The organism is Microbacterium sp. NPDC058062 (assembly GCF_042885375.1).
Lineage (GTDB): Bacteria > Actinomycetota > Actinomycetes > Actinomycetales > Microbacteriaceae > Microbacterium > Microbacterium trichothecenolyticum_C.
Genome location: NZ_JBHVSC010000004.1, coordinates 153,918 through 209,015 on the forward strand (window position 1 = coordinate 153,918; position 55,098 = coordinate 209,015).

The window sequence follows — 55,098 nt, forward strand, 5'->3', positions numbered from 1 at the left end:
GGGCGCGGTGGGCGCCCGCGCCCCCCGCCCCGGCCGCGCCTCTTGGGGGTGGGGCCGCGCCCCCCCCCCCCGCGCCCGCCGCCGGGGGCACCGGGGCGCGGCCGGGGGGGGCGCGGCCCGCACCCGCGACAGGACCGGAGACGTATGCTGCGCCCGCGGGCGCTGCGCCGCTCCCCGACGCCGGCGATGCCGCGGCGGCGGACTGGCGCGCCGATTGGCGCGCGAGCCAGGAGGAGTGGCGGGTGCAGAACGACGCGTGGCGTCGCAGCCAGCAGGACGCCGCCCGCGCCGCCCGCGAACAGGCGCGGCGGGAACGACACGCGCACGGCGCCGTGTACGCCGCCGAGGCGGAAGAGCGCCGCCGCGTGCGCCGCGCGACCCGCCCGCGCACGAGCTTCGTGTTCGTCGTCACGGCCCTGGGAGCCGCGATCGTCGCCGGAGCGCTGACCGTGCTGATCGCCCTGGGCGACCCGGCGCTGGCCGGCTTCGCGGCCGCCATCGGCATCCTGTCCGCCGCGATCGTCGTGAGCCTCGCGATGGTGGTCGCCGGCATCGCGCGTCGCCGCAGCGGCTTCCTCACGGCGGTCGCCATCGTGCTGGTGACCATCGGAGTCGTGACGGCCATCGCCTCGGGTCCGCGCAGCTTCGTGCTCGGCAACGTGGCTCTCGGCACGAGCACCGTTCCCACCACGATCGTGCAGCCCTTCGGCAGCACCGACATCACCGTGCTGCCGCTCTCGGAGGACGAGAACGTCGACGCCGGCACGATCACGATCCGCAAGAGCACCGGTGTCACCTACATCACGGTGAACCCGGGCACCGCGGTGGAGATCGAGGCGCGGCTGGGCGCCGGCCGGGTGGAGGTGCAGCGCCTCGACCCGCGATCGAACGCCGTCGAGGAGGTGCCCGTCACTCTGCGCCCCGGCGAAGAGGGCACGTCGGAGTGGTCGTGGTTCACCCGCAACACCGCGGCCGCCGGCGACCCCGCCACCCGCCAGAGGATCGTGCTGGAGCAGGGACTCGGCTCCGTCTACGTGACCGTCTACGAGCCGGAGGAACAGCGATGACCGACACGAACCCCACTCTCGACCTCACGCCGCCTCTGCTGATGGCCCCGCCCGCCGGGACCCCCGACCAGCAGCCCGTCACCGGCCCTGCGGTTGATACGGCGCCGCGCACGCGCTGGGCGGCGATCATCTGGGGTCTGGTGTTCGCGGTGATCTCCGCGACGGCACTGTGGATCACCGTCGACGCCGGCCGGCGCGACGCCGTGGCGGACTGGGTCGTCTCCCTCTCCGCGCCCGCGATCGTCGCGTACCTCCTGCTCGCGGCCGGCGCGGTCGCCCTCGTGGGCGGCTTGGTCGGCATCGCCCGCCGCCTGCAGCGCGGGCCGAAGACCGCAGCATCCTCTCCCCCCGCCCCCTGAACGCGTGCGCGCCGTGTGCCCGAAGGCACACGGCGCGCACGCAGTGGATCAGGCGTCGGTCGTGGGGCGACCGACGCCTGACGATCACTCCGCGACGAGGCTGCTGCAGCCCTCGTCGCCCGAGCCGACGCAGACCACGAGGGTCTCGGCGTCGACGAGGTCCTCGGGAACCTGGAAGCTCCACACGAAGGTGTAGGACTTCTCCGGCGTCATCGGCACCTCGACGGAGCGCTGCGAGACCGCGTCGGCCGAGAACGACTCGTCCGTCGTCGAGCGCAGGACGGGAGCCACATCCACGTCGGACTGACCCTCCTCCGACACCCACTGGGCGACGTTGACGGTGACCCACTGGTTGCCCTCGGCGGGCTCGTCGAGCGTGGCGGCGGCGCTCTCGTCGGGGACGATGCTGCTCCACACTTCGAGTTCGGTGCCGTCGGCGCCGACACGCTCACCGGCGGCGGCGGGCTCGGTGACCGACGACTTCACGACGGAGTCGGCGGCCGACGAGGACGTCGGCTCGGGGCTGCCGGTGGACGCGCAGCCGGCGAGCAGCAGGCCGGAGACGGCGGCGATGGACAGGAGTGCTGTGCTTCGTGAGCGCATGGCGATTACCTCTTCGAATCGTTTCGGGGGATTCCTCTACGGTACTCCTCGGAAACGTGTGGTCCTACCACTGCCGCCGCGCACTCCCCGTTGTCAGGAGGGAAGGGATGCCGTGCCCCGCCGCCGTCGCCACGGCACCGCGAGCAGCAGGCCGACGACGAGCAGCGCGCCACCGAAGACGGCGGCCGCCCACGGGGTCACGGAAGGGATCTCGAGATACGTCGTGATGCCGAGGATGCGGGCGAGGCCCCAGGGCAGCAGCCCCATCTCGTCGTTCCAGAGCGTGAGCGCGGTCTCGAGGCCGATCGCCCCGACGACCACCGCCGGCACGAGCAGCCCGGCGCCAACCGCGGCGAGCACGTACCCGGTCGCGCGCCGCGCGCGCACCTGCGCCGACAGCGCCCAGCCGGCGGCGACGAACACCCAGACGAACAGCGCGAACGCGATGCTGATGTACACCGTGCGCAGCAGAGGGTCGGTCCAGAACGCGAACCAATAGCCGCCCGGACCCGTGAACGAGAGGGCGAACAGCGTCACGATGCAGCGCAGCATCACGACCCCGCCGACGGCCGCGATAACCGGCCAGGGCGAGCGCTCCCAGACGAAGAGGCGCAGCACGAGCGCGAACACGACCCAGGCGCCGATGATGACGGCGAGGTGCGTCCACGAGAGGAACGACGTCTGCACGGCGCGCGTCGCGACGAGCAGCCCCGCCGGCACGATCAGCAGCAGCCACCGGTCGAGCTCGAGCATGCCGAGGGTGGATTCGCGCGCCCGCCACGGCCTGGTCGATGCGATCCACGTCGCGCGTGCCGCTGCGGCGCCGGGCTTGGCGACCAGCCTGGTGCGCGCCGCGAGCATGCCGATCACGACCCACGCCAGCGCGAGCACGAGCAGCACCCGGGCGACCCATGCCATGGGCTCGTCGCGCACCGCGCGCTCGACGCCGAGCTGCGCGGCGGTGAGGTTGAACGCGGGGTAGTCGAGGTCGCCCTCGTATGTCGCGAGGTGCTCGGCCGCGCGCTCCTCGTACGCGACGCGGTCGGCCTCCCACTGCGCATGCGCCTCGGGCGAGAGGGTGTCGTGCCACTGACCCTGATGCAGGATCATCGCGCGATACGACTCGAGCAGCCGGAGGGTGTCGAGCTCGTAGTCCAGCGTGTCGAGGAACGCGGCCCGCATCTCGGGCGAGCGCCAGGTCGCAGCATCCGTCTCCGAAACGAGATCGCGCATCTGCTCGACCGCGACGACCGCCTCGGCGCCATCGCCGATCGCTGCTTCGACACCATCGGGACCGCTGTCGCGGACGATCGAATAGAGCACGTCGAGCACGGCGGAGTCGCCCGTCAGGATGTCCCACTCGAAGATCCACATCATGGGCGGCGGCTCGAGCCCGATCGCGAAGACGCGCTGCTCGGCGAACTGCGGCACGTACATGCCCTGGGCGATGGCGTCGCGGGAGTGCGTCATCGCGTCGACGATCGCCTCGACGGTGGCGGGGTCTTCTGAGAAGTACTCCCGGGCCCAGGCCGCGGTGATGCCGGCGACGTCGGCATCGGGATTCTGGGCGAGGGATGCTGCCAGCTGGGTGTTCAGCTCGTACAGCTGCCAGAATCCCGACTTCAGGTACAGGCTCATGGGTCCGGCGCGCCACGGGCCGCCGTCCTGGGTCCAGACCCAGACGCCCTCGACCTGGTCGTTCGCGGCGAGCAGCTGCTGAAGCGCCCACTGGTACTGCGGGCCGAGGTCGTTGGGGAACGCGCCGAAGTTCTCGAACTCGCGCCGGCTCTGGAACTCGACGATGCGCCGCTGCGAGCCCTGCTCGAGCGTGTCGTTGAGGGGCAGCCACGTGTAGAAGTCGCCGAGCGTGTACTTCGTCGACACGATGAGTGCCGGCGAGTCGATGCCGCCGAGCACCGCCTCGTACGACGCGGAGTTCGTGTGCATGTCGCCGACCGCGCCGACGCCGACCGACCACGTCCGGAAGATCACTTCACGATCGGATGCCTCGGCCTGCGCCGTGAACGCCTCGAGCATCGTGCGCACGGCGTCGACCGAGGTCACCTCGAGCGCGGAGTAGTAGTCCCAGCCGCCCACATCGTAGACGGGACCCGCCTCGCCGATGCGGATGAGCACGCCGTCGAGCGCGGGCACGGCGTCGTACAGCTCGTTGAGGCCGGCGGTGTAGACGTTCCAGAGCTCGGGGTTCTCGGTGTCGAGCGAGCCGAACTCGTCGGCGAGGTACTGCTCGAGCGGACCGGTGAGCGCGAGCATGTCGGTGCGGAGGAACACCTTCATGCCGAGCTCATCGGCGCGCTCCCAGAAGGGCGCGTACGCGTCGCGCAGGGCGAGCGCCTTGTCGCGATGGTCGTCGCCGTCGGCGTAGACCGGTCCCTCGGGTGCCCCGTCGAACGTGACGTACTCGACGAACCCGGGGAACGCGACGGCGTTGAACCCGTTCGCGAGCGAATGCCGCAGGAACCCGTCGAAGTCGTCGAACGCGGCAGCGAGCGCGGTCTGGTCGACGTACGGCGGCTCGGGCTGCATGACCGCGGCGAACGCCTTCGACGCGTGCGAGTAGTCGTCGCCGGACTCCCACTCGGCAGGATCGGGGATCACGCCGACCGCGCCGAGGTCGGTCATGCGCAGCGGCAGACGCGACGCCTCGTGCTCGCCCACCAGGTCGGTGAGCGGCGCCGCGGCGCGCACCTGGTTGCTGAGGTCGTAGATGCCGCGTGTGACACCGTCTTCGCTTCCGGCGCGGACGAGCAGCGCGGCGGCGTCCCCCTCGATGGCGTACGCGTCGTCGGTCGCGACGAGGGTCGGATCGATCCGCACCGTGAGCACGGCTTCGCCGGAGGTTTCGGATGCTGCGGTCACAGCATCCGTCAACTCCTCCAGCGCGACCGATACGCGCTCCGTATCGGGTGCCTCGAACGTGAAGGAAGGCGGGAGGACGGGCTTGGCGACCGTCGGCACGACGGGGGCTTGCGGCTCCATCTGGGCCGAGGGCTCGGTGCGGATGCCGAGCGCGTCGCCGACGGCGAACGCGACCCCGGCGCCGAGCGCCAGCAGGATGATCGCGGTGACGACAGCGAGGATGCCTCGCCGTCGCGCCGTCGTCATCCCTTGATCCTAGATCCGCCGTCGTGCGCGCCCGCACCGTCATCGGAACCCGTTGCACACCTGTTGTGGAGCACGGTCTACGGGAACGCGATCTCTTCGTGCGGCTGCCGGATGAGGAACCCCTGCGCCCGATCGCAGCCGAGCTCGACCGCGGTGTCGAGATGGGTGAGGGTCTCGATGCCCTCCGCCACCACGCGCAGACCGTGTGCATGCGCGACCCCGACCTGCTCGCGCAACCACGCCGGCGCGGGCCGTTCAGCGGCTCGCACCAGTTCACCCGGCAGCTTCACCTCGGCCACCGGCAGGCGACGCAGGAGTTCCGGCGAGGGAGCCTCGACACCCGAGCCGGCCAGCGAGAACTCCACGCCGATCCCGCGGAGCAGGTGCAGTCGCGACAGCACGGCATCATCGCCGATCGGCGGCAGGTCGCGGGGAAGCTCGAAGACGAGGGAGCCGCGCGCGAGCGCACGACGCTCGAACTCGCCGGCGACATGATCGGCGAACGATTCGTCCTCGAACTGCATCGGCGAGACGTTGACGGCGACAGCCCAGTCGCGGCCCGTCTCGCGCCATCCCGCGAGCGTGTCGAGGCACTCGCCGAGCATTCGCCGCCCGAGCGCGTGGATCACGCCGCTCTGCTCGGCGACGCCGATCATCGTCACGGGATCGATGTCCCCGAGCCGCGGGTGCCGCCAGCGGCACAGCGCCTCGGCCGCAACGATCGATCCGCTCTCCAGCGACACCTGCGGCTGGTAGACGGCGAAGATCTCGGCGCCGCCGACGGCGGCCGCCAGATCATCCGCGAGGTCTCCAGGAGTGGTGGGCATTCCTCAAGTCAGCCCTGCGAAGTGCCCCGCCGCAAGCCAACGCGAGACGAGCGAGGATCGGCTAGAGTCCGTCTCCGCCACACGCTCGTGGCGAGGACTTCAAGGAGGGATCCCCCGATCTTTATACTTTTCTCGTCGCAGATGTAGGGAGAGGATCGCGATGGCGTTTCGGAATCTGGAGACGTTGGAGTCTTGGCTCGCGGAGTATCGGGCACAGGGAAGACCGCTGGCCGACGCCGCACGCGTGATGGTGCAGGACGGCGACGGCGGGGCGAACACCGGGCTGGTTTTCTTCGAGCTCGGTCACGCCCCGACCGGCGTGTTCATCCAACCGGCTACGCAGGAAGCCACCCGGTGGGTGGCGACCATGGAGGCCCGCGAAGACAACCTCGTGCTCGACGCCGCGGGGGTGCTCGAGCTTTCCGCCGAGCTGGCTGCGGTCTCCGAGCTGTGCGCGTTCCTCGAGGCGAAGTCGCAGGCGTATCAGGGCACCGACGTCGCCTGAGTGGCAGGTCAGTGCCGCGTGCCGACGGTCGCCGCGGTCAGGGCGTCGAGCAGGGCCGCCGAGTCTCCGACCAGCACCTGATCCGCAGCGCCGACGGCGACCTCGAAGTCGTCGTCGAACCGATTGAGGGCCGACCAGGGGTCTTCGCCCATGTCGACGGTGGCGGTGATGCGGTTCACCCGCCTGTCAGCCGGGTCGATGTCGCGTCGCACGAGGGAGCGGCTGACCAGCCGGTCGATGAGCGTCGTCACTCCCGCGGAGGTGATGCCGAGGTATTCGCGGAGTGCCGTCGGCCGCGTTCCGGGATTGCCGACCACGAACAGCAGGGCGCGGGCATCGGTGTCGGTGATGCCGAGACTGGCGCGCGCGGTCACCAGCGCGGCGTTGCGCGCATCGATGTACCGGCGCAGCGCCACCCCGAGGGTCAGCGCCGGTGTGTCGTTCGCCATACCGACATTCTCCCCCCATCGCTTCGAGATCAGAATAGTCAGTTTGCGAATATTTAGAATACTTATTTAATTCTGCGAAGCACCGACTAGACTGGTCTCACCCGCAGGCGAGATGTCGTTCCCCGTTCCGCCCACACCATCGCCTCGATACAGAAGCCAGGAGGCCCCGTGATCCACGGAAACGCCCCGATCGGATGCCGCATCCTGACCACACCCCACGTTAAGGGGTTCCCATGCTGAATCTCGCGATCTGCGGGCTGATCGCCGTCGATCGTCAGTCGACGATTCTCGACGCGAATCAGCAGGTGCTCGAGTGGATGGGCTGCGACCGGGAAGACGTGATCGGAAAGCCGCTCGAAACACTCCTCACACTCCGCATGCCACTGGCGTCTGCCGACGGGGAGCGCCCGACGGACGCAACTCTCCATGGCGTCTCAGGCGTTGTCCGGCCCGTGGTGGTCGGCTCCCTCGGTGAGGACGAGGGCGGTGTGGAACAGATCGCCGTCTACGACGTGTCGACCCGGTCGTCGTTCAACCTGGGATTCCAGGGCGCCGAGGCGAAGACCGAGCGCGGTCGGCAGCGACTGCAGATCCTCCTCAACGCGGCGGTCGGCTTCGGCAATGTGAGGACCGAGACCGACGCGGCGGAACTCCTGGTGGACGTGGCGCAGCGGGCGTTCGCCGCGAGCGCCGTGAGCGTGCACATCGGCGGACCTGACGGGCTGGTCCAGGTCGCCGGGGTGAACCCGCTCGCCGCCCATTGGCCGGCAGACCTCCGGCCGGCCGGAACGACGACCTTCCTCGGCGGCCAGGTGCTGATCGTGCGCTCCCCTGAGCATGCGGACTCCTATGTGCCCGGCGTCGGCATGAGCGACATCTACCGGGCGGGCGGCGTGCATGCGGCGATCGCCTCGCCGATGCGGTCCCACGGGGATGCGGTCGGTGCGATGGTCTGCTTCTTCGACCACCCGCGGGAGTTCGACGAAGAGGCGGTTCCGCTCGCCGAGGCGCTGTCCAATCAGGCGGCCCAGGCGATCGCGCGGATCCGCCTCGAAGACACGCTGCGTCGCGCGGCGATGCACGACGAGGTCACCGGGCTGCCGAATCGGCGACTGATCGAGGAAGACGTCACCCGCACCCTCTTCCAGGACTACTCCGCGCTCACCGTGATCTTCATCGATCTCGACGGCTTCAAGGCCGTGAACGATCTGCTCGGTCACGCGGCCGGCGACGCGCTCCTCCGCGAGATCGGGGAGCGGCTGCGCGGGGTCATCCGGGAGTCGGACGTGCTCGGACGATTCGGCGGCGACGAGTTCATCGCGGTCGCCGCGGTGGACAGCGTGGGCGACGCCGCAGCACTGGCCGATCGCATCCGCGCCGCGATCGCGGAGCCGTACGCCGACCTTCCTCCGGTGCTGTCCATCACCGCGAGCGTGGGCGTGGTCACCGTCGGAAACGATGGCGCTCCGGTCATGGACCAGCTCATCCGCGCCGCCGACCACGCCATGTACGAGGCGAAGATGGCCGGCGGAGACCGCGTCGCCGTCGCCCACCACGTGCCCACCCCCGTCCCGCAGTAGCCCCGGCCCGCCCCCCGCTCGTCGAGCGAGCGAGGAACGAGCGAGACGAAACGCCACGGACCCGGCGCAGAACGCCGGGTCCGCAGCATCCCTCATCCGTCAGCTGCTCTTGCGCATCGCGCGGATCCCGACGGCCAGCCCGACCACCGCGAGCACGATCGCGGCGACCCAGCCCCACAGCACCTCGATCGCGCCGAGATCGCTGGCGAACAGCGCGCGCTCCGCCTGCACGACCCAGTTGACCGGGTTCACCGTCGACATCGCGCGCATCCAGGCCGGCCCCTCGTCGAGCGGCAGCAGCATGCCCGAGAGGATCAGCAGCGGGAAGATCAGCGTCTGCTGCACACCCCAGAACAGCCACTCGCGGTCCTTGGTCTTGAGCGCGAGCGTGTACGACAGGGAGCCCAGGCCCACCCCGAACACAGCCAGCAGTGCGAGCCCGATCACGAGCCCCGGCACATTGATCGTGAACCCGAAGGGCCACGCGATCAGCACGATGATGAGCGCCTGCACCACGATCGGTGCGATCTCCTTGAGTGCGCGGCCGACCAGCAGCGACGACCGCGCGAGCGGCGCGACCAGCGTGCGCTCGTGCGAGCCCGTCATCATCTCGTACTGCAGGTTCGACCCGGTCGCGCCGGTGCCGAACAGCACGATCATCACGAGCACGCCCGGCACGAACCACTGCAGGGTCTCCCCCACGGGTGCGCCCGACGAGCCGACCAGCAGCGGCGCGAAGAGCCCGAGGAACACCAGCGGCTGCACGAGGCTGAAGATCAGCGTGAACGGGTCGCGCACGACCGGCTTCAGCTCGCGCGTCAGCACGTTCCACGTGTCGCGCGCGGGGTTCGCCCGCACTGCGGTGTCGGGTCGGGTCTCGATCTGAGTGCTCATCGCTTCGCTCCTGTCGTCTCGGCCACCTGTTCGGCGGTACCGGATGCTGCAGCCGCCGCATCCGCGTTCTCCTCGGGTTCGCCCTCGCCCTCGCCGGCCTCGCGCAGCGTGCGGCCGGTGAGTGCCAGGAACACGTCGTCGAGCGTCGGCGGCACGCCCGTCGCGGTGCGCACCATCAGCCCGGCCGCGTCGAGCGCGCGCACCGCGGCGGGCAGCAGCGCGTCGCCCTCCGGCACCGTGAGGACGACGGATGCCTCGACCCGCCGCACCTCGCGCTCGGTGAGCCTCTGCACCACGGCGACGGCGGCGGCAGCATCCGTTTCGTCTGCGAAGCCGAACGTGAGCACGTCGCCCGCGAGCTCCGCCTTGAGCCGGGTCGCGGTGTCGTCGGCGATGACGCGGCCCTTGTCCATGACCATGACCCGCTCCGCGTAGCGGTCGGCCTCCTCGAGGTAGTGCGTCGTGAGGAAGACCGTCGTGCCGTACTGCGCGCGCAGATCGATGATGTGCTGCCAGAGGTTGGCGCGGCTCTGCGGGTCGAGTCCCGTCGACGGCTCGTCGAGGAACAGCAGCGGCGGCGCGTGCATGAGTCCGAGCGCGACGTCGAGCCGGCGCTTCTGCCCGCCCGACAACTGCTGCACCGACCGCGTCGCGAATCCCGAGAGGTCGAGCGACTCGATGAGTTCGTCGGCCCGCGTCCGCGCCGCAGCCTTCGACATGCCGTAGAACGCACCCTGGCTGAGCAGCTCGTCGCGGGCGCGCTGCGAGAAGCTGCCGCTCGTGAGCTGGCCCACGTAGCCGATGCGCGCGCGGACTTCGGCGGGCTGCTTCAGGATGTCGAACCCGACGACCCGCGCGGTGCCCGATGTCGGCGGGATGAGGGTCGTGAGCATGCGCAGGCTGGTCGATTTGCCGGCGCCGTTGGGTCCGAGGAACGCGACGAGCTCGCCGCGCGCCACCTCGAACGCGAGGTCGGTGACGGCCTCGACGGTCTTGCCTTTCACGGTGAAGCGCCTGGTCAGACCCTGCGCTTGGATGATCGATTCGTTCGCCATGCCCCCAAGCTAGGAGCGGATGCGGACAGATCCTGTCCGCGATCCATGAGATTCTTTTCGCATGTCCGACACCACCACCCGAGCCCTGTCGCTGCTCAACCTGCTCCAGACGCATCGGCATTGGCCGGGTTCCGAGCTGGCCGATCGGCTGGGCGTCACCGAGCGCACCGTACGGCGCGACGTCGAGCGGCTGCGTGACCTGGGCTACCGCATCGAGTCGATCCCGGGTGCGGCGGGCGGCTACCGCCTCGAGGCCGGCAGCGCCGTGCCGCCCTTGCTTCTCACCGATGAAGAGGCCGTGGCGATGGCGATCGGGCTGCGGGTGGCGGCATCCCAGCGCCTCGTGAGTGGTCCCGAGACGACCATCACCGCGCTCGCGAAGCTCGAGCAGGTGCTGCCCGCTCCGCTGCGCCGCCGCGTCGCCGCGCTGGCCGAGACCGTGCAGCCCGCCGGACTCAACGCCGGCGCCGCCGTGTCGGGCGAGGTGCTCGGTGAGCTCGCGCTCTCCACGCGCGATCACGAGCGCGTGCGCTTCACGTACACGGCGGCGTCGGGCGAGGTCACGCATCGTCGCGTCGAGCCGCACGCCCTCGCGCCCGCCGACCGGCACTGGTACCTGCTCTGCTGGGATCTCGACAAGGAGGACTGGCGCACCTTCCGCGTGGATCGGCTGGCGGATGTCGCGCACACCCGCGTTCTCTTCGAGCCGAAGCCGCTGACTCCGGAGCAGATCGAGGAGTTCATCTTCGTCGCGCGCTCATGGGCGCGGCAGGCGGTCGAGGCGGACGCCGTGATGGAGCTGCCGCTGGACGCGATGCGGGACTACTTCGGCCAGTGGGGTCAGGGCGCGACGGCCGAGGACGCGACGCACACGCGCTGGCCGGTCGGCGGTTCGGACTTCCGCGAGACGATGTACGGCCTGACCTGGATCCCGGCAGGCGTGGAGTACACGACGGACCTGCCGTCGCCGGCTCGGGAAGAGCTGCGCGAGACCCTCGAGCGGATGCTGCGAGCCCTGGACGCACCCGCCCCTCCGGTCCCGCCGCAGCGGGCGCGGGAGAGGGAGCGTCAGCTGCCGGGTTGAGTCTCGTTCCTCGTCTCCGCCCGGTCGTTGAGCGAGCGAGGAACGAGCGAGACGGAACGCCCCGGACCGCCGAGCAGCGCCGGCCCGCAGCATCCACCCGCGTCTCATCCATCGACACACGACGCCGCCACTCCGGGGTCGCTCAATAGGCTGGGTCAATGGAGCTGGGGATCTACGCGGTCATCGCCGTGGCGGTCATCGTGGCGGTCGCCGCGTTCTCCAAGAAGCTGGGGGTGGCGGCGCCGATCATCCTCGTGGTCGTGGGTGTGGGGCTGTCGTATCTGCCGGGCGTGCCCGACATCGAGGTGCCGCACGAGATCATCCTCGACGGGGTGCTGCCGCCGATCCTCTACGCCGCGGCGATCAGTGTGCCGATCACCGACTTCCGCCGCAACGTGGGGTCGATCGCGAGCCTGTCGGTCGTCCTGGTGATCGTGACCGCGTTCGCCGCGGGCTTCCTGCTGTTCTCGCTGCTGCCCGATCTCAACCTCGCCGCGGCCATCGCGCTCGGTGCGGTCATCAGCCCGCCCGACGCGGTGGCGGCGACCTCGATCGGCCGGCGCCTCGGCCTTCCTCCACGCCTGCTCACGGTGCTCGAGGGCGAGGGCCTCCTCAACGACGCGACCGCCCTGGTGCTGCTGCGCTCGGCGGTCGCGGCAGCGGCGGTGGGCGGTCTCACGACGCCGTGGGCCGGAGTCGTCGACTTCGTCTACGCCGTCGTCGTCGCGGTCGCGATCGGCCTGGTCGCCGGATACCTCACCGTGTTCGTGCGCTCCAAGCTCAACGATCCCGTGCTCGACACGGCACTGTCGATCGCGGTCCCGTTCGTCGCGTTCGCGCCTGCGGAGGCTCTCGGCGCGTCCGGGGTGATGGCTGTCGTCGTCGCCGGCCTCTACACCGGCCATGCGGCGCCGACGAAGTTCAGCGCGCAGGCGAGGATCAGCGACCGCATCAACTGGCGCACGATCCAGTTCCTCCTCGAGAACGGCGTGTTCCTCCTGATCGGCCTCGAGATCCGCACCCTGGTGGACCACGTCGATCCGACGGTCCTCAGCGCCGGCGATGCGATCCTCATCGGCCTGCTGGCGACCGCAGCCCTCATCGTGATCCGCTTCCTGTGGATCGGGCCGATGGTCTACGCCCTCGGCAAGCGCGAGGAGCGCACCGAGAAGCGCACCTATCATGCGCTCCTCGCCCTGTACTACTACCGGAGTCACCCGGTCAGCACGGTGCGGCAGGCCCGCACCCGGGATCGCCTCGAGCGCGACTACGAGCGCCGGCGCGCCGATCTCGAGCAGCAGCGCCAGGAGCACATCGACTGGCGCGGCGGGATCGTGCTGGGCTGGTCGGGCATGCGCGGCGTCGTGACGCTCGCCGCCGCGCAGTCGCTCCCCGAGAACACCCCGTACCGGCCGCAGCTGATCCTCATCGCGTTCACCGTCGCGGTCGTGAGCATCGTCGTGCAGGGCGGCACGCTGCCGTGGCTCATCCGCCTGCTCAACGTGCAGGGCATCGATGCGCAGGAGGACCGCCGGGAGCTCGCAGCCCTCCTCGAAGACATCAGCAACGTCGGCCTCCAGACACTGGACGAGATGGAGGCGGATGCTGCCACCACCGCCCCGATCGACCCCGATGTCATCGAGCGCGTGAGGCGGGCGTCGTTCCTCAGCACTGAGGCTGCCTGGGAACGGGCGCACGTGGTGCGCAAGCCCGGCGAGATGCCACATCAGCGGTACCGGGAGGTGCGCCTCGCCGTCGTCGATGCGGAGCGCGAACGCCTCCTGGAGCTCCGTGCGCAGGGCGTCTATTCCTCCCGAGTGCTGGCCGAGGCGCAGGCCATGCTCGACCTCGAGGAGACCCGCCTGTCGCGCCAGGGCGGCGACCACTGACCCCTGGCGCCCCCAGCCCTCCCTCCGGTCGTTGAGCGAGCGAGGAACGAGCGAGACGAACGCCCCGAACGTCCGAGCAACTCCGACCCCCACCCACCCACGCTCTCGCTCTGCCGACCCGGGTCGTTGCTGGGCGCCCCGGTGTCGCCCTGCGCCGGGTCGGAGTCGGGGTTGGGTGTGCGGGGTGGTCTAGGCGGACCTGGCGCGTCTGAGTTCGTGGAGGAGGAGCCGGTTGGGTCCGCGCCCTTGTCGGTGCGGGTCGATCCAGGCGGGTGGTCGCACCTGCGGGATGCCGTCGGTCATGCGAATCTCCCATCCGCTGGTCTCGATGCCGTGGTGGTGGTGCCAGCACAGCAGCACCCCATTGTCGACGTAGGTCGGGCCGCCGTTGGCCCAGTCGACGACATGGTGCACCTCACACCACGCGGCCGGGACGGTGCAGCCGGGGATGATGCAGCCGCCGTCGCGGGCGCCGATCGCTTTGCGCTGCCAGTGGTTGAACACCCGGTCCTCGATGTGCAGCGCTTTGATGGCGCCGGTCGCGGTGAGGGTGAGTCGGTGGATGGTGCCGTGACAGCCGATGTGCCGGGCGAACGACGCCGGCACCGGCACAGGACCGCCCGCGGACTCCACGAACGCGACCCCGTCGGGGTCGGCCAGGTCCTCGGCGGTGGTCGTGACGATCAGGGTCGGTGGGGCCCCGCCGAGTGTCGGCGTCACGGCCGCGCCGGCCGCGGCGGTCAGGATCGACGCGAACGCGTCGTGCCGCTTCTGGTCCACCGTCCGCGGATCCCCCACCCGCTCCGCCGCCTCGTCTGGCACGCCTTCCGTCTCGGCATCGACGAAGCGGGGGCCGCGGTCCTGCACGCGAGGGTTGAGGTGCGCGTCCAGCAGCCGGTCGAATTGTGCGGCGACGTCGGCGGTGACATCTCCGGAGATCCGCCGCAGCCCCCGGTACCCGCGGCGGCTGATCCGGATCCCCCGCACCCGCTGCGCGTACTCCTCGTCCGGCAACGTGCCGTCCGGGTCGAGGTAGAGCGCCCAGGTGGTCGCCATCACCTTCAGCTCATGGATCCCACACCCCGGCTCCCCGCCGGCGCCGACGGCGGCGGCGACGAGTTCGCCCTCCGCTGCCGCGATCTCGTCGACCGTGCACCGGCCCAGCAGCGGCCGCAGCGCGTCGACGATCGTAGTCAACGCGTCCGCGCTGAGCCGCCCCGAGGCCAGCGCCGCCCGGGCGTGGCCCAGGGGTGCCGGACGGGTCTGCCCGGTCAGCGTCACCCGACCGGTGATCGCCTTCGCGTCCCGCAGCCGTGCCCGCGCGGTCGCCGCGGACACCCCCGTGATGCGCTCCACCAGCTCCTGCGCCGACCCGCACCCGAACTGCGCCGTGATCCGGTCGTCGCCGAACTCGGAGTCGGCACGCCGGCCGACCTCTCCGGCCAGCGCCAGGCGGGCAGCATCCGTGAACCGGCCCAGCTGTTCGACGACACCCAACGCGGCGACCAACTCGCCGTGCGACAAACCCCGCTGCGCCTCACCACCGAGCGGCGCACCGAGCGTGTCGCCGAGCAGATCGGCGATGCTCCGAAGCTCGGTCAGCGGGAAGTTCATACCCCAATCCTGCCGAGAGCCACCGACATTCACGGGCCCTAAAGCGCCGGTCAGCGGTAATTCTGTGGACAACTTCGTATCCATCCGAGTCACGACTACCTGGGGAGGAATCAGCGCCGAACGCTCCACCGCCGAGCCGAAGAACGGGCGAGACGAGGCGCCGCGAACGCAGACGCAGACCCCCGACCCCGCACCCCGCCCGAACACCCCCGCATACTCATGGCGTTTCGTCTGCGGGCGCCAGAGCGCCCTTCGCTCAACGACCGTGGGCCCCGGCTTCTGCCCCCTCGTTGAGCGCAACCGCCCAGCGGGTACGTTCGTCCCATGACCGACGACATCGCTGCCCTGCTCGCCCGCGTCGAAGCCGACGAGGCCGAGGTGGTTCTCCCGCGTTTCGATGTGACGGATGCTTGGGCTCTCGGCTCCCGCATGCGCGAGGAAGCGGCGGCCCTCGGCCTGCCGATCGTGATCGGCATCTCGCTGGGCGAGGCGCGGGTTTTCCACGCCGCTCTGCCGGGATCGAGCGCCGACAACGACGGCTGGCTCGAGCGCAAGACGCGCGTCGCCCGCCGCTACGGCCGTTCGTCGTTCGGAGTGGGCCTGGCGTTCCGCGCCGCGGGAGGCGACTTCGACACTGACGGCCGCCTCGACACCACCCAGTACGCGGCGCACGGCGGGGTGTTCCCGATCACGATCGAAGGCGTCGGCGTCGTCGGGACCGTCGGTGTCTCGGGCCTGCCGCAGGCCGAGGACCACGCGTTCGTCGTCGAGCACCTACGGGCCTGGCTCGCCGACGCCTCGTAGGCCGCGCTGAGCCACGGACCCCCGATCCCTGGATGACCGCGCCCTGAATCCCGATCCCGCCCGCGTCCAGCATGAGAAGCACCACCCCACACGCTGGAGCTCCTCATGCCCAAGCTTCTCGACATTCCCGTTCCCGACCTCTCCGGCAAGCTCGCCCTCGTCACCGGCGCGAGCGACGGCGTCGGCTTCGAGATCGCCGCGCGTCTCGCCCGCGCCGGCGCCGACGTCCTCATGCCCGTCCGCAACCCGCAGAAGGGCGAGGCTGCGGCAACTCGGATCCGACAGCGGACGCAGGCCGGCAGCATCCGTCCCCTCGCGCTCGACCTCGCCGCGCTCGACTCCGTCGCCGCCCTCTCCGCGCAGCTGAATGACGAGGGCCGCCCGATCGATCTCCTCATCGCGAACGCCGGCGTGATGAACCCGCCGATCCGGCAGCTCTCCGCCGACGGGCTCGAGCTCCAGCTCGCGACCAACCACCTCGGCCACTTCGCGCTCGTCGTGCAACTGCTCCCGCTGCTCGTCGCGGCGAAGGCACACGTCACCAGCCAGGTGAGCATCGCCGCCGATCAGGGCGCCGTCAACCGGGACGACCCGAACTGGGAGCAGGGCTACGACCCGATGAAGGCGTACAGCTCGTCGAAGATCGCGTTCGGCCTGTTCGCGATGGAGCTGCAGCGGAGATCGGATGCCGCGGACTGGGGCATCCGCAGCACCCTCTCGCATCCCGGCATCACGCCGACGAACCTGCTCGCCGCCCAGCCGGGCATGGGGCGGTCCGCCGACACCACGGCGGTGAGGATCATCCGAGCGATGTCGCGGCGCGGCCTCCTGTTCGGCACGCCCGCGTCGGCCGCACTGTCGGCGGTGTACGCGGCGACGAGCCCCGATGCCCGCGGCGGACACCTGTACGGGCCGAAGGGCTTCCGCCACCTGAGCGGGCTTCCCGCCGAGCAGCCGATGTACTCGCCCCTGCGGAGCGAGGCCGACGCCCGGCGCGTGTGGGAGCTCTCCGAGCAGCTCACCGGCGTACGGGTCGCCGCGTGAGGTGGGATCCCCGGTCCCTGGATGAGGGATGACGGATGCCGCAGACTCAGGTGATGGACAGAGCACAGCTGGCCGACTTCCTGCGTCGCCGCCGCGAAGCGCTGCAGCCCGAAGACGTCGGACTGCGGCGCGGGTCTCGGCGGCGCACCGCGGGCCTTCGGAGGGAGGAGGTCGCCGTGCTCTGCGACATGTCGACCGACTACTACAGCCGGCTCGAACAGGCCCGTGGTCCGCAGCCGTCGGAGCAGATGCTCGCCGCGATCGCCCGTGGCCTGCGACTCACCCTCGATGAGCGCGATCATCTCTTCCGGCTCGCCGGACACACGGCGCCGGCGCGGGCGCTGCGCAGCGAGCACGTCTCGCCCGGGCTCATGCGCATCCTCGACCGCCTCGCCGACACGCCTGCGCAGGTGATGACCGAGCTCGGCGAGACGCTCGCGCAGACGCCGGCCGCCCGCGCGCTGTTCGGCGACGAGACGCGCTTCGAAGGCTTCCGGCGCAGCGTCGGCTACCGCTGGTTCGTCGATCCATCGGCCCGCGACGTGTACCCGGCCGAGGACCACCCGATGCACTCGCGCGCGTTCACCGCCGACATCCGCAACGCCTACTCGAAGTTCGGTGCCGACTCGCGCGCCGGCGCGATGGTGTCGGCGCTGCTGCACGAGAGCCCGGAGTTCGCCGGGCTGTGGGCCGAGCATGAGGTGAGCTCGACGCACGCCCGCGAGAAGCGCCTGCAGCACCCCGAGGTCGGCGTGATGGACATGCAGTGCCAGTTCCTCATCGACCCGGAGCAGGGCCAGACCCTCCTCGTGCTCACCGCGACGCCCGGCACCGCGAGCTACGAGCGGCTGCAGCTGCTCTCGGTGATCGGCACGCAGGAGATCGCCGCCGGCCGCTGATGCCGTCTGCTGCTCTACTCTCAACCCATGCGCTGCATCGCCTTCATGCGGAACGTCAACCAGGGTCAGCGCGGCCATCCCTCCACCGCCGACATCGTCGCCGGCTTCACCGACGCGGGCTGCCCCGAGGTTCAGACCTTCCAGAGCAACGGCACGATCCTCTTCGACTCCGACGAACCCACCGAGGTCGTCGAGAGCGCCGAGGAAGCGATCGCCGCGCGATCCGGCCACGAGCGCGACATCCTCTGGATCCCGTTCGCCGATCTCGTCGCGATCGTCGACGAACACGGCGCGGCGCATGATTCACGAGGCTACGAGTTCACCCTCCACCGCGGCGGAACGGTCGACGTTCACGCACCCGAAGCGAACAGCCTCCAGACGCGAGCCCGCTGCGAGATCGTCGACGCCGGACCCGGCTGGGCGCTGGTCCGCAACGACGTCGACGGCCAGGGCAACGCCACTCCGGTGCTCGAGCGCCTCACCGGCGACCGGGCGACCTCCCGCGGGCTGCCGACGATCCTCCGCCTCGTCGCCCGCTTCGGCTCCTCGCCTCCCGCTCATTGAGCGAGCGAGGGACGAGCGAGACGAAACGCCCCGGACCGACGAGCAACCACGCGTCGCAGCATCCGTCCTGTCAGTCGTCGAAGATCCCCACCGACTCCGACAGTCGCGTGACCTCGTCCGCGCTGAGCTCGAGGTTCGCCGCCTGAGCCGAGTCGGTGATGGATGCTGCGCGCCGAGCTCCCGGGATCGGGATGACGTGCGAGCCCAGCGCCAGCTCCCACGCGAGCACCGCCTGCTGGGGGCTCACGCCATGATCCTCGCCGACCTCGCGGAACGCCGAGAACCGGTCGCCGACGCGGCGCGCTCCTCCGCCGGTGCCGCCGAGCGGGCTCCATGGCAGGAACGCGATACCGTGCTTCTCGCAGAAGCGCAGCTCATCGATGCTTCCCGGATGCTTCGGAGAGAACTCGTTCTGCACGCTCGCGAGGTTGCCCTCGCCAAGCACCTCGATGGCGATCTGGATCTCTTCGACGCTCGCGTTCGAGATGCCGATCGCCCGGACAAGACCCTCGTCCTGCAGAGACTTCAGACCGGCGATGATGTCGCCGTACACCAGCCACCGGTCGGGACGGTGGTACTGGTAGAGCTGGATCTGGCCGATGCCGAGGATGTCGAGCGACTTCTCGGCCGCCGAGCGCAGGTACGCTTCTGACCCGTCGCGTCCCTTGGAGCCGTCCTCGCCGAGCGTGATCCCGCCCTTGGTCGCGACGAAGATGCTCGACGCGTCGCCGTCCCACGTGCGCAGCGCCTGGGCGACGATGCGCTCGTTGTGACCCATCTCCTCACCGTCCGGCGCGTAGATGTCGGCGGTGTCGATGAGCGTGACGCCGGCGTCCAGCGCCGCGTGCACCGTGGCTACTGCGTCCTCGAACGACGGGTACACCTTGTCGTTGTTCATCGACAGCGGCATGGCCCCGAGCCCGATCGCCGAAACCTGTCGACCTGCCAGCGTGCGCTGCTTCATCGCATCTCCTTCGCGTATGGCCTCAGCCTGCCAGGGTCCTGCGACAAGAATCAGGGACTGGACACCGGCCGCCGCGGTGGTTACGGGCCCACCCGCGCCGCCCGCCAGCCCGATGCCTCACCCGAGCGCCGACATCGCCTCCCGCCACAGCTCGCGCAGGCGCCGGTTGGGCTCGGGCGCGATGCGGTTGCCCGAGCGGAACTGGAACCGCCACGCCACCTCGGGCACCACCACCTCGAGCACGTCGCGCGGCACGCGGTCGCCCTCGACCACGAGCTCGTCGAACGCGACATCGACGAAGGTTGCCGTGCGCCGCGGATCGGCGAAGTGAACGTCCTCGTACGGGTCCGTCAGGACCGTGCCGTGCCCGATGAGCCCGTACGAACCGCCCTGCCGCAGCAACCACGTGTCGGTCCCCGGCTCGACCTCCTTGCGCGCGCCGACCGACCACTGCGTCACGAACGGCGTGCCGGTCGCAACGCCCGCCACGACCCCCGCGTACGTGCCCGGCCACTCGTCCCACAAGCTCGGATTCCAGCCCAGGATGATGCCCGCGTCGCGCCAGTGATCGGATGCCTCGGCCATGAGCCCGACCCTAACCCGCGGAGACACGACCCCGGGTCGAGTCATCCGCGCAATGGGGTTCCGATGAGGTGCTGCCGCACCTACGCTCGCGTGGCATGGGGACGAACGACCGCGACCACGACATCGTCCTGCTCGGCGCCTCGGGCTTCGTCGGCAGGTACACCGCGCGGCATCTAGCCCGATCCGCGCCCGATGGGGTGCGGATCGCCATCGCCGGTCGCTCCACGGCACGCCTCGACGATGTCAGACGCGAACTCGGCGTCGACTGGCCGACGCTCGAGGTGGACACCTCGGACGACACCGCGGTCGCCCGGGTCGCAGCATCCACTTCCGTCGTCGCCACAACCGTCGGGCCGTACCTGCGCTACGGCACCGGGGTGGTCTCGGCATGCGCCCGCGCCGGCACGTCGTACGCGGATCTGTCGGGCGAGAGCATCTTCGTGGCGCGCAGCATCGAGCGCAATCACGCCGTCGCCGAGACCACCGGCGCCAAGATCGTGCACTCGTGCGGGTTCGACTCCATCCCGTCCGACCTCGGCCTCGGGCTCGCCCACGCCGCCGCGGGCGGTGTGGCGATCGTCGCGGCGACGCTGAAGGTCCGGTCGCTGCGCGGCGGCATCAGCGGCGGAACGATCGACTCGCTTCGGCAGCAGTTGAAAGAGACGAAGACGGATGCTTCGGCCCGCCGCCTCCTCGCGGACCCCTACTCGCTCACGCCCGGTCCATCGGTGCGTCTGCCCGGCCACGCGGGCGGTGGCTGGGGCAAGGTGCGCGGAAGCTGGCAGGCGCCGTTCGTCATGGGCTCGTACAACCAGCAGATCGTGCAGCGCAGCAACTACCTCACCGGTTGGAGCTACGGCCAGCTCATGCAGTACCGCGAGGTGGTGGCGACCGGGCGCGGCCCTGGCGCCTTCGCACGAGCGGGGGCGATCACCCTCGGCACGGCGAGCCTCGTCGGCGCACTGGCATTCCCGCCGACGCGAGCGGTGCTCGATCGGGTGCTGCCATCCCCCGGCAGCGGGCCTAGCACAGACGCGATCGAGCACGGCCGCTTCGCCCTCGACGTCGACGTGTACCCGGTCGAAGGGCAGCCGGTACGCACGCGGATCACCGCACCGTACGACCCCGGCTACGGCGGGACCGGCGTGATGCTCGCCGAATCCGCGCTGAGCCTCGCGCTCGACGACCTCCCCGACCGCGCCGGCGTCCTGACCCCGATGGTCGCCATGGGCGAGCACCTCGCCGACCGCCTCCGCGCGCACGGCTTCACGCTCGACGTCGGCCCGTTGCCGTACCCGCGCTCATAGAGCGAGCGAACCGAGACGAGACGCCCCGGACGATGCGCAACCCCGGTCCGCAGCATCCCTTTCCGAGTCAGTGCCCCAGCGCCGCGTCGCCCGCGCTCCGCTGCTGCGCCCGCGCGAGATCGATCACGCCCCAGACCGCGACCGCGCCGGCGGCCGCCAGCAGGAGCAGCGACCAGAGCGGCGCACCCGTGGCCTCGCCGAGGATCGTGATGCCGAGCACCACAGCGACGAACGGGTCGATCACGGTGAGCCCGCCGACGACGACCTCGGGGGAATTGACGGTGTGCGCCCGCTGCACCAGGTAGATCGAGAGGCCGCCCGAGACCGCGATGCCGATGAGGCAGGCCAGGGTGAGCAGATTCGAGGAGTCGAAGCTGTAGTCCTGCTCGGTGAGGACCGTCTGCACCCGCAGGATCACGGTCTTGCCGAGCGTCGCGACGAAACCCGAGAACACGCCGGCGGCGATGACGATCAGCACGGCGGGTCCGCGGCGTCCGCGCTGAATGAGTGCCACGATGACCGCGACGCAGAGCACGACGCCGAGCGTGAGCAGGATCGCGATGAGCTGGCTGTCGTGGATCGTGCGCTGGGTGCTCACCAGCGCGGCGACGGTGACGAATCCCGCCACCCCGATGACGCTGGTCGCGATGGCGCGCATCTCCGTGCGGGAGGGCTTTCGATGCGTCGAGTGAGCTGTGAGCAGCGAAGCGAAGACGAGGGCGACGACCCCGACCGGCTGCACCACGATGAGCGGAGCGAACGTGAGACTCGCCAGCTGGAGCAGGATCGCGCCCCCGATCAGCAGCGCGCCGATCACCCACGGCCCGTTCCGCAGGAGTGCGAAGAACTGCTTGGCCCCGAAGGATCCGGTTGTGCCGCTGCGGACCCCGCGCGCCTGCATCATGTTGCCGAGCGCCAGCGCAGCGGCCGAGGCGACGGCCAGGACGATGCCCAGCACGGGGAACGAAGCGATGGTCGAAGGCATCCGTCCCCCTCTCGGCGGTGGGGCTCAGGCTACACAAGCGCCCGCGCGACGGCGGCGATGGCGGCCGGACCGACACGACAGCATCCGCCGATGAAGCGAGCGCCCGCCTCGGCCCAGGAGCTCGTCAGCGCGAGGTCGAGTTCGGGCTCGCCGATCCATCGACGAGCCACACCGTCCCACGTCTCACCCGAGTTGGGATAGACGATGGCGGGCTTGCCGCTCGCCGCGATCGCGGACCGCACGGCGGGCAGCACGTCACCGGGCGCGCAGCAGTTGACGCCCACGGCCACGACGCCGTCATAGTCGGCCGCCAGCGCGAAGGCCTCGGCCGCGGGACGGCCGTCGCGCAATCGGTCCCCGGTGATCGTGCACGACAGCCACGCGGGTGTGGCGAATTCGTCCGCGAGGTCGAGGAGGACCGCGACCTCGTCGAGGTCCGGGATGGTCTCGAGCGCGAGCATGTCGGGCCCGGCGCTGACGAGCAGCTCGATGCGGGGGGCGTGGAAGTCGCGCAGCGCGGTGCGGCTCAGCCCGTAGCGGCCGCGGTACTCCGATCCGTCCGCGAGCACCGCTCCGTAGGGGCCGACGGATGCTGCCACCAGCCGGACGGCGTCGTCCCCGGCGGACGCGGCGACGTCGTCGCGCACCTCGCGGGCGAGCACCACACTTCGGGTGATGAGAGTCTCGGCCTCGGCGCGAGTCATTCCGGCCCGCTCGAAACCGGCGACGCTCGCCTGGTAGCTGGCGGTGGTGGCGACCTGCGCACCGGCCTCGAAGTACGCACGGTGCACAGCGGCGACCTCACCAGGCGCATCGCGGAGCAGGCGCGCGGTCCAGAGGTCGTCGGTGAGTTCGTGGCCACGGTCGACGAGCGCGTTGGAGAGCCCGCCGTCGAGCACGATCACCGGTGTCCGCGACATCCTCACCCGCTCATCCTCTCCGATCGGCCCCAGCCCGACGAGGCGGAGACACCCGGCTCGAGAACCCGTGACCGCTGAACTCGGGAGGACGGAAACGTCGCGTCGAGGGCGGCTTCGAGATCTGCGAGCAGATCGGAGGTCTCCTCGATGCCGACCGAGAGGCGCAGATGGCCGAACGTGCGGAAGGGCAGCGGGTACGTGGCCACTCGACCGCCTTCGGTTCCGGTGTGAACGATCAGTGAGTCGTCGTGACCGAGGGAGAAGCCCGAGGTGATGAGCCGCAGATGGGCGACGAACCGGTTCTGGGTGCCGGGGTCGCCGGCGACGGCGAACGCGATCATGCCGCCGTATCCGCGACCGCCGAACTGCCGCGTCGCGAGAGCATGCTCGGGGTGCGACGGCAGGCCGGGATAGTAGACGTACTCGACTCGCGGGTCGTCTTCGAGGAACTCGGCGACGGCGAGCGCCGACGCCATGTGCTGCCGAAGGCGGAGCGGGAGCGTCACCGACCCGCGATGGATCTGCCAGGCGTTGAACGGCGAGATCACTCCGCCGACATCGACCATGGCGTCGGCCTTGATCGGCTCGATGAGCGCGCGTGAGCCGACGACGGCGCCTCCCATGGCGTCACCGTGGCCGTTGATGTACTTCGTCAGGGAGTGGACGACGAGATCGGCGCCGTCGGCGAGCGGGCGGTAGAACGGCGGCGGGGTGAAGGTCGAGTCGACCATCAGGATCGCGCCGGCGGCACGCGTGATCTCCGCGATCGCGGAGACGTCCGCCACCTTCGTGGTGGGGTTCGCAATGGCCTCGATGCAGACGAGCCGGGTATTGGGGCGGAAGGCCGCGCGCAGCGCATCCAGATCGCCCATGTCGACGAACGTCGCCTCGATGCCGTACCGCTGCGGCAGAAGCTCGCTCCACAGTCGCCAGGTCGCCTCGTACGTGATGTCGCTGACGATGACGTGGTCGCCGACGCGAACATGCGTGAAGAAGACCGCATGCAGGGCTGCGACGCCCGATGCGAGCGCGACGGCGTCCTCGCCTCCGTCGAGGGCCGCGAGCTTGTCCTGCAGGCCGGCCTGGTTGACACCCGTGTTGCGGGTGTACAGCCCTGGCGCGGAGGCCGACCAGCTGATGTCGCTCGGATCGTCGGGGAGCTCGTAGGAGTTGGCCATCACCAAGGGCGTTCGCAGCGCCCTCGTGGAGTCGAGGCGATTACCGCCGTGCACAGCGAGGGTGAGATCCGACAGGGTCTCCACCCGTCGGCGGTCCGGCCGTTGCGACATTGCGTTTCTTACCTTCCAGTGAAGAGACGGGGCGCCAGAGCACTCCCGGGTCTACGGTAGTGTGTGCAGTTGACACTTGCAATTGCTAATTGTGCACGGAGGCATCGTGGCCGCATCGCACCTGGACGACATCGACCAGCAGCTGCTCGCAGCGTTGACCGCGGACGCGAGGCTGCCGATGGTCACCCTGGCAGGCCAGGTGCACCTGTCGCGCAATGCCGTCCGCCAACGCATCGAACGCATGGAGCGCGATGGCGTCATCGCCGGCTACACCGTCCTCCGGGGCGTCGCATCCCGGCCACGCGTGACGGCGATGGTCATGGTCTACCGCGTCGACCGGATGCGGGACGACCGGGTGATCGCCGCGCTGCGCGGCATTCCGGAGGTCGCTCGTTGCGACGTGCTGTCGGGGGCGTACGACCTCTTCGTGACGGTGGAAGCCGACTCGATGGATCGCGTGGGCCAGATCTGGGAGCAGATCGCCGCACTTCCGGGCGTGGCCGACACCGTGACGGCGGTCTCGCTGTCGCGGGCCATCGACCGGCGGTGACGCTGCCGCCCGAGAGCTCGGGCGGCAGCGCCTCAGTGCGCCAAGAGCTCGGCAGCTTGCTCCGGAGACAGACCGGTGTGCTGCGACACCGCGTCGGCGATCGGGATGCCGGTGCGGAGCGCGTGCTGAGCCGCGTGGGCGGCCGCCTCGTAGCCGATGGACGGCACGAGAGCGGTCACGGCGCCGACAGACGTCGCAACGTTCCGCGCGAGCACACCATCGTTCGCCTCGATGCCCTCCACACAGAACCGGCGCAGCGCCGAGACGCCGTTGGTCACCCAGCCCAGCGACTGCAGCAGCGAGTGCGCCATGACCGGCTCGAAGGCGTTCAGCTGCAGTTGACCACCCTCCGCGGCGACACCGATCGTCACGTCCGCCCCCATCACGGCGAACGCGATCTGGTTCATGACCTCGGGGATGACCGGGTTCACCTTTCCCGGCATGATCGAGGACCCCGCTTGGCGAGACGGCAGGCGGATCTCGCCGAAACCCGCCTGCGGACCGCTGGCGAGCAGCCGGAGATCGTTGCTGATCTTCGACAGCTTGATCGCCGTGCGACGAAGCACCGCGGAGGATTGCAGGAACGCACTGACGTCCCAGCTGGCTTCGAACAGGTGCGCCGCCGGCGACATCGGCAGCCCCGAACGCTCGCGGAGCCGTTCCAGAGCGACCTCCCGATATCCGGCCGGAGCGGTCACGCCGGTGCCGACAGCGGTTCCGCCGAGGCTGCATTCCAGCAGCAGCGGCACGGTGTCGCCGATGCGCACCACGTCTTCGCGGATGGCGACCGCGAACGCGGCGAACTCGTCGCCGAGGGTCATCGGCACGGCGTCCTGCAACTGGGTCCGGCCGATCTTGACGATGTCGCCGAACGCGACGCTTCGCTCCTCGAACGCCGCGGCGAGATCCTCCAGCGCGGGTATGAGCCGGAGGAGCCCGTTCGCCACCGCGATCTTGACCGCGGTCGGATAGACGTCGTTGGTCGACTGGCTCCGGTTCACGTCGTCGATGGGGTGCACCACGTCGTAGCGGCCGCGCGGCAGTCCCAGGAACTCCAGGGCGGCGTTGGCGATCACCTCGTTCGTGTTCATGTTCGTGCTGGTGCCTGCACCACCCTGCAGAACGTCGACACAGAACTGGTCGTGCAGTTCACCTCCCCGCACCCTCCGGCACGCGACGGCGATAGCCTCCGCCACGCCGGCCGGAAGCAGCCCGAGCTCGTGGTTTGCGGCGGCGACGGCATCCTTCACCGTGACAAGAGCCTCGACGAGATCGGGATGCTGCGAGATCGGCGTGTTGCTGATGGCGAAGTTCTCCCGGGCGCGGGCCGTGTGGACACCCCAATAGACGTCGGCGGGCACCTCCAGCTCACCGAGCGAATCGCGCTCGAGGCGGGTGGCGATCGGGCTCATGCGTTGATGCAGACGACCTTGGGCTGGGTCATCTCCTCGTACGCGAATCGGACGCCCTCACGGCCCATGCTGCCGTACTTCGAGCCGCCGAACGGCATGCTGTCGACGCGGTAGTCGGAGGAGTCGTTGATCATCACTCCCCCGGCATCCAGCTGCCCCGCCACCCGCAGCGCCCGCGTGATGTCGCGGGTGAACGTCGCGGCGTGCAGCGCGTAGTCGATCTCGTTCGCCTGCGCGATCGCCTGCTCCTCGGTCTCGAACGGCGACAGTACGACCACCGGCGCGAATGCCTCGTCCGCCCACAGCTCGCACGAGAACGGCACACCCTCGACGACGGTCGGCCAGTACACGGCGCCTTGTCGGCGATGCCCCGCCAGCACACGGCCTCCCGCCGCCACCGCGTGGTCGACGAGCCGCTCGGCGGCCTGCGCCGAGGCGACCGAGATCATCGGGCCGACGTCGGTGGCCTCGTCGCGCGGGTCGCCCGCGTGGAGAGCGATCGCCTGCGCCGCGAACCGGTCGCGGAACTCTTCGTACACCTCCCTCTGCACGAGGATGCGCTGCGCGCCCACGCAGTTCTGCCCCGCGGCCCAGAATGCGCCGGACACGCACGCCTCTACCGCCGCGGGGATGTCCGCGTCGGAGAACACGATGACCGGAGCGTTGCCGCCCAGTTCCATCGCGAGCTTCTTCAGACCGGCGTTGCGGGCGATCGCCTCACCTGTGGCGAACCCTCCGGTGAACGACACCATGCGCACCTCGCGGGCCGAGATGAGCGCCTGCGCCAGGTCGCGGTCGCCGTGCACGACAGTGATGATCTCATCGGGGAGGCCCGCGTCGATGAGCAGATCGACCAGGAACCGCGCGGTCAGCGGGGTCAGCTGGGAGGGCTTGAGCACGACCGAGTTGCCTCCGGCGACCGCCGGGCCCAGTTTGTGCGCGACGAGGTTCAACGCATCGTTGTAGGGAGTGATGGCGACGATGATGCCCAGCGGCTCGCGGGTGAACCACCCGCGACGGTTCTCCGAGCCTTCGAACGCATCGAACGGGACGACTTCTCCGGCATCGGAGCGGGCCGCGTCGGCAGACAGCGAGAGTGTCATCACCGCTCGGGCGACCTCTTTCCGCGCCTGCCGAAGCGTTTTTCCCGCCTCCCGCACGATCAGGCCGGTGGCCGTCTCGGCACGCTCCCCGAGCAGCGTCGACGCACGCTCGAGGATCTTGTGCCGCGAGAACCGCGACAGCGACCGCGACAGCTGAAATCCGGTGCGAGCGCGCTCCAGGATCTGCTCGAGCTGGGCGGGCCCGTTCTGCGCGACGACGCCGATCACCTCTCCGTCGAACGGGTCCGTGACGACCAGGTCCGGGTAACCAGAGCCGATGTCCGGCGTGTGCTCCACGATGCTCATCGGACAGCCTCGATGCGAGCCCGCTGATGCGCGTCGATCGCGATGATGTCCGACAGCAGCGCGTACGCGGTCTCGATGCGCCCGGCGCCGGGGCCCGAGACGGTCACCGTGCCGAGGAGATCGGTGTCGAACGAGACCGCGTTCGTCGGACCGCTGACGCTGGCGAGCGGGTGGGTCAGCGGCAGCGCCACCGGCTCGACCTTCGCGGTGACCGTGCCGGCGGCGTTGCGGAACGCCGACCCGATCAGCTTGTACCGCTTGCCCTGCGCGGCGGCTTCGATGATGTCGGCGGCCGAGACCTCGGAGATCCCGCGCCGGGTCACGTCGGCGGTGGTGATGTCGGCACCCAGCAGTTCGTTGGCCAGGATCACGACCTTGAGCTGGACGTCGGAACCTTCGATGTCGGCCGTGGGGTCCGCCTCGGCGTATCCGAGAGCCTGAGCCTCCGCGACGGCGGCGTCCAGCGTCATGCCCGACTCCATCTGACCGAGCACGTAGTTGCTCGTGCCGTTGAGGATGCCTTCGACCGCGTCGATGCGCAGCCCCCTGAGCGTCTCGGACGCGAACCGCAGGATCGGGGTTCCGCTGACCACCGACCCCTCGTACTGGAAGGTGACACCGTTGGCGGCCGCGAGCCGGTTCAGCTCGAGCCCGCGCAGGGCGACCGGCCCCTTGTTCGTCGTGGTGACACTCTTACCGCTCTCCAGCGCGGCGCGCACGTGCGAGATCCCCGGCTCGCCGTCGATCGGGTTCGTGAACGTGGCCTCGACCACGATGTCGGCGGTGCTGTTGCGGATGACGTAGTCGTTCTGCGGCGCGGCCGTTCCACCCGGCTTGCCCGCGAAGGTCTCGCCGTCCGACATCGCGAACACGTCGGCAAGGTCGATGCCGTCGGCCTGCATCAGGGAGCCGAGGCGCAGGTCGGTGATGGCGACGACTCGCAGCGCGAAGCCGAGCTCTGTGGCGAGTTCGTCGCCGCGGTCGAGGATGATCTGCGCCAGCGCACGGTTGACGCCGCCGAAGCCGATCAGCGCGATGTCATGACGGTTCACGTCGAGCTCCTTCAAGAGGGTGGGGAAGAGGTTCGACCCAGCATCCCCAGCGGTCGCGTCAGCCCGCGCCTGCCAGATCGCTCGTGCAGGATGCCAAACCGACCGCGGCGCGGAAGCTCTGCCCGAATCGCGCTCGAACGCCGCGGATTTCCGCGGTTGTCTTGTGCGCCCACCCCCGAGCCCGGTAATCTGCCCGTCACATCGTGCGTGCACCATAGACACATTGCTGTGATGATGTGGCACAACTCCCAACACCTGATCTCTCAACTCGAATGCGAGAACTCATGAGCCCGCTGCCCCAGGAGAGTGCGCTTCCGAACGCCCTCCCCCACACCACCGCGACCCAGGTTCCGCTGCGACGACTGCAGCGCTCCATGGACGCGCGCCACCTGATCATGATCGCCTTGGGCGGTGTGATCGGGTCCGGGCTCTTCCTGAGCTCCGGCTACACCATCAGCCAGGCCGGCCCGCTGGGCGCGATCATCGCCTACCTCATCGGCGCCTTCGTGGTCTGGCTGGTGATGGCCTGCCTCGGCGAGCTGGCGCTGGCCTATCCCGTGTCGGGCGCGTTCCACATCTACGCGGCACGCTCCATCGGTCCGGCTACGGGCTTCACCACCGCGTGGCTCTACTGGCTGTGCTGGGTCGTCGCGCTCGGCTCGGAGTTCACGGCGTCCGGCATCCTGATGCAGCGCTGGTTCCCCGGCGTCGACGTCTGGGTGTGGTGCCTGATCTTCGCCCTGGGGCTCTTCACGATCAACGCCATCTCGGCGAGGGTCTTCGGTGAGACGGAGTTCTGGTTCTCGCTGATCAAGGTGGTCGCCATCGTCGCGCTCATCGTGTTCGGCGGCATGGCGATCTTCGGCTTCACCCCGCTGTCGACCGAGCACCCCGCTGCCCCGCTGTTCAGCAACTTCGTCACTCCGGAAGGCCTGTTCCCGAACGGCGTCGCCGGCGTCGTCGTCACGGCCCTCGCCGTCTTCTACGCGTTCAGCGGGTCGGAGCTGATCGGCGTCGCCGCCGGAGAGACCAAGGACCCCGGCAAGAACATCCCCAAGGCGATCCGCTCGACGGTCTTCCGGCTGCTGATCCTCTTCGTCGGATCGATCACCGTGATCGCCGCACTCCTCCCCTACGAGGACGCAGGCCTCACCAGCAGCCCGTTCGTGGACGTCTTCGAGTACGTGGGCATCCCGTACGCCGCCGACATCATGAACTTCGTCATCATCACCGCGCTGCTCTCGGCCGGCAACAGCGGCCTGTTCTCCTGCGCCCGTATGCTCTTCTCACTCGCCGAGGAGGGCCACGCGCCGCGGGTCCTGCAGCGCCTGACCCGCCGCGGCATCCCGCTCGTCGCCCTCACCGTCAGCCTGGCGCTGGGCCTCGTCTCGCTGATCTCGAGCGTGATCGCGCCGCAGACCGTCTACCTCGTGCTGGTGTCGATCGCGGGATTCGCCGTGGTCGCCGTGTGGATGTCGATCGTGGCGTCGCAGTTCTTCCACCGCCGCCGGTTCGTGCGCGAAGGCGGCGATGTGTCAGCGCTGCCCTACCGCACCCCGCTCTACCCGGCGCTTCCCATCGTCGCCTTCGTGCTCCTGCTGATCTCGTTGGTGGCCATCGCATTCGACCCGAACCAGGTGGCGGCGCTGTACTTCGGGGTTCCCTTCGTCGGCCTCTGCTACCTGTACTTCTGGTGGCGCTACGGACGCCGCGGTGCGCGCCAGGTGGTCGCGGTGTCGGAGGAAGCCCCCGTCGACGAGGCGGACGACCCCGTCGCCGAGGAGCCGGTCCGCCAGCCCCGCGCCTGATACGCATGACGGATGCTGCGCCCATGAGCACCACGCCCGCCTGGGTCGAGATCGACGCCGGTGCCATCGCCCACAATCTCGACCTCGTACGTCGCGAGTTCGGAACCGCGACGAGGCTGTGCGGGGTGGTGAAAGCCGATGCCTATGGACACGGCATCACGGCGGTGCTTCCGATCCTGACGGCGGCGGGCGTCGACGTCATCGGAATCACCTCCAACGCGGAGGCGGCGGAGGCACGCCGACTGGGCTTCTCAGGACGCATCATCCGGCTCCGCGCGGCGCTGCGCGAAGAGGTCCAGGAGGGTGGCCTGCTCGATATCGAGGAGTGGGTGGGCGGCGGCGATCACGCACGTGTCGTGAGCGCGGCCGCCCGCTCGCTCGGGCGCCCCGTCAGGGTCCACCTCTCCCTCAATTCCACAGGACTCAGTCGAGACGGAATGGACTGGGACGATCCGCAGTCGCAGCTTCACCTTCGACGCATCGCGGTCAGTCCCGAGCTCACGGTCGTCGGAATCTGCTCGCACTTTCCGTGCGAGGACGCTGACGACGTGCGCACCGGCGCCCTCACATTCCGAAACCAAGCGTGCGCGGCAGAGCGCCTCCTGGGGGCTCCCCGCGGCTTCCTCGAGAAGCACTGCGCCACTTCTTACGCGGCGCTGACCGTCCCCGGCTCACGCATGGACATGGTCCGGATCGGAGCCGCGCTCTACGGCGACACCTCAGCGGCAGCGCCCGGTCTGCGTCCCGCCATGCGCCTCGTCTCTCGCATCGCCGCGATCAACCGGTACCCCGCCGGCAGCACCATCGGGTATGACCGCGCCGGACGGCTCGACCGCGCCGGCCGACTGGCGGTCGTGCCCCTGGGGTACGCAGACGGCTATCCGCGGGTGCTCGGCGGCCGGGCGAGCGTGCTCGTCCGCGGCACCTTCGCGCCGGTGGTCGACCGGCTCGCGATGAACAGTCTGATCGTCGACGTCACCCACGTGCCCTCGGCCGACGCCGGAGACGAAGTGGTACTTTACGGACGGCAGGGATCGGCACAGATCCACGCGGCCGACATCGAGCAGGCAAGCGGCACCATCGCCGCCGCGGCGTATACCGCGTGGGGCCGGCTGAACGCGCGGGTCGTCGTCAACGTGCCGGTGTACGAGCCGACTCCCACTCCGTGACGCCACCGAGACACCCGCCCAGAGAGCATCGCATCATGAGCGCCCCCTCCTCGCTGCTGCAGGGCATCGCGCTGCTCGACGCGGCCATCGCGCAGGAGCGATCCGGACGCCACGGCCACAACGCGTCCCGCCTTTCGGAGGCGACGGGCATCGAACGCAGCCGCGTGTCGCGTCTGACCCGGGAGCTGCGCGACCTGGGTTACCTCGACCGCGACGACACCGCGGTCTTCAGCGCCGGCGACGAGTACTTCCGCGCCGCCGGGGCCTTGAGCCGCCCCTGGCTGCGCGCGGCCCGCGAGGACCTGCGCGTCCTCGCCTCCCGGCTGGGCGTCTCGGCCCAGCTGATGGCGGCCGAGGGCCCGGGTGCGATCCTGCTGCGCTCCGAGAAGGGTCCCGGAGTGTCGGCGGACTATCTTCGCCCCGGCATGGTGACGCCGATCTGGTGCACCGGTCCGGGCAGGGCACTCCTGTGGGACCACACCCATGCGGAGCTCCAGGCACTGCTCGACGGCGTCCAGTTCGTCGGCGTCGGCGGCCCCGGTGCGGCGCGGTCGGTCGACGAGCTCCACCAGCTGCTCGAGCGGGACCGCGATCTGGCAATGGTGGACGCGCGCGAGGAATACGTCGAGGGCGTGCAGGAGTACGCCCTGCCGATCCGCGACGACCGGGGCATCGTGGCATCCATCGGCATCAGCGCGGGGGCTCTTTCGGCGCGTCGCGTGCGGGAAGCGCAGGGAGCGCTCCACGACGCCCACACGCATCTGACCCGACTCGTCCGGGAGCCGTGACGCGGAACCGACTCAGCTGACCCGCGCGGCAGTGGCGCCCAGCGCCACCGAGAGCCGGTGCGCCGCGTCGACGCACGCCGCACCCAGCGCCGCCGACCTCGGCTCCAGCCGGTGGCGCTCTCCCACGATCTGCAGTCCTGCAATGACCTCGCCTCGGAAATCCCAGACGGGCGCCGACACCGAGTACAGTCCCGGCTCGGCCTCCTCCGCCACGATCGCATAGCCCCTGGCGCGCGCCTCGGTCAGTCTCGACAGGAACTCGTCGACGGACGTGGCCGCGTTCGGGCCGGCGCTTCGGAACTCGGTGCGGCTGAAGACTCCGCGAATCTCGTCGTCCGAGGCATCCCACAGCACCGCTTGGCCGGCGTCGCTGCAGAACGCCGGGTACCCACGGCCGATCCAGGAACCGATCATGCGCGCGGCGGCCGGCACGCTCTCGACAAGCGTGACCGTCGCGTCACCCTCGAGGACGCCGAGGAAGCAGGCCTCTCCGACCTCCGCGGAGAGTGCGTCGAGGATCGTCAGTCCTTCGCCGCGAAGACGACGGTCGACCAGCTGCTCCGCGGTCGCATACCAGCCCCACGCCAGGCGGTAGCGCCCGTCCGGACCCCGCGTCACGAGCCGCTCGGCTGCCAGCGCGGCGAGTGTGCGCGAGATCTGCGAGCGGTCGCGCTGCAGCTCGCGGGCGATGTCCTGGACGGACGCCCCGTGCGCACTCGACGCCGACAGCTGCGCCACGCATGAGAGCACGTCCATCCCTCGGCCCATGCTCGTCCGCTCGGGAACGGAATCCTCACGAAGCGACACAAGGAGAGGATATCCGGGGCGCTGCTGTCCGCGCCGACCCCGCTCCGCGATCGTCGAGCGAGCGAGAAGGAACGAGACGGATGCCTCGAACCGGCGGGTGACGCCGAGATGACCGTGGTGGGCTTCCGGCACGACGGAGGCCCACCACGGTCGAGCCGTTGCTACGACGCGGGAACCAGCACGCGGTCGATCGTGTGGATCACGCCGTTCGTCGCCTGGATGTTGACCGCCCAGGGAACGAGCTTGGGGTCGCGGAGCGCCGTCGTCTCGTCGCGGAGCTTGACGCCGCGCGGCTCGACGACGCCGCCGTTGGCCATGGTGAGCGAGCCGGCCGTGATGACCTTCACGAACCCGAGCTTCTGGCCGGCGACCACGTGGTACAGCAGGATGTTCGAGATCTGCTGGGCGGTGAAGGTCGAGGTGATGGCCGCCAGCGCGTCGGCCTCGCTCGCCGGCTCGGTGCCGGTGAGGTCGGTCACGAGCCGCAGGAACGCGCGGTCGTTCGGCGCGAACACCGTGTAGGTCTGGCTCGTGTCGGCGAGCGCCCCGGTGAGCCCGGTTGCCACGACCGCCTGGACGAGGATGTCGTAGTCCCACGGGTTGTCGTCGGGAGTGCCGCCGCCGGATGCGACGACCGCGACGTCGACGATCGTGCCGGAGGGTGCTCCGCCACCCCATCCGTGGGCCTGCGCGGGGGTGGCCGTGAGGACGAGCGCCAGGGCGGCGACCGCCGCGACGGCCAGGCGAGACTTCTTCATGGTTCCGATCTCCTTCGATGCGATGCCCGGCACGGTCCGAACGGAGGGTGCCGTAGAGGTATTCGCTCGAAGTCGCGGGGACGGATGCAGCGGCCGAGACTTCGTTCTCGACTCTCGACCCTTGGTCGGCCGAGGGCGGACGAGGCCACCCCGCGGCGTCAGCTGAACTCGAGCTGCCCGCGCACGATCGAGTCGCCGGAGTGGGCGGGGTTGCCGTCGCGCGGCTCCTGAGAGACGTCGACGAGCACGAAGTCGCGCAGGTCGACGTCGGCCGGTACGACGAACGTCCCCTTCTTCCCGTCCAGCTCGCCGAGGCTCACGAGGTCGGACGCATCTGCGGTGATCAGCCAGACCTCGCGGAACCCGTCGCTCTCGTCGAAATCGTCGATGCTCACCGTGAGGGTGCGCTCCCCGTCCGACAGCTCGATCACCTCGGCCGTCCCGACCGCGTCGGGGTGATCCGGGAAGGCGTCCAGGGTCGCCGACGCGATCTCCACCGGCTGCTGCGTGCGGACGAAGGTCCACACCCCGGCGATCGCCAGCACCACCGCGATGCTCGCGGCCAGGGCGAACAGCATCCGTCCCCGCCCACGCGTGCGGCGCTGATCCGGCTGGTTCTCCGCGACGGCCGGTGAAGAGACGACCGGGACATCGATGGGGATCCCGGATGCTGCGGCCTCCGGCTGCGACCGGACCTCATCGAGGATGCGGTCCCAGACCCGCTCCGGCGGCGTTTCGAGCTCGCCCAGCGTGACGGTGGAGCGGCCGACCGCGACCGTGTGCTCGAGCTCTGCCAGCTCGAGCGAGCAGGCGTCGCACGTCGCGAGGTGCTGCTGCTCAGCATCCGTCAGCGCTTCTCCGACGGCGACCAGCGCGAGGCGCTCGGGATCAAGATGCGACATGAGGCACCTCCAATCGGTCGCGCAGACGGGTGAGACTTCGGCGGATGTGGCTCTTCACGGTACCCAGCGGCATGTCGAGGCGCGTGGCGATCTGCTGGTGGGTGAGGTCGTCGTAGAACGCCAGCCGCACCACGCGCTGCGCATCGGGCTCGAGGCGGTCGATCTCGTCGGCGAGCAGCAGCCGGTCCCCGAGATCGATCTCGGACGACATGGGCTCGTCGCTCATCGCGAACCGCCGCAGCTTCTCGTGCAGCTCGCGCACGCGCCGGCGCGCGTCGAGGGTGTCGGCGATGCGGCGGCGGGTGATCGTGACGAGCCACGTCGACAGTCGCCCCTTGGCCGGGTCGTACGACGCGCGTGAGGTCCAGGCCGAGACGAAGGTCTTCTGCGTCACGTCTTCGGCATCACCCCTGTCGCCGAGAACCCGCAGCGCAAGGGTGAACACGATGGGCGACCAGCGCCGGTAGATCTGCTCGAGGGCGCGCTCGTCACCGGCGGCGAAGCGGCCGCACAGCTCGCGCTCTTCCTCGTCGTCCACGTGTTCCCTCTGCTGCTCCGGCTCCATCGCCTGCGCACACGACTGGGTCGCGACCACGCTAGCCGTGTGGTGGCGCGTACGGCAGGGCGCCTCTCAAGAGTGATTCCTGTCGAACGGCGACTTCGGATGCACCCCCTTCCGGTCGCTGAGCGAGCGGGTCGGGACGCCCCGGCCCCGGGCGCAGACCGCAACCCCCACGCGTTTCGACTTCGGGCGCCAGAGCGCCCTTTCGCTCAACGACCGGTGGTCAAGCCCTGCCCCCCGCTCGTTGAGCGAGCGAGGAACGAGCGAGACGAAACGCCCCGAACCTACGAGCAACCCGGCGTCACAGCACGAACTCCGCCATCCACCCGCACCGCGGCTCGGCCACCATCGCCGCCGAAGCCACAGGCGTCGCCACCGTCTCGATCTGCCGCGGGAGCACCGCCGGGATCAGCGGCTCGATCCGCCCCGGCTGCGCGTGCAACGGCCCGGCGAGCGCCCATCGCTCCCCCACCTGAACCACCGCGAGCGGGTGCCCGTCGGCCGTCGCGACGCCGACCTCCAGCTGCAGCGAAGCGAGCAGCGCCGCGAGGGTCACCTGCACCTCCGCCTCCGACGCCTCGCGCGAGCGCAGCACCGCGTGCGGCGACCGGAGGTCGGTGCGGTCCGAGCGCCGCAGCAGCGCCCTCAGGTTGGTCCGCAGAGCGACCACCGCCGCGTCGGGCTCATGGTGCTGCTCCGACAACGCGACCGCGATCGGCCAGAGCCGAGGGTCAGCGGCGATGAGCGGACGGATGCTGCCGAGCAGCCGTTTCCGCTCGCCCTGAAACAATCGCCGCACCCCGCGCGCGTGGCTCAGCACCGAATGAACTTCGGGCAAGTCGCCCAGCAGCCGCGCAGCCTCCTCGACCGGCGTGCCCGACCCGACTCCCTCGGGAACCTCCCCCACGACATTCGCGTACCCGAAGTCCCCGTCGCGCGTGTAGAGGAACACGTCCGCCGCGACCTTCCCCGCCGACCGCGCCGGCAGCACCAGGTCGATCGGCCCGGCCGCCGGTCGCGATGTCGCCACCGCCCGCGCCGCGCCAGTGTTGCTCAGCGCCGTGACCCTCGCCTGCGTGTTCGGCGTGCGATACGTCAGCTCGAGATCCACCAGCGGTGCAACTTCGAAGTCCGCCCGCGCCCCCACGATCTCCGCGAACCCCTCCGCCGACACGTCCACCCCGCGCGGCCGCGCGTTGATCCCGTCGGGCGATGCGAACCCCGCCGCCCGCGCCCGTCGCCAGAGCGGAGGCAGGTGCTCGCGGTGGTGCTGGGGCTGCAGCATCCGTTCCAGCATCCAGAGCAGCCGACCCGACCCGCGTTCCGGGTGCGGCGAAAGGTGCCACCACGTCAGCCGCCGGGCGAGGTCGCCGGCGACGGCGGGTGCCCAGGTGGAGGCGTCGGCGTAGCCGAGCGCTGCGACCCATGCGAGGTAGCGAGGCATGTCCTCCGCCGCGCGCCGGAGCTCGGCCATCGACACGCCCACCGGCGGATTCTCGCGGGTGCGGGCGGGCGCGCGCAGCACGAGCTGTGCGGCCGCCATGCAGACGCGCGCGCCGAACCACTCGCCGGCGCGGGCGACGACCCGCGGCGACCAGCCTCGCAGCAGCTCGTCGACGTAGTCGGTGTACGTGCGCTCGTTGACGGGCCGCTCGCGCAGCGACGCGACGGCGGTCGCGACCGTCTGCAGCACCAACTCCTCAGCTTCGTCGGCCGTCGCCGGAACCGGCAGCGACTTCAGCGCCACCAGCAGCAAACCTGCGGAGTTCGTGTCGATCATGAGCCGCGAGGTCAGCACGCCGATCTCCGTCGGAGCGAACCGCCCGTCGACCTCGGTCGCGAACCCGCGCTGCAGCAGCTCGTCGACCACCGCGTCGAGGTCGACCGCCGACCGGTTCTGCGCGAACGCGAGCGTCTGCGCGAACCACGTCCGCGCGGTCTCGCGATCGACCACCGACCCGAGCAGCAGCTCCGCGAGAACCGCGTCGCCCAACGCTGCGGTGATGCGACTGTTCGCCGCGTATCCATCGCTGAGCTTGAGCTTCCACCCGCCCTCTTCGGTGCGCGGCACCAGCATGAATCCGAAGCCTTCGGGCTCCTGCCCCGCGCGCCCGGCCCGCCCGAACATCTGCTGGGCCTGGCTCACCTCGAGCGGCGTCATCCCGAGTTCGAGGTCACGGATGATCACGAACTTCGCGGGCGTGTTCACGCCCGTCGACAGCCCCGACGTGGCGACGAGCACGCGCAGCTGCCGTGATCGGAACGCCTCCAGCGCCCGATTCGCGCGGGGCGCATCACGGAAGTGGATGCCGACATCCCGGCGAAAGCACGCCTCCACGAGCGCGTCGAGCTCGACGCCGAAATGGGGCACCCCGGCCGCGCGCGCTGCGGTGCGTAGCACGGCCGCCTTGCTGCCGCAGAACACGACCGCGCTGGATCCCGGTGACTTGTCTCCGGCCGTGTCGAGGTCACCGACCAGGCTCCGCAGCAGCGGCACGACCATCTCGTCCTTCGCGGACTCGTACTGCTCGCGCTTGCCCTGGGTCGGCGCGTCGTACGGAACGAGCTGCGTCGTCAGCACCGTCGGCCGCCAGGCCGAGCGCACGAGGTCGGCGTGGAACCACGCCGCCAGTTCCTCCGCGTTCGACACGGTCGCCGACAGCGCGACGATCCGCGTGCGCCCCTCGGCGACGCGCAGCCGTGCGATGAGCGACTCGAGCGTGGCACCTCGAGTCGGGTCGCCCACGAGGTGGACTTCGTCGATGATGAGGCATCCGATCCGTCCGATGACGTCCTTCAGCGACGCGCGCCGGTACAGCGCCTCGAACTTCTCGGTGGTCGCCACCCACAGCTGCGCCTGCCGCACCGCGTCGCTCGACATGTTCGTCTCGCCGGTCAGCTCGATGGTGCGGATGCCGTGCGCGTTCCACCGCCGAGCGATCTCGGCGACCTCCGCGGCGAGCGCGCGGGCGGGCAGCAGCCACACCGCCGGCTTGCCGTCCGACACGATGGACCGCAGCGCCGCGACCTCGCCGATCAGCGTCTTGCCCGAGCTCGTCGGCGCGACGACCATCACGTGCCCGCTCGTCGACAGCACCGCCGGCACCGCCTTCGACTGCAGCGGGTTGAGCCGGTCGAACCTGTCGAGGTACTTCTGCAGCGCGGGTGGGATGAGAGTGGATGCTGCGGTCCACGCCTCGTCGCCGTGTGCGGCCGCGTTCGCATTGTCGATGAGCGAGGTGAAGCCGAGCTCGACGGCCTCGACCATCGCAGGGTCGGTGTGGAGGAACCCGGAGTTCTGGTTGCGGCCGATCTCGGCGGCCGTGAAGTTCATGGAGTGCGTGATCGCGACGCCGTCGGCGAGGACTTCCTTCTCGTGGATGTACCGCACCGGGATGAGGGCGATCTCGGCGCTGCGAAGTTCGCGGATGACCGCGTCGTTCGAGGCCTCGGGTCGCAACAGCACCTTGACGTCGGCACCCCTTTGGTGGGCGGCGAGCAGCGCGTCCAGGAGGCGGCGCGCGACGGGCGAGGCATCCCACCACGGCACCTTGACCCACACGCGCTCGCGGGCGCCGGCGATGGCTTCGGTGAGCGCCACGAGCAGGTCGGTGCCCTCGCCGTAGTTCGACAGCCGTCGAGGCTCCCCCGCCAGCTTCACGCTCTCCCCCATGTCCGGGCCAGCGTACCCGGACGGGCCGACAAGCCCCTTCTCTTCTCCGGCCCGCCTCGCTCGACCCCCGGTCGTTGAGCGAGCGAGGAACGAGCGAGACGAAACGCCCCGAACCGACGAGCAACTCCGCCCCGCGGCATCCCATCCGTTTCCCCGCCCGCCCCGAACAACCCTCACAGCACGGCAGATCGCCGCTGGGAAAGAGAGGTCTCTCATGGGCTCGTCACCGAATCGCATCGTCGCCACGGTCTTCGGCGCCGTCTATCTGCTCGTCGGCCTTCTGGGGTTCTTCGTCACCGGTCCCATCAGCTTCATCGCGACCGAGGGCGGGCTGCTCCTGGGCATCTTCGAGGTCAACCCGCTGCACAACGTCGCGCACCTGCTCATCGGAGCCGCGCTGCTGATCTCCGGCATCGCCGGTGCGCGCCCCGCCAAGATCACGAACATCACGGTCGGCGCCGCGTACCTGCTGCTGGGTGTCGTCGGCTTCTTCCTCGTCGGCACGCCGGCCAACATCCTCGCGCTGAACGCGCCCGACCACTTCCTGCACCTCGCCAGTGCCATCGTGCTGCTCGGCGTGGGCCTGGCCGCCGAGCGGTCCCCGCGGGTCGCGACGGCGTGACCACGCTTTGGGGGTCCACGACGGGGCGCGTCAGCCGCGCCCCGTCGTGGGTGCCGGTCGGCGCGTGGGGCTTCGGACTCGTCGCGGTCGGACTCGGCGCCGCGGCGATCGTCGCGGTGCAGGCAGACACGCTCTCGCGGGCGCTCGGGGCGCTGTCGGTTGCTGTGGGACTGGGCGCCCTGGCGTGGGGCGCGACGAGTCTCTACCTCAACCGCACGCCGACCCCGCGGGTCGCCGTCGCCGCCCTGTTCGTCGGGATGGGGGCTGCGGTGGCGTTGCTCGCGACCGCGCCGGGACGAGCGAGCATCCTCGCGGTGGCACTGCTGCTGGCGCTGGGAGTCGCCGTCGCCTGCGGGATCGTGCACGGCACACGGCATCCGTCCCCGCGGTCGGGCCTGTGGGGTTTGGTCGGGGCGGCCGCGCTGGTCACTCTCGTCGTCGTACCCGCGCTCGGCGTCTGCCAGGGCGCCGCGCTCCTGGACGCCGACGGCACCGTGCTCCCCATCGTCACCCACGACGGGCACTGAGGGATGCCTCCGCCGCGAGTTGCCGAAGTGCTCGGGTCGCGTCACATCTCGTCATCGCCCGACACGCTCCGACACTCGCAGGCGATCCATGCACGCGGCGTCTAGCGTGGGGTCATCGCGGCGATCCGGGCGGTCCCGGGCACCGGTTCATACCCGGGAGCGTTGCGGGTTCGACTCCCGCCGTCGCGTCTAATCCGGGAGAACCGCATGCCGTTGAAAGCCACTGGGATCGCCCGCCCCTCAGCGTCGCGGCTGCCGTCGGTTTCCGCTCCACCCGCGGTTAGTGTCGAGGAGTGGCGCGTAGAAGTAGTCAAGCGGTGCTCCTCTGGGGAGGTGCGGCGCTGGTCGCCGTCGCAGGTGCCATCACGATCGTGATCGGAATGTTCACACCGATGGGGGTCGCCTCCTTCGGTTGGTTCGCCTACCAGCCTCTGGCCGCCGCAACCTTTTCCCCTGGCGGGTCCGCAGTCATCCTTTCGCGCATTGCTGTCGCGGGATGGGTCATCTTCGCGGTGGGGATGGTCGCGCTCGCCTTTCTCGCCGGTCGGGTTGTTGGCCGAAGATCTCGCGACCTTCGCGAGCACTGAGGGACCCACCCGGGGGGCGGCCCCAGGGCAGTGGGAGGATGGGGCGGTGGAGACCGGGCCGAAGGTACATGTTCGGGATGCAGATCTGGCCGGCGTTGACGCAATGGTGGTCGGTCGTCTCGTGAAGGAGTACCTTCTGCAGACCGAGCATGAGAAGGCACAACGGTTCGCCACGGGCTTCTCTGGTTCGCACCTGCCCCGACGCTATGTCGAGGAGGTGGAAGACCCCGCGCGAGCATACGAGAACGCGCGGGTGGCTCTCGCGGAGCTCGCCGGCTCGAGCGTTGGTGTAGTTGTCGTGCAGCAGTCGCAAGATGGCCTCGAGGTCAAGCGGCTCTGGGTCGATCCCCGCGCTCGCGGGAACCGCGTCGGATCAGCGCTACTCGATGCGGCATGCGGCGGCGTGAACACTCTCCCGGTACGGCTGACTGTCTGGGATTGGCGAGAGGAGGCGATCGGGCTCTACCTCAGCCGAGGGTTCGTGGCTGTGCCGACGTGGGACGAACGCCCGCGCCTCGTCTGCATGGAGAAGCCGCCGTCTCCATGAACCCGCTCTCAGCACCAGGTACCAGCTCGAACCCTCGCCGCGAACGCTCAGCGACCGGCATCGGGCCGTACAGCCGCGCGACGCGACATCCGGCGGCAGCCCCGCGATCTCCTGCTACGGAATGTAGGTGTTGTTGTCGATCCCGAGTTGGAACAACTCCCCACCCCAGAGGAACTGCGCGACGATGATCCCCACCCCGGAAGCCACAATCACCGCGACGATCGCCAAGGCGATGCCGCGCTTGCCATAACTCCACCATCCCAGTACCAGGAGCAGGATGAGGCCGATCAGGTGGGCAAGGACGAGCGGCACGCCCCCGATGGCCTCCGCGAATCCCGCCATGGTCGTGCCGGCGGATAGCGCCTTGGGCTGTTCCGTCTGCGCCTCGTATTGAGCGAATCCGTACCAGACCCACGCGAGGACCGAAGCGATGACGCCAAGCGACGCCGGGATCCAGAAGGCTCCTCGCGTGCCGGGCGAGCCGCGATCGGGCTTCACAGTTGCAGGGGCAGCCACGCGGTCAGCCTACTCACCACGTGCGAGCAGACCTGCGCGCCGGCGGACCGGCGATCGGTCGCCGAGGCGAAGGACGCGGCGGCCGATCTCGCATGTCGTCGTGTCACGTTGCGCATGACGAGCATCGACAGCAAGATGTCGTCCTCGACAGCGTGCGAACCGCATGTTGTCTGGTGAGGAGCGGACGGGGTCTGAGGTGGCTGTCGTCGAGGATGTTCGGGCGCTGGGCGGCGAATTGGAGCGCTCGTACCAGGTGCACGTGCGGGGGCGATTGAAGTTTCGCGTGGGGCAGCTGGTCTACGTGGCCTTCTCCCTCGATGAGACGGTGATGGGTTTCGCCTTCCCGAAGGAGGAGCGGGCGGCGCTTGTCGGCGGCAACCCCCGCAAGTTCCAGATGCCGTCGGAATCAGACATGCGCTTCAACTGGGTCGAGGCGGATCTGGCCTCGCTCGACCCGACCGAGGCTCGCGAGCTCGTCGTGGACGCCTGGCGCATGGTCGTCCCCAAAAGGGTTTCTCACGCGTACGACCTGATCCATCCAAACGGCCCGGGCTGAGGCACGGAGTGGAACTCGTGTGACTCGTTGATTCAGGTCAGCGGGCTGATGCCCCTGATTCGGTACGCGGACCTGCACGGTCCAAAACCGCCTTCCGGTCGGTCTAGCTGCCTCGGTGGGTGAGGTGGATGGTGACTTCGTCGCCTTCGTTCTTGTCGATCGCGCGGCGGATCGCGGCGGAGATGGGGAGCTTGTGGGTTCCGTCTCCCAGGGCCATGAACGCTCCGTCAAACGGGTGACCGTCGGCGGTTCCCGACACCTTGACGAGTCCACGGGTGCCGAAGATCGTGGCCGAGTCTGGCAACTGCACGCATATCCACGTGTCGCCTTCCCGCACTCGACCGAGAGTGGCGGTGAAGGTGATGTCGAGCGGCCCGATGCTGCTGGGCACCGTCGCCCCCTTCCCGAAACTGGCCCAAGGTTACCCCGCCGCGCTCGCTGGACGAGCCCGAGTGGACGATCATGTTCGAGCCGCGAGAGGACCCGGTCCAACTTGAAGTCCGATGCGCAACTCCGGCCGGCATCCTCGACATCCGGCTGACGAGCTCGTTAGTGCTTGAGGATGCCCTGCGTCAAGGGGTTACTCGTACGCCGGGCGGGCGAGTCATCGTGACGGTGGGGAGGGGATCCGGTAGGCGAGGCCGTCGAATCGACGGGTCCTTGCTTTCACAGGCTCCTCCTTCGCAAGGGGGGATAGCCGACGACCCGACGTCGGCGGCGGCCCTCTCAATGTGGGGTGAGAGGGCCGTTCCCTTGCGTCGCCCACTCGGATCTCGCCTGTAGATGCTGGTCCGGTCGCGTAGGTCGCGAAGGGGTCCCCGGCCATCAATGTTGCGCCCGGAATGTCCCACCGATCGTGGGGAATGGGTGCAGCAGCGAGATTGCTTGAACAGGTGTGAACAACGACGTCAGCACAGCCCTGCACCGAAGTCAGCTCATCGACTTGACGACGACCGGTCGCCGTAGCGGGTTACCTCGCCGCATCGAGATCTTCCTGCACGATGAGGACGGCGTGCTGTTCATCACCGGGATGCCGCGTCGAGACCGCACACGGGACTGGATACACAACATCACCGCAGACCCCAACGTCATCGTGCATTTGAAGAAGGGCATCGAGGCCGACGTTCCTGCCACGGCGCGGGTCATCACCGATCCCCACGAAGCTCGGCCGCTCATCGAGGCCGCCGCACGCCGATGGCGCCGAGACGATGTCGACGAGATGATCGCGCACAGTCCGCTCATCGTGCTGACTCCCGCTGCCGCGCCGGCCACTTGACCGCATGTCATCTGCCCCAGCATCCCCAGCGACGCTGAGCCACGGTCTACCGACACCGACGACCGGATCAGAGCGGCCAAAGCGCTCAGCCGCCTCACTGTCGGGGATCGGCGCTAGCGTCGGTTCGTGATCGAGATCGCCCGAACCCGCCGCACGTCTCGTGCCTCGGCCTCGCTGTTCTTCGAGCGCTGGTGCGCGATCGAAACGCACCCTGAGTGGGCGGCGAGCATGGAGTACTTCAAGCTGTCAGAACCCTTCGGCGTGGGCGCCCGCGGAGTCCTGAAGGCGGTCGGTGGCCAAGAGGCGCCGTTCCGCATCACGACGGTGGGGCCGGGCTTTGTCTATGCCGACACCACCGAGCTCGATGGGGCGGAGTTGACCGTGCACCACGAGGCCGTCGAAGGGCTCGACGGCACCGAGGTCACACTGTGTGCATGGCTCGACGGGCCAGCCGAAGCGCAACTGGCAACGAGAATGTCCGACGAGGTTCAGCACAGCCTGGAGCACGACCTGGCCGCGCTCGCCGCGCTACTCGAGGGCTAGCATCAGTCGGCGAGGATCATCATCGAGCATCCCGACAGCGCGAGGACCGACGCCGCGATCACAACGGCGCCGGGCACGCGGCATCCGGTTCTGTTCATCACTGGCTCCCTCCGCCATCGAAGGTGTGCCGACAGGCCTGCGGGCGACCTTCGACAGCCCTTGCCGGATGCAGGGCGAAGCCGCGGAGGGTCTGAGCGCTCCCAGCCGCGCCTACGTCACCATGATGGAACGCCGGGCACGCTCGTGCCACCCGTCCGGAACTCAGCCGAGGTGCCGACGGGCGAAGTCGCCGAACTCGGCGAGTGCGGCGCGCGCCGCGGGGAGCACGGCGTTCCACAGCGGGAAGGCGTGGATCATGTGCGGCAGCACGTGCAGGCGCACATCCGCCTCGGCGCGAGCGGCGGCTCGCACCAGGCGCAGGGAGTCGTCGAGCAGCGTCTCGTCGGCTCCGACCTGGACGAGCGTCGGCGGCAGGCCTGTCAGGTCGGCGAACAGCGGTGAGACCCGCGGGTCATCGCGCGTCAGGCCGGGCGGCACATATGCCGCGGCGAGCTCTTCCAGGTACGACCGGTGCAGCAGCGGATCGATGGCGTCGTTGTCGTCCACGGACGCGCCGGACATCGTCAGGTCGGTCCACGGCGACACCAGCCACACGCACGCCGGCCCCTCGCGTCCGGCACGGCGCAGCTCCTGCCACAGCGCGAGGCTCAGTCCTCCGCCGGCGCTGTCGCCGCCCACGACGATCCGATTCGGCGCGATCCCCGTGGCGATGAGCCAGTCCCACGCCGCGAGCGCGTCCTCGAGCGAGGCGGGGAACGGATGCTCCGGCGCGAGGCGGTACTCCAGTGCGAGGGTGCGGATACTCGCCGCGCGGCCCGCCTCGGCCGCCATCGTGCGGTGGCTCGCGATCGACCCGGAGCAGTACCCGCCGCCATGGAGGAAGAGCAGGGCGCGGGAGGTGTCAGCTCCGGGAGCTCGCGACCATTCGGCGGGAACGCCACCGGCGTTCGTCGGCGTGAACGCGATGTCCTCGGCGACGGGCCAGGCCGACCCGACCTCGACGATGCGCGCTCGGCGTTCTGCCCACCCCACCGGCCGCGGCTTCGAACCGAGGAGCGCACGCACCTCCTCGATGCCGCTGTCGTCGCGTGTGGTCACGCCGCAAGGTTAGTGACGGGAGCCGCCGGGGACGAGGCATCCGTCATCCCCGCCACCGCTTTCCGAACCGCAGCTGTTCGTTCGCAGCGGCCGGAGGGGTTCAGCCGAGAGCGACGAAACGCGCAGTGGCGCCGTGGAAGGTGCTCGCGGGGCCGTCGTGCGCAGCGCCCGGAGCAACCGCCTGGGCTCGCGGCGTCTCGGAGGGACGATCGACGAGTCGACGATGCACAACGAGACGGTCCCCGCGCGGACGCAGGAGTGCGCCTGCTCGAACAAGAACCCGGGCGGGGAAGGATGCCGCCGCGCCGGCGTCCCCGGCGACAGCGACCGGCGGGACGGACGGGATGGCGAAGGGCTTGCGGTTACGCGGCTTCGGCATGGCTCTGACATTCGATGCAGGCGGCCGCGTACGGGAGGACCTCGAGCCGTGCGGGTGCGATCTGACCTCCGCACCGGGTGCAACGGCCGTACGTGCCCTGGCTGATGCGATTGAGCGCCGCGGTGATCTGCTCGATCGCGATCCGGTGGGACGCCGCCGACTGGTAGGCGACGGGATCGACGCTCGGCAGAGCGAACGGCTCGAGCTCCTGGAGGACGGCGAGCCGCTCGTCGAGCTGCCGCTCGAGCTCGCGCTGCACGCCGGCGAGCGGGACGGGTTCGGTGGTTTCGATGGGCATTGATGCTCCTCGGGGGTACAAAAAAGCGCCGCAGGTGCGGCGCGCGGGTTGTCCAGTTGGACCGATCGTTCGGATCGGTCATCACGGGGGCGCGACGCGACGGGTGGGCTGCACGGACAGACCATCCGCATCGCGCCGCCGGGGCGGCAGCACCTCGTGACGGGCGCCCGCGATGTCAGCCACTGCCGTCACCACGGAGGCGTCGGCGAGACGCTCCATGCGGTGAGGGTGGGCCATCGGGGTCATGGCCATCACCATAGCCCGCTTCCAGAAAAAGGCAAGTCAGCGGTTTTTTCTGCGCGAGCGGACTCGAGTTGACTTTCCCAGGAAGACGGCTATGGTCGTGGGTTCACCCGCCAGCCAACCAGGGGAAGCGAGTCCGCATGTCAGGCCGATCACCGCGAGCACGCGACACGAAGAAGGTCGCCCAGTCGTCACCGAAGGAGAAACGCGCCGAGAAGCGCGCGAGCCAGGAGTCACGATCGTTCATCAAGCCACGCAAGGGCGCGTCCGGTTGACGAACGGCGCGGGCTCCTCGCTCTGAGGAGCCCGCGGCACCATCGCGAACTCAGGCCGATACGACCGACGCTCGGGGCTCGCACAGGTGCCGTCGCCGCGCTCCGCGGCGAGAGCGCGCCTACCGGCTCCGCCGCCGCGACACGCTCGGCGCCTCGGCCTGATCTGCAACGGCGGCGGCAGCATCCGTCTTCTTCCGTCGATCCCGCACGGCCCCACCGACCGACACCGCGGCGTAGAGGAAGAGGCCGCCGGCGACCACCGCGAGGACGATGGTGCGGTTCGCGCCGTTCAGCAGGCTGTTCACCCAGCCGAGCAGCGGCAGGCTGTACCAGAGGGTGCCTCGGACCTGCACAGGACGCACCGGCGCGGGATCGACGGTGTCGTTGTTGTCGCCCTTCGTGATGAACGTCAGCTCGCCGTCGGCATACGTCTTCGACACCACGCGGTGGCTCACCACGGCGGCTTCGCCCGAGCTGATCTGGTAGGTGACGACGTCGCCGACTCGGATCTCGTCCACCGGCGTCGGGCGGATGACCACGAGCGTTCCCGGCGGCAGGCCCGGCTCCATCGACTGCGTGAGCACCGTCATCGCGGTGCCGCCGACGACGACAGGCAGGCCGACCACGGCGACCGCGACCCCGAGCAGCAGAACGAGGATGGACGCGCTGATCGAAACGGCGAGGTAGTGCAGCAGGCTCTGCCCCTCGTCACGGCGGCGGGCATCGGCGCGGAGGGCCCGGCGAGACGACTCGGCGGCGCGGAGCGTCGGAAGGGTGGACGTCGACGCGGTGGTGGAGATGGTCATGGGATCACGCATTCGTACTTGACGTTGGAGTTTCCGACGGCGGTCCGCCGCACGGTGAGGGTTGCGCTGTCGGACGAGGTGGTCGTCGACCCGGTCGTCTCGCTGGCGACGATGCGCAGCTCGTGAACGCCGTCTGCGCGGATGTCCGTTCCACCCAGGGTCACGGAGACCGTTGCGGCGCTGCTGGAGACCTCTTTGACGACGGTGTTGGACTTGTCGACCACGCGATACTGCAGTGTCGCGCCGGCCGCACGGTTCGTGGGGGCCGTCCAGCTCAGCTGCACGCCGTGCGGCGGCGCCTGCGTGCAGGTCGGAGCGCCGGCCGGGCCGAGTCCCGAGACGGACTGGGTGAACGCGGCGGTGGTCGCAGGCGTGGTCCAGTTCGTTCCGACCGCGCCGGTCACCCGGAACGCCGCGGTGACGGACTGCCCAGAGAAGGAGGCATCCGTCTGCCCGTTGATCTGGGTCGACACGCACACCACCACGGATGCGCCCGGCGCGAGGGCGCGTGCCGCGGTCGGCAGAGCGGGAGCGGTGTCGGCGAGGGTCGTGCTCACGGCGCCGCTCGGCGCGGTCGTGCCGCACGCGCTGCCCGACCACAAGCGGAGCGTGATCTTCGCGGCGAGCGCGCTGCTGCTGTCGGCGGCGAGCTGCGTGGCGAGCGTGTACGACAGCGGAGCGCCGCCGGTGTTGGCGATCGTCAGCTGGCCCGCGGTGGCCGGCGCGGCCGTGCCGGAACGGTGGTTCGCGTCGAGGCCGCTCGTCAGCTGCGCCGTGGTGGCGAGGGCTGCGGACGAGACGGATGCTGCCACCGACGTGCTCGCGATCCACGCGGCGGTCGCGCCGCCGGCGCTGCCGAGCACCGCAAGAGTGACGAGCGCGGCGATCGGGCCGAGCAGGCGACGGCGGGTCATCGGCGCACCTGCGTTCCCGAGATGGTGATCGTGAGGACGGATGCTGCGGCCCCGGCCGCGGCGGCCGGCGCGTTCTGCGGCAGCCCGACGCCCACGCAGAAGAGCTGCGAGGCCCCGGGCGCGAGGGTGAGCTGCAGGTCGGAGCCCGCAGCGCCGACGGTGGTCGTGACGGTGGCGGGGACGCGGCCGGCGGTGCAGTCCGCGGCCGAGGCGGTCTTGCCCACGGTGACGGCGACCGCCGTGGCGAACGGGGTCGCTGCGGTGCTCGTGACCGGGTCGATCGTGAGAGCGAGCGGCGTCGTGCCGGTGTTGCTCACAGTGGTTGCGGCGTACACGGTGCGGCCGGGATAGAGGTTCGCTGCCGAGAGCGGGAGCGGCGTGGAGGTGAGACCCGCGGACCCCGCCTGCAGCGTCACGGCGGAGGCGGCCGGCGCGGCGACGGTCCAGAGGGCGAATGTGCCGCCGCCGGCGAGCACGCCGAGGACGATCGCGCCCGCCGCGCCCAGCGCGCCGAGCAGCAGGCGGCGGGGAGCCGCCGCACGGCGGGCGTCGCGCCGTGCGGCGTGGCGGCGGGTGCGGCGGCTCATCGCGGCTCCTTCTCGGGGGTGAACGGACGTGGAACCGGAGACCCGCCTCTCGGTTGGAGACGGGCCCCCGGGGCTTACTTGGTGTTCTGCGTGAGGCTGACGGTCAGCTCGTCGAGCGTGACCGCACCGTTCATCGCGGCGTTGTTGCCGCCGGCGACGTCACCGTACGGGAAGGCGATGGTGACCGTGACGGTGACGTCCTGGCTGACGACGTCACCGGCCGGGGTGACGGTGAAGGTCGGGCCGGTGCCGGTGATGCCGGCGCCCGATGCGGTGAGGACGGCCGAGTCGGTGAGGTAGCTCGCGAGAGCCACGTCAGCGGGCTTCGTCACGTCGGCGGGAGCGATCGACGAGTCGGTCAGGGCGAGCGTCGCGCTCAGGCTGTCGCCCTCGGCGCCGACGCTCATGGTCTTCGTGTAGGTGAGGACGTCGCCGGGGACGACGCGGTAGTCGTCGATGGAGATGGGCGAGCCGTTGGCGCTCCAGGTGCCCGCGTCCTGCGAGGCCTCGACGACCAGGTTGCCCGCCATGATCGAGGCGCCCTGCGCCGTGGCCGACGAGTTCCAGGTGGCGAAGGTGCCCGCGCCGCCGAGCAGGAGGACGACACCGGCGGTGGTGGCGATGGAGGCCTTGACGATCTTCTTCATGGGAGTGTCCTTTCGCGGGCGGCGCCCACTTGTCTGGTGAGGAGCGAGAGGTGCGGGTGGGCAGTCGGTGAGATTTCCGATCGCTCCTCGAGCACGACCCCAGTCTTCGGCGCGCACCGCAACGTCCCGCCGAGCAAGCGTGAGCTGTACCGCAAGATCGCGCGAAGGATCTTTCGAACCCAGGAGCGCTTCCGCAAGAAGCGCAAGATCAGCGCAAAAGTCCCGCGCCCCAGAGGGCGATGGGGGTCGGCGTGCTAGCTCGGTGACGGCACCGACGAACACTCAGAGCGCGGCGGCGGGTCCCAGCTCGGCCAGGAGCGGCGTCATCGTCGTCCACCTCGTCGGCGCGGAGAGGAACGGAGCGACCGTGCGGTCCAGCTCGGCGAGCGCCGGGCTCTCGTCGTGGCGGTCGAGGTCCGCTCGCGACGCCCACTTCTCGATCAGCACGATCGTCGCGTCCTCGGCGTCGTGGATGGCGTACAGAAGGCAGCCCTCCTCGCGATGCACCTCAGGAAGGTACGCGCGCAGCGCCTCGATGAGTTCGTCCTTCGCGTCCGGGCGCGGTGTGAACACCGTCACGACCACCGCGGCCTGCGCACTCTCCGACATGTCGGCCCCTCACCACCACCACGATCTGCCGTGGAGCATGTCGCCGAAGTCCTCCGGGGTCCCGCGCCCCGTGTGCCGTGCGCCGAGGTAGCTGTCGACCACCGCACGTCCGAGGTCGTCCAACTCCGGTGCAACGACATGCCCGCCCGCGCGCCGCGCCAGCGCGTCGATGAACCGGGCCAACCCGGGGTCCTCCCCCAGCCGGAAGAACGTCGTCTGCGCGCCCATCCGCTGCACGTTGTCGAGCTCGCGCACCGTGACCGCCACCGTGCGCGAGTCCGGCGGGTAGGCGAAGAACACGCTCCCGTCCGGGCGCAGGTGCGACGTCGGCTCGCCGTCGGTCACGATCAGCAGCACCGGCTGCGCGGTCGGGTTCTTGCGGAAATGCCGTTGCGCGAGCAGCAGCGCGTGCTGCAGGTTCGTGCCCTTGTCCCACACGGCGTCCTTCGCGGTGAGCTGCTCGATGTCGATCACTTCGGCGTGACGCGCGAACGCGATCAGCTGCAGCTTGTCGCCCCGGAACCGCGTCGAGATGAGGTGGTGCAGCGCGAGCGCCGTGCGCTTCATCGGCACCCAACGGCCGTCCATCGCCATCGAGAACGATGTGTCCACGAGCAGCGCGACCGCCGCCTGCGTGCGCTCCTCGGTCTCGACCACCTCGACATCCCGCGTGTCGAGCCGCACGCCCGCCGACACCTCTCCCCCATCGAGCACGGTCCGCAGCACCGCGTTCGACACCGTGCGCGGGATGTCCCACGGCTCGGTGTCGCCGAACGCCCACTCGCGCGTCGAGCCGGTGCGGTCACCGGCGGCACCCACGTTGCGGGTCTCGCGACGCCCCGAGCGACCGGACTGCCGCGTCGCGATGTCGCGCAGCAACGCGCGCCCCAGCTGGCGCATCGCCCGCGGGGTCAGCCTGAGCTGTCCGTCGGACGCGCGCTGCAGCATCCCGGTGTCCCTCAGCTCCTGCTCGAGCTCGCGCAGCGTCCGCGCACTGACGGCGGCGTCCTCGCCCATGAGCCGTTCGAGCGCGTCGAGATCGATGTCGTCCATGCGCGCGCCCGGATACATCTGGCCCAGCTGATCGGTCAGCGAATCGAGGTCGGAGAGGTCCTGCATGATGCCGGTCGCCTCGCCGAGACCCGTCGGCTGATCACCGGAGAAGGATGCCGACCCCGACCAGTCCTCGCCGGGCCGAAGCGACCGCAGGTTGTCGTCGAGACGCGACAGCGACTGCATGAGGTCCGGCGAGCCGAACGCCTGCTCGGCGAGACTCAGCAGCTCGTCACGCTGCTCGGGGGTCATGGAGTTGAGCATCCGCTGCGCTGCCGCGGAACGCTCGGCGAGCGTGTCGAGCAGCTCGTCGAGGTTCTGCGGATTCTCGGGGAACTGATCCCCGTGCTGCTGCATGAACTCGTCGAAGTCCTCCTGCGTGTCCTCGCCGAGCCGGCGCTTCTCGAGCAGGTCGTTCAGATCGTTGAGCATGTCGCGGATCGCCTGGCGGTCAGCATCCGTCGCGTTCTCGAGTGCGTTCTTCATGCCGGCGAAGCGCTGATCCAAGAGCTCCCGGCCGAGCAGCTCGCGGATGCGGTCGTAGTCAGCCCGCGCGGTGGGGCTCTGCCAGTCGTAGTCGGCGAGGTCGTTGACGGCCGCGGCGGTGCTGGTGGGGAGGTTCTCGAGCCGCATCTCGGAAAAGGCCCGGGTGTCGTCGTCGAGATTGACGTCGCGGACGAGGTGCTTTCGCTCTTCGAGGACGGCGTGGTCGAGCAGTCTCCGGACCTCTTCGAGCGTGCCGTCGAGGCGGTGGCGCTGCGTGAGCTGGGCTCGACGTTCACGGACGCGCCGGGCGAGCTCGTCGAGGCCGAGGCGGTTCTGGTCGCCACGGCGCAGGTACTCGCGCATCGCGCGCTCGGCGGAGGTTCCTTCCATGACCTCTCGGCCGATCGCCTCGAGCGCCGACTGGATCGGGACGGGCGGCGCGAGCGGGTCACCGCCGGCGTAGCGACCGTAGCGGGAGGTGTGCGCGGGGACGCGGTGGAAGGAGCGGGGCATTACGGATGCCTCGGATCTCGGTCGCGACCGCGTTCGGGGCGTTTCGACTCGCTGCGCTCGCTCAACGAGCGGGGGGATGACGCCGAGTACCTAGCCATAGACGGTCTCACCGCCTGCACTGTCTTTGCCGATCTTCTTCTCGAGGTACAGGGACTCGAGGAGGAGCTCCAGGGCACCAGCCCGCTCACCGGGCGTCACCGCCTCCAGCCGCGCGGCCACCTGGTCGTACAGGTCCGACTCGCCGAGCACCGGCATCGCCGACAGCACCTCGGCCGCGGGCACCTGCTCGCCCGTCATCACTGTCGCGCCGGTGTGCAGGGCGTCAGCCAGCGCACGCGAATCCACACCGCGCAGATGCGCCCGCGCCGTGTCCGCGACCGCGGTCCGCAGAAGGTGCTCGAGGATCGCCCGCTCGCGACCCTCCTCCCCCGTCTCGAACTCGATCTTGCCGCCGAGCACATCGACCGCGGTCTCGAGGTCGACCGGGCGTGCCACCGCGACCTCCTCGTGCTGGCGCGTCGCGCGGTGCAGGGCCGCGGCGGCGATCGTCTCGGCGCCGGCGATCGCGAACCTGGCGGAGACGCCCGAGCGCTGGTCCACAGCATCCGATTCCCGAAGGTTCCGCGTGAAGCGCGCGAGGATCTCGAGAAGGTGCGCCGGCACCTCGGCGACGAGGTCGGCCTCCTGGCGGATGACGGCGATCTCCTCGTCGATCGTCTGGGGGTAGTGCGTGCGGATCTCGGCGCCGAAGCGGTCCTGCAGCGGGGTGATGATGCGGCCGCGGTTGGTGTAGTCCTCGGGGTTGGCCGTGGCGACGACGAGCACGTCGAGGTCGAGGCGCAGCACGTATCCGCGGATCTGGATGTCGCGCTCCTCCATGACGTTCAGCAGCGACACCTGGATGCGCTCGGCGAGGTCGGGCAGCTCGTTGATCGCGACGATGCCCCCGTTGCTGCGCGGCACGAGCCCGTAGTGGATCGTCTCGGGGTCGCCGAGCGAGCGCCCCTCGGCGACCTTGATCGGGTCGACGTCTCCGATGAGATCGGCCACCGACGTGTCGGGCGTGGCGAGCTTCTCGGCGTACCGCTCACGGCGGTGGCGCCATTTCACCGGGAGCTCGTCTTTGAGTTCGTTCGCGCGGCGGATGGATGCCGGGGCGATCGGGTGGAACGGATGCTCACCGAGTTCCGACCCCTCGATGACGGGGCTGTACTCGTCGAGCAGCCCGTTGAGGCTGCGGAGGAGCCGGGTCTTGCCCTGACCGCGTTCGCCCAGGAGGACGATGTCGTGGCCGGCGAGGATGGCACGCTCGAGCTGCGGGATGACGGTGGTGTCGAAGCCGTGGATGCCCGGCCACGGATCGTCGCCGTTCGCGAGGGCCTTCAGGAGGTTCTCCCGCATCTCGATGCGGACCGGGCGATAGGTGTGGCCCGATGCGCGGAGCTCGCCGACGGTGGTGATCGCGGGTGAAGGCGTCATGTCCGCACGCTACGCCTGGTGCGCGGGGGTCGGGGCCGGATCGGAGGAATTCCTCAGGTGGGCGAAGTCACGGCGGGTGGTGCGTCATCCCGAGCGATACGGTCGCCATTCGCCCGAGACGACGAACGGTCCCCAGAAGTAGACATGCGACCAGTCCGTCTGGGAATGGATGAGTCGGCGCATCGCTCGGGCCAGGGCCTGCCACGCCGGCAGGGGCTCTTCGCCGAGCGCATAGCGATAAAAGGTCTCGAGGAGTGCGAGCGAGGACCGTTGATCGACATCCCACAGAGCGGTGACCACGGTTCGACAGCCGCCGAGCTGAAGCGCTCGGCTCAGCGTTGACATCTCCTCCCCGGACGACTCGGCGCCGCGTCTCGCCGTCGAGCACGCTCGCAGGGTCACCAGGTCGCAGACCAGGTCGCGATCCCGAAGCTGACGGACCGTCAGCTCGAACGCGCCGCGAGCAAGCGGAGAGATGTCGTCGACGTGCTGCGTCGGGCGGCTCTCACCGTCTCCGAGGAGGAGTGCTGATCCGAAGGGGTCCTGCTCATCCACATACCCGTGGCAGGTGATGTGCGCGACGTTCGCCGACTCCATCGCCTGACGCACCCAGGCAGGCGTCGCGCTCGGCCCCGAGCGTGTCTCGACCTGACCGTTGAAGCGTGCGAACAGCGCCGCGTCGCCCTCGATGAGATCGGGCTCGGGGTCTTCGAGCGATGCGACGGCGGCGCAGACGACGGTCGTCGGGGCCCTGGCCGGCTCGCGCTCGAGACCCCGAGCGAAGCCGGCGGCGCTCGGGCTGTAGAAGACGCCGACGGTCTCGATGAGTCGCTCACCTGTCGGAATCTTCAGGGCGTGGAGCGGAAGTCCTTCGATCTCACGGGTGGGCACGAAGCACACCGCTTCGGTCGCCGTTCCGACGAGCTCGTACACCCCGCCGAGATCGGCCATCACCCCTTCGAACGCCACCAGCGGCGCATCAAGAAGCCGCTGCATGCTGAACGGCTCATCGGGGAAGGCGACCGGGTCTCCGTTCACGAGCAACGAGAACTCCCTTGCGGCCGCCGCCAGCTGTTCCCGCGTGCTCTCGAACGCGCGAACTCGCGGCTCGGCGTGCTCTCCATCGAGGACGAAGGCGCACAGCCGGTCGTCGATGAGCGCGAACTCGATCAGC

At 70.0% G+C, this 55,098-nt stretch carries 55 protein-coding genes and 1 tRNA gene (1 of these 56 cut by a window edge); 23 read left to right on the top strand and 33 right to left on the bottom strand.

Annotation, left to right across the window (positions count from 1 at the left end; all coding sequences use genetic code 11):
- Positions 1-242 precede the first annotated feature (242 nt).
- Together ACFVSU_RS14060 and ACFVSU_RS14065 are read left to right on the top strand one after the other, a co-directional pair.
- Positions 243-1,067, top strand: coding sequence for a hypothetical protein (locus ACFVSU_RS14060; protein WP_387143930.1), 825 nt, complete (start codon positions 243-245; stop codon positions 1,065-1,067).
- Positions 1,064-1,426: a hypothetical protein gene (locus ACFVSU_RS14065; RefSeq protein ID WP_387143933.1), complete on the top strand. Its 363-nt coding sequence runs from the start codon at positions 1,064-1,066 to the stop codon at positions 1,424-1,426. Before ACFVSU_RS14060 ends, ACFVSU_RS14065 begins: the two co-directional genes overlap by 4 nt.
- Positions 1,427-1,510: 84 nt before the next feature.
- Here ACFVSU_RS14065 and ACFVSU_RS14070 read toward each other — a convergent pair whose 3' ends face one another.
- From ACFVSU_RS14070 to ACFVSU_RS14080, 3 genes are all read right to left on the bottom strand, one after another.
- Entirely contained in the window at positions 1,511-2,029 is a 519-nt protein-coding gene (locus ACFVSU_RS14070; protein ID WP_387143936.1) for a hypothetical protein, read from the bottom strand.
- 93 nt (positions 2,030-2,122) lie between these two features.
- Complete coding sequence (locus ACFVSU_RS14075; protein WP_387143939.1) at positions 2,123-5,155, bottom strand: hypothetical protein; 3,033 nt, start codon at positions 5,153-5,155, stop codon at positions 2,123-2,125.
- Positions 5,156-5,232: 77 nt separating this feature from the next.
- Positions 5,233-5,982, bottom strand: a complete 750-nt coding sequence (locus ACFVSU_RS14080; RefSeq protein WP_387143942.1) for an EAL domain-containing protein — start codon at positions 5,980-5,982, stop codon at positions 5,233-5,235.
- Positions 5,983-6,142: 160 nt separating this feature from the next.
- Between ACFVSU_RS14080 and ACFVSU_RS14085 the strand changes: the two genes are divergently transcribed.
- Positions 6,143-6,487 (top strand): hypothetical protein, encoded by a 345-nt coding sequence (locus ACFVSU_RS14085; RefSeq protein ID WP_387143944.1) that lies wholly within the window; start codon positions 6,143-6,145, stop codon positions 6,485-6,487.
- A gap of 8 nt (positions 6,488-6,495) precedes the next feature.
- On the opposite strand, the gene ACFVSU_RS14090 is transcribed toward ACFVSU_RS14085, so the two are convergent.
- A complete protein-coding gene (locus ACFVSU_RS14090; RefSeq protein WP_387143947.1) occupies positions 6,496-6,936 on the bottom strand; it encodes a MarR family winged helix-turn-helix transcriptional regulator in 441 nt (146 codons plus the stop codon).
- Positions 6,937-7,169: 233 nt separating this feature from the next.
- On the opposite strand from ACFVSU_RS14090, the gene ACFVSU_RS14095 reads away from it, so the two are divergent.
- Positions 7,170-8,516 (top strand): diguanylate cyclase, encoded by a 1,347-nt coding sequence (locus ACFVSU_RS14095; protein ID WP_387143950.1) that lies wholly within the window; start codon positions 7,170-7,172, stop codon positions 8,514-8,516.
- A gap of 99 nt (positions 8,517-8,615) precedes the next feature.
- Here ACFVSU_RS14095 and ACFVSU_RS14100 read toward each other — a convergent pair whose 3' ends face one another.
- The gene (locus tag ACFVSU_RS14100; protein ID WP_387143953.1) at positions 8,616-9,410 is read right to left on the bottom strand and encodes an ABC transporter permease; all 795 of its coding nucleotides are present in this window, start codon (positions 9,408-9,410) and stop codon (positions 8,616-8,618) included.
- Positions 9,407-10,465 carry an ATP-binding cassette domain-containing protein gene (locus ACFVSU_RS14105; RefSeq protein WP_387143956.1) on the bottom strand — a complete coding sequence of 353 codons (1,059 nt, stop codon included), beginning with the start codon at positions 10,463-10,465 and terminating at the stop codon, positions 9,407-9,409. The genes ACFVSU_RS14100 and ACFVSU_RS14105 overlap by 4 nt, the downstream gene beginning before the upstream one ends.
- 61 nt (positions 10,466-10,526) lie before the next feature.
- Between ACFVSU_RS14105 and ACFVSU_RS14110 the strand changes: the two genes are divergently transcribed.
- Entirely contained in the window at positions 10,527-11,549 is a 1,023-nt protein-coding gene (locus ACFVSU_RS14110; protein ID WP_387143959.1) for a helix-turn-helix transcriptional regulator, read from the top strand.
- A 158-nt stretch (positions 11,550-11,707) separates the two neighbouring features.
- Positions 11,708-13,438 (top strand): cation:proton antiporter, encoded by a 1,731-nt coding sequence (locus tag ACFVSU_RS14115; protein ID WP_387143962.1) that lies wholly within the window; start codon positions 11,708-11,710, stop codon positions 13,436-13,438.
- Between the two features lie 189 nt (positions 13,439-13,627).
- Here ACFVSU_RS14115 and ACFVSU_RS14120 read toward each other — a convergent pair whose 3' ends face one another.
- Positions 13,628-15,052: a DUF222 domain-containing protein gene (locus ACFVSU_RS14120; RefSeq protein ID WP_387143965.1), complete on the bottom strand. Its 1,425-nt coding sequence runs from the start codon at positions 15,050-15,052 to the stop codon at positions 13,628-13,630.
- 324 nt (positions 15,053-15,376) lie between these two features.
- Here ACFVSU_RS14120 and ACFVSU_RS14125 point away from each other — a divergent pair, with 324 nt between their 5' ends.
- The 4 genes from ACFVSU_RS14125 (at position 15,377) to ACFVSU_RS14140 (ending at position 18,363) form a co-directional block, all read left to right on the top strand.
- The gene (locus ACFVSU_RS14125; RefSeq protein WP_387143968.1) at positions 15,377-15,856 is read left to right on the top strand and encodes a heme-degrading domain-containing protein; all 480 of its coding nucleotides are present in this window, start codon (positions 15,377-15,379) and stop codon (positions 15,854-15,856) included.
- Positions 15,857-15,961: 105 nt separating this feature from the next.
- Positions 15,962-16,900 carry an SDR family oxidoreductase gene (locus tag ACFVSU_RS14130; RefSeq protein WP_387143971.1) on the top strand — a complete coding sequence of 313 codons (939 nt, stop codon included), beginning with the start codon at positions 15,962-15,964 and terminating at the stop codon, positions 16,898-16,900.
- 53 nt (positions 16,901-16,953) lie between these two features.
- On the top strand, positions 16,954-17,799 hold the full coding sequence (locus ACFVSU_RS14135) for a helix-turn-helix transcriptional regulator (RefSeq protein WP_387143974.1): 846 nt from the start codon (positions 16,954-16,956) through the stop codon (positions 17,797-17,799).
- Between the two features lie 27 nt (positions 17,800-17,826).
- Positions 17,827-18,363, top strand: coding sequence for a DUF1697 domain-containing protein (locus ACFVSU_RS14140; protein ID WP_387143978.1), 537 nt, complete (start codon positions 17,827-17,829; stop codon positions 18,361-18,363).
- A 70-nt stretch (positions 18,364-18,433) separates the two neighbouring features.
- Here ACFVSU_RS14140 and ACFVSU_RS14145 read toward each other — a convergent pair whose 3' ends face one another.
- Positions 18,434-19,327, bottom strand: a complete 894-nt coding sequence (locus ACFVSU_RS14145; protein ID WP_387143981.1) for an aldo/keto reductase — start codon at positions 19,325-19,327, stop codon at positions 18,434-18,436.
- Between the two features lie 117 nt (positions 19,328-19,444).
- On the bottom strand, positions 19,445-19,912 hold the full coding sequence (locus tag ACFVSU_RS14150; RefSeq protein WP_387143984.1) for a hypothetical protein: 468 nt from the start codon (positions 19,910-19,912) through the stop codon (positions 19,445-19,447).
- Positions 19,913-20,007: 95 nt separating this feature from the next.
- Between ACFVSU_RS14150 and ACFVSU_RS14155 the strand changes: the two genes are divergently transcribed.
- The gene (locus ACFVSU_RS14155; protein WP_387143987.1) at positions 20,008-21,219 is read left to right on the top strand and encodes a saccharopine dehydrogenase family protein; all 1,212 of its coding nucleotides are present in this window, start codon (positions 20,008-20,010) and stop codon (positions 21,217-21,219) included.
- 67 nt (positions 21,220-21,286) lie between these two features.
- On the opposite strand, the gene ACFVSU_RS14160 is transcribed toward ACFVSU_RS14155, so the two are convergent.
- From ACFVSU_RS14160 to ACFVSU_RS14170, 3 genes are read right to left on the bottom strand one after another with little or no spacing between them, the layout of a single operon-like run.
- Positions 21,287-22,204, bottom strand: coding sequence for a DMT family transporter (locus tag ACFVSU_RS14160; RefSeq protein WP_387143990.1), 918 nt, complete (start codon positions 22,202-22,204; stop codon positions 21,287-21,289).
- Positions 22,205-22,233: 29 nt separating this feature from the next.
- Entirely contained in the window at positions 22,234-23,124 is an 891-nt protein-coding gene (gene mmuM, locus ACFVSU_RS14165) for a homocysteine S-methyltransferase (protein ID WP_387145235.1), read from the bottom strand.
- Between the two features lie 2 nt (positions 23,125-23,126).
- Entirely contained in the window at positions 23,127-24,413 is a 1,287-nt protein-coding gene (locus tag ACFVSU_RS14170; RefSeq protein ID WP_387143993.1) for a trans-sulfuration enzyme family protein, read from the bottom strand.
- Positions 24,414-24,519: 106 nt separating this feature from the next.
- Between ACFVSU_RS14170 and ACFVSU_RS14175 the strand changes: the two genes are divergently transcribed.
- Positions 24,520-24,963, top strand: coding sequence for an Lrp/AsnC family transcriptional regulator (locus ACFVSU_RS14175; RefSeq protein WP_387143995.1), 444 nt, complete (start codon positions 24,520-24,522; stop codon positions 24,961-24,963).
- Between the two features lie 32 nt (positions 24,964-24,995).
- Here the strand turns inward: ACFVSU_RS14175 and ACFVSU_RS14180 are convergent, their stop codons facing one another.
- Genes ACFVSU_RS14180 through ACFVSU_RS14190 form a run of 3 tightly spaced genes read right to left on the bottom strand, consistent with a single transcriptional unit; the run spans position 24,996 to position 28,836 of the window.
- Positions 24,996-26,375 (bottom strand): aspartate ammonia-lyase, encoded by a 1,380-nt coding sequence (locus ACFVSU_RS14180; protein ID WP_387143998.1) that lies wholly within the window; start codon positions 26,373-26,375, stop codon positions 24,996-24,998.
- Positions 26,372-27,784, bottom strand: a complete 1,413-nt coding sequence (locus tag ACFVSU_RS14185) for an aldehyde dehydrogenase family protein (protein WP_387144001.1) — start codon at positions 27,782-27,784, stop codon at positions 26,372-26,374. The genes ACFVSU_RS14180 and ACFVSU_RS14185 overlap by 4 nt, the downstream gene beginning before the upstream one ends.
- Positions 27,781-28,836, bottom strand: coding sequence for a homoserine dehydrogenase (locus ACFVSU_RS14190; RefSeq protein ID WP_387144004.1), 1,056 nt, complete (start codon positions 28,834-28,836; stop codon positions 27,781-27,783). The genes ACFVSU_RS14185 and ACFVSU_RS14190 overlap by 4 nt, the downstream gene beginning before the upstream one ends.
- A 284-nt stretch (positions 28,837-29,120) precedes the next feature.
- On the opposite strand from ACFVSU_RS14190, the gene ACFVSU_RS14195 reads away from it, so the two are divergent.
- From ACFVSU_RS14195 to ACFVSU_RS14205, 3 genes are read left to right on the top strand one after another with little or no spacing between them, the layout of a single operon-like run.
- Positions 29,121-30,644, top strand: coding sequence for an amino acid permease (locus ACFVSU_RS14195; RefSeq protein ID WP_387144007.1), 1,524 nt, complete (start codon positions 29,121-29,123; stop codon positions 30,642-30,644).
- Between the two features lie 23 nt (positions 30,645-30,667).
- Positions 30,668-31,813, top strand: coding sequence for an alanine racemase (gene alr, locus ACFVSU_RS14200; RefSeq protein ID WP_387144010.1), 1,146 nt, complete (start codon positions 30,668-30,670; stop codon positions 31,811-31,813).
- Positions 31,814-31,848: 35 nt separating this feature from the next.
- Entirely contained in the window at positions 31,849-32,601 is a 753-nt protein-coding gene (locus tag ACFVSU_RS14205) for an IclR family transcriptional regulator (protein WP_387144013.1), read from the top strand.
- Between the two features lie 12 nt (positions 32,602-32,613).
- On the opposite strand, the gene ACFVSU_RS14210 is transcribed toward ACFVSU_RS14205, so the two are convergent.
- The 5 genes from ACFVSU_RS14210 to ACFVSU_RS14230 all read right to left on the bottom strand — a co-directional run bounded on the left by ACFVSU_RS14210 (position 32,614) and on the right by ACFVSU_RS14230 (position 39,303).
- Positions 32,614-33,357 (bottom strand): IclR family transcriptional regulator, encoded by a 744-nt coding sequence (locus tag ACFVSU_RS14210; protein WP_387144016.1) that lies wholly within the window; start codon positions 33,355-33,357, stop codon positions 32,614-32,616.
- A 212-nt stretch (positions 33,358-33,569) separates the two neighbouring features.
- Positions 33,570-34,166, bottom strand: coding sequence for a fasciclin domain-containing protein (locus tag ACFVSU_RS14215; protein WP_387144019.1), 597 nt, complete (start codon positions 34,164-34,166; stop codon positions 33,570-33,572).
- Between the two features lie 158 nt (positions 34,167-34,324).
- The gene (locus ACFVSU_RS14220; protein ID WP_387144022.1) at positions 34,325-35,068 is read right to left on the bottom strand and encodes an anti-sigma factor; all 744 of its coding nucleotides are present in this window, start codon (positions 35,066-35,068) and stop codon (positions 34,325-34,327) included.
- Complete coding sequence (locus tag ACFVSU_RS14225) at positions 35,055-35,633, bottom strand: RNA polymerase sigma factor (RefSeq protein WP_387145238.1); 579 nt, start codon at positions 35,631-35,633, stop codon at positions 35,055-35,057. Before ACFVSU_RS14225 ends, ACFVSU_RS14220 begins: the two co-directional genes overlap by 14 nt.
- 298 nt (positions 35,634-35,931) lie before the next feature.
- Positions 35,932-39,303 carry a DEAD/DEAH box helicase gene (locus ACFVSU_RS14230; RefSeq protein ID WP_387144025.1) on the bottom strand — a complete coding sequence of 1,124 codons (3,372 nt, stop codon included), beginning with the start codon at positions 39,301-39,303 and terminating at the stop codon, positions 35,932-35,934.
- 214 nt (positions 39,304-39,517) lie between these two features.
- On the opposite strand from ACFVSU_RS14230, the gene ACFVSU_RS14235 reads away from it, so the two are divergent.
- The 5 genes from ACFVSU_RS14235 to ACFVSU_RS14255 all read left to right on the top strand — a co-directional run bounded on the left by ACFVSU_RS14235 (position 39,518) and on the right by ACFVSU_RS14255 (position 41,586).
- Positions 39,518-39,925, top strand: a complete 408-nt coding sequence (locus ACFVSU_RS14235) for a DUF4383 domain-containing protein (RefSeq protein WP_387144028.1) — start codon at positions 39,518-39,520, stop codon at positions 39,923-39,925.
- Complete coding sequence (locus ACFVSU_RS14240; protein WP_387144031.1) at positions 39,922-40,452, top strand: hypothetical protein; 531 nt, start codon at positions 39,922-39,924, stop codon at positions 40,450-40,452. The genes ACFVSU_RS14235 and ACFVSU_RS14240 overlap by 4 nt, the downstream gene beginning before the upstream one ends.
- Before the next feature lie 116 nt (positions 40,453-40,568).
- A tRNA-Met gene (locus ACFVSU_RS14245) sits at positions 40,569-40,641 on the top strand.
- A gap of 104 nt (positions 40,642-40,745) precedes the next feature.
- A complete protein-coding gene (locus ACFVSU_RS14250; protein WP_387144034.1) occupies positions 40,746-41,039 on the top strand; it encodes a hypothetical protein in 294 nt (97 codons plus the stop codon).
- Positions 41,040-41,085: 46 nt separating this feature from the next.
- The gene (locus tag ACFVSU_RS14255; protein WP_387144037.1) at positions 41,086-41,586 is read left to right on the top strand and encodes a GNAT family N-acetyltransferase; all 501 of its coding nucleotides are present in this window, start codon (positions 41,086-41,088) and stop codon (positions 41,584-41,586) included.
- A 114-nt stretch (positions 41,587-41,700) separates the two neighbouring features.
- On the opposite strand, the gene ACFVSU_RS14260 is transcribed toward ACFVSU_RS14255, so the two are convergent.
- Positions 41,701-42,102, bottom strand: coding sequence for a hypothetical protein (locus ACFVSU_RS14260; protein WP_387144040.1), 402 nt, complete (start codon positions 42,100-42,102; stop codon positions 41,701-41,703).
- 196 nt (positions 42,103-42,298) lie between these two features.
- Here ACFVSU_RS14260 and ACFVSU_RS14265 point away from each other — a divergent pair, with 196 nt between their 5' ends.
- The gene (locus ACFVSU_RS14265; RefSeq protein WP_387144043.1) at positions 42,299-42,658 is read left to right on the top strand and encodes an MmcQ/YjbR family DNA-binding protein; all 360 of its coding nucleotides are present in this window, start codon (positions 42,299-42,301) and stop codon (positions 42,656-42,658) included.
- A 103-nt stretch (positions 42,659-42,761) separates the two neighbouring features.
- Here the strand turns inward: ACFVSU_RS14265 and ACFVSU_RS14270 are convergent, their stop codons facing one another.
- On the bottom strand, positions 42,762-43,049 hold the full coding sequence (locus ACFVSU_RS14270) for a DUF1905 domain-containing protein (protein WP_387144046.1): 288 nt from the start codon (positions 43,047-43,049) through the stop codon (positions 42,762-42,764).
- 504 nt (positions 43,050-43,553) lie between these two features.
- Between ACFVSU_RS14270 and ACFVSU_RS14275 the strand changes: the two genes are divergently transcribed.
- Both ACFVSU_RS14275 and ACFVSU_RS14280 read left to right on the top strand, forming a co-directional pair.
- Positions 43,554-43,934, top strand: a complete 381-nt coding sequence (locus ACFVSU_RS14275; RefSeq protein WP_387144049.1) for a nitroreductase family deazaflavin-dependent oxidoreductase — start codon at positions 43,554-43,556, stop codon at positions 43,932-43,934.
- Positions 43,935-44,060: 126 nt separating this feature from the next.
- The gene (locus ACFVSU_RS14280; RefSeq protein ID WP_387144052.1) at positions 44,061-44,477 is read left to right on the top strand and encodes a hypothetical protein; all 417 of its coding nucleotides are present in this window, start codon (positions 44,061-44,063) and stop codon (positions 44,475-44,477) included.
- Positions 44,478-44,738: 261 nt separating this feature from the next.
- Here ACFVSU_RS14280 and ACFVSU_RS14285 read toward each other — a convergent pair whose 3' ends face one another.
- The 11 genes from ACFVSU_RS14285 to ACFVSU_RS14335 all read right to left on the bottom strand — a co-directional run.
- Positions 44,739-45,635 carry an alpha/beta hydrolase gene (locus tag ACFVSU_RS14285; protein ID WP_387144055.1) on the bottom strand — a complete coding sequence of 299 codons (897 nt, stop codon included), beginning with the start codon at positions 45,633-45,635 and terminating at the stop codon, positions 44,739-44,741.
- A 362-nt stretch (positions 45,636-45,997) separates the two neighbouring features.
- Positions 45,998-46,312 carry a TraR/DksA family transcriptional regulator gene (locus ACFVSU_RS14290; protein ID WP_387144058.1) on the bottom strand — a complete coding sequence of 105 codons (315 nt, stop codon included), beginning with the start codon at positions 46,310-46,312 and terminating at the stop codon, positions 45,998-46,000.
- Positions 46,313-46,393: 81 nt separating this feature from the next.
- Positions 46,394-46,558, bottom strand: coding sequence for a hypothetical protein (locus tag ACFVSU_RS14295; RefSeq protein ID WP_387144061.1), 165 nt, complete (start codon positions 46,556-46,558; stop codon positions 46,394-46,396).
- Positions 46,559-46,949: 391 nt separating this feature from the next.
- A complete protein-coding gene (locus tag ACFVSU_RS14300; RefSeq protein ID WP_387144064.1) occupies positions 46,950-47,636 on the bottom strand; it encodes a signal peptidase I in 687 nt (228 codons plus the stop codon).
- Positions 47,633-48,550, bottom strand: coding sequence for a hypothetical protein (locus ACFVSU_RS14305; protein WP_387144067.1), 918 nt, complete (start codon positions 48,548-48,550; stop codon positions 47,633-47,635). Before ACFVSU_RS14305 ends, ACFVSU_RS14300 begins: the two co-directional genes overlap by 4 nt.
- Complete coding sequence (locus ACFVSU_RS14310) at positions 48,547-49,137, bottom strand: hypothetical protein (protein ID WP_387144069.1); 591 nt, start codon at positions 49,135-49,137, stop codon at positions 48,547-48,549. The genes ACFVSU_RS14305 and ACFVSU_RS14310 overlap by 4 nt, the downstream gene beginning before the upstream one ends.
- Before the next feature lie 74 nt (positions 49,138-49,211).
- Positions 49,212-49,784 (bottom strand): alternate-type signal peptide domain-containing protein, encoded by a 573-nt coding sequence (locus ACFVSU_RS14315; RefSeq protein WP_387144072.1) that lies wholly within the window; start codon positions 49,782-49,784, stop codon positions 49,212-49,214.
- Between the two features lie 282 nt (positions 49,785-50,066).
- Complete coding sequence (locus ACFVSU_RS14320; protein WP_387144075.1) at positions 50,067-50,393, bottom strand: putative quinol monooxygenase; 327 nt, start codon at positions 50,391-50,393, stop codon at positions 50,067-50,069.
- Between the two features lie 9 nt (positions 50,394-50,402).
- Positions 50,403-52,445 (bottom strand): VWA domain-containing protein, encoded by a 2,043-nt coding sequence (locus ACFVSU_RS14325; RefSeq protein ID WP_387144078.1) that lies wholly within the window; start codon positions 52,443-52,445, stop codon positions 50,403-50,405.
- Positions 52,446-52,535: 90 nt separating this feature from the next.
- Positions 52,536-53,924, bottom strand: coding sequence for an AAA family ATPase (locus ACFVSU_RS14330; RefSeq protein ID WP_387144081.1), 1,389 nt, complete (start codon positions 53,922-53,924; stop codon positions 52,536-52,538).
- An 84-nt stretch (positions 53,925-54,008) separates the two neighbouring features.
- A protein-coding gene (locus tag ACFVSU_RS14335) for a CHAT domain-containing protein (protein ID WP_387144084.1) crosses the window boundary here: on the bottom strand, positions 54,009-55,098 show its 3' end. Its footprint extends 1,847 nt past the window's final position; the window shows 1,090 of its 2,937 coding nt (coding positions 1,848-2,937); its start codon lies off the right edge, out of view — the gene reads right to left on this strand; its stop codon occupies positions 54,009-54,011.

Excerpts from the sequence above, each read along its gene's own strand:
- ACFVSU_RS14065 (WP_387143933.1), top strand. The coding sequence starts at position 1,064 with ATGACCGACACGAACCCCACTCTCGACCTCACGCCGCCTCTGCTGATG.
- ACFVSU_RS14070 (WP_387143936.1), bottom strand. The coding sequence starts at position 2,029 with ATGCGCTCACGAAGCACAGCACTCCTGTCCATCGCCGCCGTCTCCGGC.
- ACFVSU_RS14075 (WP_387143939.1), bottom strand. The coding sequence starts at position 5,155 with ATGACGACGGCGCGACGGCGAGGCATCCTCGCTGTCGTCACCGCGATC.
- ACFVSU_RS14080 (WP_387143942.1), bottom strand. The coding sequence starts at position 5,982 with ATGCCCACCACTCCTGGAGACCTCGCGGATGATCTGGCGGCCGCCGTC.
- ACFVSU_RS14085 (WP_387143944.1), top strand. The coding sequence starts at position 6,143 with ATGGCGTTTCGGAATCTGGAGACGTTGGAGTCTTGGCTCGCGGAGTAT.
- ACFVSU_RS14090 (WP_387143947.1), bottom strand. The coding sequence starts at position 6,936 with ATGGCGAACGACACACCGGCGCTGACCCTCGGGGTGGCGCTGCGCCGG.
- ACFVSU_RS14095 (WP_387143950.1), top strand. The coding sequence starts at position 7,170 with ATGCTGAATCTCGCGATCTGCGGGCTGATCGCCGTCGATCGTCAGTCG.
- ACFVSU_RS14100 (WP_387143953.1), bottom strand. The coding sequence starts at position 9,410 with ATGAGCACTCAGATCGAGACCCGACCCGACACCGCAGTGCGGGCGAAC.
- ACFVSU_RS14105 (WP_387143956.1), bottom strand. The coding sequence starts at position 10,465 with ATGGCGAACGAATCGATCATCCAAGCGCAGGGTCTGACCAGGCGCTTC.
- ACFVSU_RS14110 (WP_387143959.1), top strand. The coding sequence starts at position 10,527 with ATGTCCGACACCACCACCCGAGCCCTGTCGCTGCTCAACCTGCTCCAG.
- ACFVSU_RS14115 (WP_387143962.1), top strand. The coding sequence starts at position 11,708 with ATGGAGCTGGGGATCTACGCGGTCATCGCCGTGGCGGTCATCGTGGCG.
- ACFVSU_RS14120 (WP_387143965.1), bottom strand. The coding sequence starts at position 15,052 with ATGAACTTCCCGCTGACCGAGCTTCGGAGCATCGCCGATCTGCTCGGC.
- ACFVSU_RS14125 (WP_387143968.1), top strand. The coding sequence starts at position 15,377 with ATGACCGACGACATCGCTGCCCTGCTCGCCCGCGTCGAAGCCGACGAG.
- ACFVSU_RS14130 (WP_387143971.1), top strand. The coding sequence starts at position 15,962 with ATGCCCAAGCTTCTCGACATTCCCGTTCCCGACCTCTCCGGCAAGCTC.
- ACFVSU_RS14135 (WP_387143974.1), top strand. The coding sequence starts at position 16,954 with ATGGACAGAGCACAGCTGGCCGACTTCCTGCGTCGCCGCCGCGAAGCG.
- ACFVSU_RS14140 (WP_387143978.1), top strand. The coding sequence starts at position 17,827 with ATGCGCTGCATCGCCTTCATGCGGAACGTCAACCAGGGTCAGCGCGGC.
- ACFVSU_RS14145 (WP_387143981.1), bottom strand. The coding sequence starts at position 19,327 with ATGAAGCAGCGCACGCTGGCAGGTCGACAGGTTTCGGCGATCGGGCTC.
- ACFVSU_RS14150 (WP_387143984.1), bottom strand. The coding sequence starts at position 19,912 with ATGGCCGAGGCATCCGATCACTGGCGCGACGCGGGCATCATCCTGGGC.
- ACFVSU_RS14155 (WP_387143987.1), top strand. The coding sequence starts at position 20,008 with ATGGGGACGAACGACCGCGACCACGACATCGTCCTGCTCGGCGCCTCG.
- ACFVSU_RS14160 (WP_387143990.1), bottom strand. The coding sequence starts at position 22,204 with ATGCCTTCGACCATCGCTTCGTTCCCCGTGCTGGGCATCGTCCTGGCC.
- mmuM (WP_387145235.1), bottom strand. The coding sequence starts at position 23,124 with ATGTCGCGGACACCGGTGATCGTGCTCGACGGCGGGCTCTCCAACGCG.
- ACFVSU_RS14170 (WP_387143993.1), bottom strand. The coding sequence starts at position 24,413 with ATGTCGCAACGGCCGGACCGCCGACGGGTGGAGACCCTGTCGGATCTC.
- ACFVSU_RS14180 (WP_387143998.1), bottom strand. The coding sequence starts at position 26,375 with ATGAGCCCGATCGCCACCCGCCTCGAGCGCGATTCGCTCGGTGAGCTG.
- ACFVSU_RS14185 (WP_387144001.1), bottom strand. The coding sequence starts at position 27,784 with ATGAGCATCGTGGAGCACACGCCGGACATCGGCTCTGGTTACCCGGAC.
- ACFVSU_RS14195 (WP_387144007.1), top strand. The coding sequence starts at position 29,121 with ATGAGCCCGCTGCCCCAGGAGAGTGCGCTTCCGAACGCCCTCCCCCAC.
- alr (WP_387144010.1), top strand. The coding sequence starts at position 30,668 with ATGAGCACCACGCCCGCCTGGGTCGAGATCGACGCCGGTGCCATCGCC.
- ACFVSU_RS14205 (WP_387144013.1), top strand. The coding sequence starts at position 31,849 with ATGAGCGCCCCCTCCTCGCTGCTGCAGGGCATCGCGCTGCTCGACGCG.
- ACFVSU_RS14210 (WP_387144016.1), bottom strand. The coding sequence starts at position 33,357 with ATGGACGTGCTCTCATGCGTGGCGCAGCTGTCGGCGTCGAGTGCGCAC.
- ACFVSU_RS14215 (WP_387144019.1), bottom strand. The coding sequence starts at position 34,166 with ATGAAGAAGTCTCGCCTGGCCGTCGCGGCGGTCGCCGCCCTGGCGCTC.
- ACFVSU_RS14220 (WP_387144022.1), bottom strand. The coding sequence starts at position 35,068 with ATGTCGCATCTTGATCCCGAGCGCCTCGCGCTGGTCGCCGTCGGAGAA.
- ACFVSU_RS14225 (WP_387145238.1), bottom strand. The coding sequence starts at position 35,633 with ATGGAGCCGGAGCAGCAGAGGGAACACGTGGACGACGAGGAAGAGCGC.
- ACFVSU_RS14230 (WP_387144025.1), bottom strand. The coding sequence starts at position 39,303 with ATGGGGGAGAGCGTGAAGCTGGCGGGGGAGCCTCGACGGCTGTCGAAC.
- ACFVSU_RS14235 (WP_387144028.1), top strand. The coding sequence starts at position 39,518 with ATGGGCTCGTCACCGAATCGCATCGTCGCCACGGTCTTCGGCGCCGTC.
- ACFVSU_RS14290 (WP_387144058.1), bottom strand. The coding sequence starts at position 46,312 with ATGCCCATCGAAACCACCGAACCCGTCCCGCTCGCCGGCGTGCAGCGC.
- ACFVSU_RS14295 (WP_387144061.1), bottom strand. The coding sequence starts at position 46,558 with ATGACCCCGATGGCCCACCCTCACCGCATGGAGCGTCTCGCCGACGCC.
- ACFVSU_RS14300 (WP_387144064.1), bottom strand. The coding sequence starts at position 47,636 with ATGACCATCTCCACCACCGCGTCGACGTCCACCCTTCCGACGCTCCGC.
- ACFVSU_RS14305 (WP_387144067.1), bottom strand. The coding sequence starts at position 48,550 with ATGACCCGCCGTCGCCTGCTCGGCCCGATCGCCGCGCTCGTCACTCTT.
- ACFVSU_RS14310 (WP_387144069.1), bottom strand. The coding sequence starts at position 49,137 with ATGAGCCGCCGCACCCGCCGCCACGCCGCACGGCGCGACGCCCGCCGT.
- ACFVSU_RS14315 (WP_387144072.1), bottom strand. The coding sequence starts at position 49,784 with ATGAAGAAGATCGTCAAGGCCTCCATCGCCACCACCGCCGGTGTCGTC.
- ACFVSU_RS14320 (WP_387144075.1), bottom strand. The coding sequence starts at position 50,393 with ATGTCGGAGAGTGCGCAGGCCGCGGTGGTCGTGACGGTGTTCACACCG.
- ACFVSU_RS14325 (WP_387144078.1), bottom strand. The coding sequence starts at position 52,445 with ATGCCCCGCTCCTTCCACCGCGTCCCCGCGCACACCTCCCGCTACGGT.
- ACFVSU_RS14330 (WP_387144081.1), bottom strand. The coding sequence starts at position 53,924 with ATGACGCCTTCACCCGCGATCACCACCGTCGGCGAGCTCCGCGCATCG.